This window comes from Marinomonas spartinae (assembly GCF_900089775.1).
GTDB classification, from domain to species: domain Bacteria; phylum Pseudomonadota; class Gammaproteobacteria; order Pseudomonadales; family Marinomonadaceae; genus Marinomonas; species Marinomonas spartinae.
Genome location: NZ_FLOB01000006.1, coordinates 56671 through 114341 on the forward strand (window position 1 = coordinate 56671; position 57671 = coordinate 114341).

General features: G+C 45.8%; 43 protein-coding genes and 2 pseudogenes (2 of these 45 only partly in view). 16 read left to right on the forward strand and 29 right to left on the reverse strand.

Features of this window, described 5'->3' with window-relative positions; translation table 11 throughout:
- The 4 genes from MSP8886_RS13390 to madM form a co-directional block, all read left to right on the forward strand.
- A protein-coding gene (locus MSP8886_RS13390; protein WP_067017251.1) for a malonate decarboxylase holo-ACP synthase crosses the window boundary here: on the forward strand, nt 1-543 show its 3' portion. 96 nt of this gene lie to the left of the window's left edge; 543 of the gene's 639 nt are visible here — the last part of the coding sequence; its start codon lies off the left edge, out of view; its stop codon occupies nt 541-543.
- The gene (gene mdcH / locus MSP8886_RS13395) at nt 540-1457 is read left to right on the forward strand and encodes a malonate decarboxylase subunit epsilon (protein ID WP_067017252.1); all 918 of its coding nucleotides are present in this window, start codon (nt 540-542) and stop codon (nt 1455-1457) included. Before MSP8886_RS13390 ends, mdcH begins: the two co-directional genes overlap by 4 nt.
- 105 nt (nt 1458-1562) lie before the next feature.
- Nucleotides 1563-1967: a malonate transporter subunit MadL gene (gene madL / locus MSP8886_RS13400; RefSeq protein WP_067017254.1), complete on the forward strand. Its 405-nt coding sequence runs from the start codon at nt 1563-1565 to the stop codon at nt 1965-1967.
- 9 nt (nt 1968-1976) lie between these two features.
- The gene (madM, locus tag MSP8886_RS13405) at nt 1977-2744 is read left to right on the forward strand and encodes a malonate transporter subunit MadM (RefSeq protein ID WP_067017257.1); all 768 of its coding nucleotides are present in this window, start codon (nt 1977-1979) and stop codon (nt 2742-2744) included.
- 509 nt (nt 2745-3253) lie between these two features.
- On the opposite strand, the gene MSP8886_RS13410 is transcribed toward madM, so the two are convergent.
- The 7 genes and pseudogenes from MSP8886_RS13410 to MSP8886_RS13440 form a co-directional block, all read right to left on the reverse strand.
- Nucleotides 3254-4375 (reverse strand): hypothetical protein, encoded by a 1122-nt coding sequence (locus MSP8886_RS13410; protein WP_067017259.1) that lies wholly within the window; start codon nt 4373-4375, stop codon nt 3254-3256.
- An 85-nt stretch (nt 4376-4460) separates the two neighbouring features.
- A complete protein-coding gene (locus tag MSP8886_RS13415; RefSeq protein ID WP_067017261.1) occupies nt 4461-5744 on the reverse strand; it encodes a hypothetical protein in 1284 nt (427 codons plus the stop codon).
- A 27-nt stretch (nt 5745-5771) separates the two neighbouring features.
- Nucleotides 5772-9455 carry a hypothetical protein gene (locus MSP8886_RS13420; RefSeq protein WP_067017263.1) on the reverse strand — a complete coding sequence of 1228 codons (3684 nt, stop codon included), beginning with the start codon at nt 9453-9455 and terminating at the stop codon, nt 5772-5774.
- 39 nt (nt 9456-9494) lie between these two features.
- Nucleotides 9495-11777, reverse strand: coding sequence for a hypothetical protein (locus MSP8886_RS13425; protein WP_067017264.1), 2283 nt, complete (start codon nt 11775-11777; stop codon nt 9495-9497).
- Nucleotides 11778-11793: 16 nt separating this feature from the next.
- The gene (locus MSP8886_RS13430) at nt 11794-16050 is read right to left on the reverse strand and encodes a DUF6603 domain-containing protein (RefSeq protein ID WP_067017267.1); all 4257 of its coding nucleotides are present in this window, start codon (nt 16048-16050) and stop codon (nt 11794-11796) included.
- 21 nt (nt 16051-16071) lie between these two features.
- Nucleotides 16072-17745 (reverse strand): hypothetical protein, encoded by a 1674-nt coding sequence (locus MSP8886_RS13435; RefSeq protein WP_067017269.1) that lies wholly within the window; start codon nt 17743-17745, stop codon nt 16072-16074.
- Between the two features lie 801 nt (nt 17746-18546).
- Nucleotides 18547-19604: pseudogene (locus MSP8886_RS13440) on the reverse strand (IS110 family RNA-guided transposase).
- Between the two features lie 247 nt (nt 19605-19851).
- On the opposite strand from MSP8886_RS13440, the gene xylF reads away from it, so the two are divergent.
- From xylF to MSP8886_RS13465, 5 genes are all read left to right on the forward strand, one after another.
- Entirely contained in the window at nt 19852-20850 is a 999-nt protein-coding gene (gene xylF, locus MSP8886_RS13445; RefSeq protein ID WP_175365308.1) for a D-xylose ABC transporter substrate-binding protein, read from the forward strand.
- 55 nt (nt 20851-20905) lie between these two features.
- Complete coding sequence (locus MSP8886_RS13450) at nt 20906-22441, forward strand: xylose ABC transporter ATP-binding protein (protein WP_067017273.1); 1536 nt, start codon at nt 20906-20908, stop codon at nt 22439-22441.
- A gap of 1 nt (nt 22442) precedes the next feature.
- Nucleotides 22443-23573, forward strand: a complete 1131-nt coding sequence (locus MSP8886_RS13455) for a sugar ABC transporter permease (protein WP_067017279.1) — start codon at nt 22443-22445, stop codon at nt 23571-23573.
- Nucleotides 23574-23607: 34 nt separating this feature from the next.
- Nucleotides 23608-25059, forward strand: a complete 1452-nt coding sequence (xylB, locus tag MSP8886_RS13460) for a xylulokinase (protein WP_067017281.1) — start codon at nt 23608-23610, stop codon at nt 25057-25059.
- Between the two features lie 63 nt (nt 25060-25122).
- On the forward strand, nt 25123-26301 hold the full coding sequence (locus tag MSP8886_RS13465; RefSeq protein WP_067017282.1) for a XylR family transcriptional regulator: 1179 nt from the start codon (nt 25123-25125) through the stop codon (nt 26299-26301).
- A gap of 79 nt (nt 26302-26380) precedes the next feature.
- Here MSP8886_RS13465 and MSP8886_RS13470 read toward each other — a convergent pair whose 3' ends face one another.
- From MSP8886_RS13470 to cydD, 10 genes are all read right to left on the reverse strand, one after another.
- Nucleotides 26381-27403: a glycoside hydrolase family 43 protein gene (locus MSP8886_RS13470; RefSeq protein WP_067017283.1), complete on the reverse strand. Its 1023-nt coding sequence runs from the start codon at nt 27401-27403 to the stop codon at nt 26381-26383.
- 32 nt (nt 27404-27435) lie between these two features.
- A complete protein-coding gene (locus tag MSP8886_RS13475; RefSeq protein WP_067017288.1) occupies nt 27436-28944 on the reverse strand; it encodes an MFS transporter in 1509 nt (502 codons plus the stop codon).
- Nucleotides 28945-29024: 80 nt separating this feature from the next.
- Entirely contained in the window at nt 29025-30344 is a 1320-nt protein-coding gene (xylA, locus tag MSP8886_RS13480; protein WP_067017290.1) for a xylose isomerase, read from the reverse strand.
- A 185-nt stretch (nt 30345-30529) separates the two neighbouring features.
- Nucleotides 30530-31300, reverse strand: coding sequence for a DUF3307 domain-containing protein (locus MSP8886_RS13485; RefSeq protein ID WP_067017291.1), 771 nt, complete (start codon nt 31298-31300; stop codon nt 30530-30532).
- 11 nt (nt 31301-31311) lie between these two features.
- Entirely contained in the window at nt 31312-31980 is a 669-nt protein-coding gene (locus MSP8886_RS13490; RefSeq protein ID WP_067017292.1) for a hypothetical protein, read from the reverse strand.
- Nucleotides 31981-32222: 242 nt separating this feature from the next.
- Nucleotides 32223-32471: a hypothetical protein gene (locus MSP8886_RS13495; RefSeq protein WP_067017293.1), complete on the reverse strand. Its 249-nt coding sequence runs from the start codon at nt 32469-32471 to the stop codon at nt 32223-32225.
- Between the two features lie 24 nt (nt 32472-32495).
- Nucleotides 32496-33548 (reverse strand): cytochrome d ubiquinol oxidase subunit II, encoded by a 1053-nt coding sequence (cydB, locus tag MSP8886_RS13500; RefSeq protein WP_067017294.1) that lies wholly within the window; start codon nt 33546-33548, stop codon nt 32496-32498.
- Between the two features lie 21 nt (nt 33549-33569).
- Nucleotides 33570-35021, reverse strand: a complete 1452-nt coding sequence (locus tag MSP8886_RS13505) for a cytochrome ubiquinol oxidase subunit I (protein WP_067017296.1) — start codon at nt 35019-35021, stop codon at nt 33570-33572.
- 227 nt (nt 35022-35248) lie between these two features.
- Nucleotides 35249-36928, reverse strand: coding sequence for a thiol reductant ABC exporter subunit CydC (gene cydC / locus MSP8886_RS13510; RefSeq protein ID WP_067017298.1), 1680 nt, complete (start codon nt 36926-36928; stop codon nt 35249-35251).
- Nucleotides 36925-38697, reverse strand: a complete 1773-nt coding sequence (gene cydD / locus MSP8886_RS13515; RefSeq protein WP_067017300.1) for a thiol reductant ABC exporter subunit CydD — start codon at nt 38695-38697, stop codon at nt 36925-36927. Before cydD ends, cydC begins: the two co-directional genes overlap by 4 nt.
- A 359-nt stretch (nt 38698-39056) precedes the next feature.
- Between cydD and MSP8886_RS13520 the strand changes: the two genes are divergently transcribed.
- Complete coding sequence (locus MSP8886_RS13520) at nt 39057-40274, forward strand: ArsB/NhaD family transporter (RefSeq protein WP_067017304.1); 1218 nt, start codon at nt 39057-39059, stop codon at nt 40272-40274.
- Between the two features lie 19 nt (nt 40275-40293).
- Here MSP8886_RS13520 and MSP8886_RS13525 read toward each other — a convergent pair whose 3' ends face one another.
- From MSP8886_RS13525 to MSP8886_RS13535, 3 genes are all read right to left on the reverse strand, one after another.
- Nucleotides 40294-41214: a DMT family transporter gene (locus tag MSP8886_RS13525; RefSeq protein WP_067017305.1), complete on the reverse strand. Its 921-nt coding sequence runs from the start codon at nt 41212-41214 to the stop codon at nt 40294-40296.
- 191 nt (nt 41215-41405) lie between these two features.
- Nucleotides 41406-41774 (reverse strand): hypothetical protein, encoded by a 369-nt coding sequence (locus MSP8886_RS13530; RefSeq protein WP_067017306.1) that lies wholly within the window; start codon nt 41772-41774, stop codon nt 41406-41408.
- A gap of 101 nt (nt 41775-41875) precedes the next feature.
- Entirely contained in the window at nt 41876-42133 is a 258-nt protein-coding gene (locus MSP8886_RS13535; protein WP_217491143.1) for a hypothetical protein, read from the reverse strand.
- Between the two features lie 635 nt (nt 42134-42768).
- Between MSP8886_RS13535 and MSP8886_RS13540 the strand changes: the two are divergent.
- The 4 genes and pseudogenes from MSP8886_RS13540 to MSP8886_RS13555 all read left to right on the forward strand — a co-directional run bounded on the left by MSP8886_RS13540 (nt 42769) and on the right by MSP8886_RS13555 (nt 48011).
- Nucleotides 42769-44127 (forward strand): annotated as a pseudogene (locus MSP8886_RS13540) (IS5 family transposase).
- A gap of 275 nt (nt 44128-44402) precedes the next feature.
- The gene (locus MSP8886_RS13545) at nt 44403-44825 is read left to right on the forward strand and encodes a hypothetical protein (RefSeq protein WP_067017308.1); all 423 of its coding nucleotides are present in this window, start codon (nt 44403-44405) and stop codon (nt 44823-44825) included.
- A 1-nt stretch (nt 44826) separates the two neighbouring features.
- Entirely contained in the window at nt 44827-46161 is a 1335-nt protein-coding gene (locus tag MSP8886_RS13550) for a DNA cytosine methyltransferase (RefSeq protein ID WP_217491349.1), read from the forward strand.
- Nucleotides 46162-46199: 38 nt separating this feature from the next.
- Nucleotides 46200-48011: an ATP-binding protein gene (locus MSP8886_RS13555; RefSeq protein WP_067017309.1), complete on the forward strand. Its 1812-nt coding sequence runs from the start codon at nt 46200-46202 to the stop codon at nt 48009-48011.
- 323 nt (nt 48012-48334) lie between these two features.
- Here the strand turns inward: MSP8886_RS13555 and darG are convergent, their stop codons facing one another.
- From darG to MSP8886_RS13570, 3 genes are read right to left on the reverse strand one after another with little or no spacing between them, the layout of a single operon-like run.
- Nucleotides 48335-49435, reverse strand: a complete 1101-nt coding sequence (gene darG, locus MSP8886_RS13560) for a type II toxin-antitoxin system antitoxin DNA ADP-ribosyl glycohydrolase DarG (protein WP_067017310.1) — start codon at nt 49433-49435, stop codon at nt 48335-48337.
- The gene (gene darT / locus MSP8886_RS13565) at nt 49432-50085 is read right to left on the reverse strand and encodes a type II toxin-antitoxin system toxin DNA ADP-ribosyl transferase DarT (RefSeq protein ID WP_067017311.1); all 654 of its coding nucleotides are present in this window, start codon (nt 50083-50085) and stop codon (nt 49432-49434) included. Before darT ends, darG begins: the two co-directional genes overlap by 4 nt.
- Nucleotides 50078-50656, reverse strand: a complete 579-nt coding sequence (locus tag MSP8886_RS13570; protein ID WP_067017312.1) for a DarT ssDNA thymidine ADP-ribosyltransferase family protein — start codon at nt 50654-50656, stop codon at nt 50078-50080. Before MSP8886_RS13570 ends, darT begins: the two co-directional genes overlap by 8 nt.
- A 379-nt stretch (nt 50657-51035) precedes the next feature.
- On the opposite strand from MSP8886_RS13570, the gene MSP8886_RS13575 reads away from it, so the two are divergent.
- Nucleotides 51036-51491, forward strand: coding sequence for a DUF3574 domain-containing protein (locus tag MSP8886_RS13575; RefSeq protein WP_067017313.1), 456 nt, complete (start codon nt 51036-51038; stop codon nt 51489-51491).
- A gap of 162 nt (nt 51492-51653) precedes the next feature.
- Here MSP8886_RS13575 and MSP8886_RS13580 read toward each other — a convergent pair whose 3' ends face one another.
- The 6 genes from MSP8886_RS13580 to MSP8886_RS13605 all read right to left on the reverse strand — a co-directional run bounded on the left by MSP8886_RS13580 (nt 51654) and on the right by MSP8886_RS13605 (nt 57123).
- The gene (locus MSP8886_RS13580; protein WP_067017315.1) at nt 51654-52838 is read right to left on the reverse strand and encodes a NupC/NupG family nucleoside CNT transporter; all 1185 of its coding nucleotides are present in this window, start codon (nt 52836-52838) and stop codon (nt 51654-51656) included.
- Nucleotides 52839-53266: 428 nt separating this feature from the next.
- On the reverse strand, nt 53267-54415 hold the full coding sequence (locus tag MSP8886_RS13585) for a GGDEF domain-containing protein (RefSeq protein WP_067017317.1): 1149 nt from the start codon (nt 54413-54415) through the stop codon (nt 53267-53269).
- Nucleotides 54412-54855 (reverse strand): hypothetical protein, encoded by a 444-nt coding sequence (locus tag MSP8886_RS13590; RefSeq protein WP_067017319.1) that lies wholly within the window; start codon nt 54853-54855, stop codon nt 54412-54414. The genes MSP8886_RS13585 and MSP8886_RS13590 overlap by 4 nt, the downstream gene beginning before the upstream one ends.
- 472 nt (nt 54856-55327) lie before the next feature.
- Nucleotides 55328-56008, reverse strand: coding sequence for an OmpA family protein (locus MSP8886_RS13595; RefSeq protein ID WP_139063146.1), 681 nt, complete (start codon nt 56006-56008; stop codon nt 55328-55330).
- Nucleotides 56009-56240: 232 nt separating this feature from the next.
- Nucleotides 56241-56663, reverse strand: a complete 423-nt coding sequence (locus tag MSP8886_RS13600) for a VOC family protein (protein WP_067017323.1) — start codon at nt 56661-56663, stop codon at nt 56241-56243.
- Between the two features lie 100 nt (nt 56664-56763).
- A complete protein-coding gene (locus MSP8886_RS13605; protein ID WP_245659100.1) occupies nt 56764-57123 on the reverse strand; it encodes a hypothetical protein in 360 nt (119 codons plus the stop codon).
- Nucleotides 57124-57155: 32 nt separating this feature from the next.
- Here MSP8886_RS13605 and MSP8886_RS13610 point away from each other — a divergent pair, with 32 nt between their 5' ends.
- On the forward strand, nt 57156-57671 hold the 5' portion of the coding sequence (locus tag MSP8886_RS13610) for a nucleoid-associated protein (protein WP_067017324.1). Its footprint extends 510 nt past the window's final position; the window shows 516 of its 1026 coding nt (coding positions 1-516); the start codon lies at nt 57156-57158; its stop codon lies beyond the right edge, outside the window.

Below are 57671 nucleotides of genomic sequence, written 5' to 3' on the forward strand. Positions count from 1 at the left end.
GGAAATGGCCCTGTTGTCGTGCGCCGCGAAAAAATGGCAACACCCAAGTTAATTGCCGTTGGTGTGCGTGGTGCCAATAAACGCCAGCGTTACGCCGCCTATGCGTCTGTGGCTGCTGTGCAATCACGCGTCACCCCCTATGACATAGCCAAGGGGCAAGCTTGGATGGAGCATCCGGATCGATTCACCATGCCCGTGTTGCAGGCGTTGGCAAGCGTCGCCCCAGTGCTGGATGGAAACAATTTACCATGGGGAATAACGGGCAGCCTTGGCTATGAGCTAGCGACAGGAGATCGGCAAATACACGCGGACAGTGATCTTGATTTAGTGATCCAATCCCCTGAGCCATTAACTAAGCCTTGCGCTCGGGACATATGGCAAAACTTCGGTGAATTACCCTGTCGCTTGGATATTCAAATCGAAACCCCCACGGGGGCCATCGCGTTACTGGAGTGGGCGGGGCAGAGCCAAACAGTATTGCTGAAATCGGAAACTGGCCCCTTTTTGGTGAGGGATCCTTGGCGAGAAGGGGGGAGCTTATGACCACGGTATTTACTTTTCCCGGGCAGGGGGCACAACGGCCATTGATGCTGCAACATTTACCCAAGCATCCACAAGTGAGGGAGGCGATAGAGCAAGCGGAAGAGGGGTTAGGTGTTTCGTTAGGCGCTCTAGATTCTGCTGAGGCATTAAAAGACACGGTGAATGTACAGCTTAGTTTGCTTATCTGTGGGGTTGCTTGGGGACGTTACCTGCAAGCGAATGACATCACACCTGCCTATGTTTTGGGTTTGTCTATTGGTGCCTATCCTGCTGCCGTTGTGGCTGGCTGTTTGCGTTTTACGGATGCCCTATCTCTGGTGAAAACGCGTGGAGAATTAATGAAAAGCGCTTATCCGTCCGGCTATGGCATGCTCGCCATCACAGGTACGGTGTTTGAACAAGTGCAAGCGGTGGTGGAAGCACTCCAAAATCAAGGCAAACGTATTTATCTAGCGAACCTAAATGCTCCGAAGCAATTTGTGTTAGCTGGCGATCAAGCATCACTCAAACAAGCGGCAGAGAGGGTTCGTAAAAAAGGTTCGGGTACCAGCTCGCTTCTTGATGTGGCCGTTCCGTCTCATTGCCCTTTACTCAGTGCGGAATCTCAGCAGTTGTTGGAAACATTTCAGTACATCGAGCTAGACGAGCCTGTTGTACGTTATGTCAGCGCCGCTAAAGCCAGAGTGATCAAACAAGCGAGCGCCATAAAGGAAGATCTAGCGCTTAATATGGCGCATCAACTGCACTGGCATGATAGCTGCGAAATGCTCGTCGAGCGCGGTGTGAGCAAAGCCATTGAAATGCCGCCAGGGAGCACACTAACCAGTTTGTTTCGTAACACGCTTCGTCACGGTGTGTGTTATAGCGTCGAAAATACCAAGTTGAATACTTTATATTTTGGAGGAAGACAGTAAATGGAGGGAGAAAGCAAAGATAAACGGTAATGGACTCAAGATAAGGTAACGAAGAAGAAAACCTTTTTATCCAGTAAAACAAAAATTACAAAATTGGAGAGCAGTATGATTATTTATGGAGTGTCATTATTAGCAATCTGTACGTTAGTTGGTATTAGCATTGGGCAGGTGTTAGGGCACTTATTAGGCCTTCCTGCTAATGTGGGGGGTGTCGGCATCGCGATGATTTTATTGATTCTGTCTGGCAGTTATCTCAATAAAAAAGGGGTGATCGATCCAAAAACGGAACAGGGTGTTGAATTTTGGAGTGCGGTGTATATTCCCGTCGTGGTGGCGATGGCGGCAAAGCAGAATGTATTTGGTGCCTTTAGTGGCGGTGCCATGGCAATTAGTGCAGGTGTGACGGCGGTTGTCCTTGGTTTTGCCTTGGTGCCAGTGCTTGATCGTATGGGCAAAGAGAAGACGCAAGCGTCAACGTCCATTTCGTCTCCCTCTACTGACCGCGTCTAAGGTGGCACTATGTTTGAGTCTTTATTGTTAGTTAGCACAAAATACAGCTTAATCGTCGGTTTTGCCGTGATTGGTTTAACCATGTGGTTTTCTTACTGGCTGTCCGCAAAGTTCACCCGTGGACGGGTTCATGGCTCCGCCATCGCGATTCTTTTAGGGCTAACCATGGCGTACTTCAGTGGGGCGTTTACGGGTGGTCATAAAGGGGTTGTTGATATTCCCTTGTTATCTGGTATTGGTTTACTGGGTGGGTCGATGTTACGAGATTTTGCCATTGTCGCGACTGGCTTTGGTGTCAAAATTGAAGAAATCAAACGGGCGGGTAAAAGTGGTGTATTGGCGCTTTTCCTTGGCATCTTCTCTTCCTTTATCGCGGGGGCAGGCATTGCCATGGCGTTTGGCTACACGGATGCGGTTAGTATCACAACGATTGGCGCCGGTGCGATTACGTACATTGTCGGTCCTGTGACAGGGGCGGCTATTGGTGCAAGCTCCGAGGTAATGGCACTGTCTATTGCGGCTGGTTTGGTGAAATCCATCTTGGTCATGGTAGTAACACCTTTTGTTGCGCCACTTATTCAACTTAATAACCCAAGAACCGCCGTTATCTTTGGTGGATTAATGGGCACATCGAGCGGTGTGGCGGCAGGGCTTGCGGCAACGGACCCTAAATTGGTTCCTTATGGTTGTTTAACCGCGGCTTTTTATACCGCGCTTGGTTGCCTTTTAGGGCCTTCTGTTTTGTTCTTAGCAGTAAGAGCGTTGTTGCCAGGTTAACTTGTTAATCACGTATTATGAAAAGTAATGATTAAGGAGGTGCGAATAAGTCGCCTAAGCTTGTATTCTTTGTTAAGCATCTCGTCAATAGGTTTACTATTCACATTCGATGCTTGCCGCGAATAGCAAGCTTTTATCCGCATGCTGATGCCTACATGGATGTAGGTGATTAGGGCAATGCAGGAGCAGTTGCCGAGACCAGAGGACTTGTTCGTACCTTCCTCAGTAATGGCGCTTTAGTCCCAAACAATTGCAGAATCAGTGAATTTTTATGAAGCCTCGTCAAGCAAAGCAAGATCCTCAGAAGGATTTATTCCGGCCTCAGCTAATCGATATTATTAACCTCAGCCATGAACCAGCTTTCTTTCGCCGATACAAAATTTACTAGCAAACGTAAACCCGGAACCCCACAAAGAGCTTTTTATAGGACGGATGAATGAGCTGATTCCATGGCAGCATCTTGCAGCCCAAATTGATCCGTTCTAACCAAAAGCAGGAAATGGTTAATACTAAACCACAATTTTACCCACTAAATTCCCCAGTATAGCCTGCAATTGCGGATATGCGCTATTACCCTGTAAGCACTGTAATAGGCGTGTTAGTACTTGGCCTAGCATTTGTGCCAGGCTGTGGGTGAAGATTTTTTCAGCCTGCATTTTGCGTGAGTAAAGGGTGGTAAATGCTTGGAAGATCAGGCAGCTGGCGAGGTGTTGGTCCCAGTGTTGATCGTCTATAGCGAGTTGCATGTTGTGTTGCCAGCGTTGGCGGTATTGTTCGGGTAAGGTGAGTGGGGCTTGCAGGTGGTTGTAGATCATGACATTGCTGTCGAGGTGGCGTTCCATTTTGCCGATTAGTAGGGTGGCTATGTCCATTAGGGCGTGTCCAAATTTGCCATGTTCGAAGTCGAGCAGGTAGATTTTGCCATCACGTAAAATCGATTGTCGGCCATCGACCAGGTCGTCGTGGATAAAGGCGTGGAAGTGGCCGGGTTGGTTGAGGTCGTGTAGTACTTGCTGAGTGAGTTGGATAAAGGTGTGGTAGTTTTGGTGGTCGAGCACTTCGATGTATTCGGAGAGTAGGTCGCGTGCTTGGGTGAAGGCGTGTTGTTGTACGGTTTTCAGGTGTTGGCAGTTGTGTTGGTCGTTTGTGCTTAATAATGCTTGGTATTGTGCGTGTTGCTGATGGGTGGCGGTATGCAGGTTAACAAATACGTCGGCGACTTCTTGCCATAGGTTGTCGGGTATCTGTGGGTCGTTTGCACCCAGGTCTTCTATCAGCAGGATGCGTTGGTTGTAGTGGTAGAGTAATGGCCAGGCGGCAAAGCGGTTTCTGATATTCATTAAAAAGCGATAACTGAGGATTTCATTGGCAAAGGTGATGGCTTTGGTTTGTTGTTGCGGGTCGAAGAAGTAGTCTTCAGATAAGTATTTGGCAATGCAGCGCAGTTCTTTTCCTTGTGGGGTTTGCAGCCATACTCTGGCGGCATGTATGCGCGCATTGGAGTTGAGTTTTTGTTTTTTCACTACCTGTACTGGAGTGTTGAAATAACCCGCGGCTAGGCGGGCTATTTCGTGTTCTACGGTGTGGTTATATTCCGCTGTAGTGTGGTTGGGTTGTTCTACAGTTAGCACAATAGGTTCTCTCTTTGGCTTAGCTCGATCTTATGTTTCACCGATCGCAGTAGCAGATCGGTGAGGCATGTGGGTTAGAGTGTGATCAGGTCATTTTTTGAATAAAGGCCAGGGTAATATAGGCTGGCATGATATTGACCGGGCTCGGGTTGCTTTGACCAACGGAAATGTTCACCGTGGCGTCATCAATTGAGCCGGTGACTGTGACGGTGGTGTCGCTGGTGTTAATGGTTGTGGGGTCTTCCCATAGGCCTACGCCTGAGCCGGTGCTGGCAATATTACTGGTCCATTGGGTGGTTTCTCCATCTAGGGTGGCATGGGTGTATGGGTGGCTATGGGGGGAGGCTGTGATGGTAATACCATGGGTATGTTGTGAGCTACCTGATAGTTGCGGAATGTTTTGTGCGTTTAGGGTGGTGGTGTTGCTGCCTCCGGTTGGGTAGGTCCCTTCGGTTTGGCTGCTGGCGCCATAGACAAATTTATTGCGTAGGTCCGGGGTGCCATTGGTGCCGTCGCACAGTTGGTAGCCTGTGGGGATGCCGGTGGTGTCTCCACTCCACATTAGGATGGCGCCTTTGGGGATTTGCGAGCCATTGACGGCTACGGCGATGTTTCTGGACAGCCGCACCGGTTGGCCGTTATCGACTTGGCCTTTGACTTCTACGGTAAAGACGGTATCTCTGGTAAGTGCGGGAGATTCCCATTCCCATTGTTCGCTGTTGCTGGATTCAGGATTAATCTTTGTTTGCCCGGAAAACGGTGTGGAGTAGCGGATGGTGATGTTGTTGGCATCGACGACGGAGGTATTCCACAGTAGGGTAATGGTTGATCCACTGTCGACTTCGGCAACCGGTTTGTATTCACTGCCATCTTTGACGACGGCACACAGACCATCAAAGTAAAAGTTGGTGGGGAAGGTGGATACTTGGAAATCACAGTGGGTGGGATTTTGCTGGGCCAGGGTTTCGGTGATGGTGATATTGCTATTGCCGCTGGATGACATGGTGGTCATGCCAAATAGTTGCAGCACTAGGGAGCCATTGTTCGGCATTTGGTAGCTGGGACTTTTGGGGGACAGGGTAACGTTGCCCGAGCTGGTGTCTATGCTAGCGCTCCAGTTTGTGCTATCCGACAATGAGCTGCCAATACCTGCCATACTGGGGGTGATACCGCCACTGCCGATCGGAATAGCAAATACGATGGAGGTGATTGTTTGGGCGGCACCGGTGGTATTGGTAATAATAAATTCTAGTGATGCGCTGGTTTTATTGATTACCAACGGGTCAGGGTTGGTTTGCAAGGCATAGGTCAGATTGGTATTGCAGGTAGTGGGTACAATAATGGTGCAGTTGGGTTTTGTCGCTTGCATAGTAATTTCCTTGGGTAATAACGTTTGTTATGGTTTTTGCTTTTTTTGTTGCTGTTTGTCTTTAGGTAATGCATTGGAAAGCTGTAAGCGCCCGCGACGTAACGTGGGCAAGATATTGGATAACCGGGCTTGGTTATTATTGGCTGCCACGGTGTAGTTGTTCCAGGTACTGCTGCTGTCTTGTTCTAACCAGTTCCATTGGCCGGCTTTGGTTTTGGGGGTTGGCATAAGTACGGTGCTGATGCCTGCATGGTTGATCTGTTGATCGGTTAGTATGCCATCCACTTTAAAGCTGATTTTGATTTTGGCCAGTGCTTCGGCAATCAGGTGTGGTGGTGGGCGCAGTTGGACTATCGGTAGTATGGCGGTGGTGGCATGTATGGCCGCTCGTGGATCTACCAGCATCGACACATAGGCTGAGTTTTCCCCGGTAACAGGAAGGTAGATGTAGTTATTGCTGTTACCTATGGTGTTCAGGTAGCTATTGTTGGTGCTATCTGCTTCTGTGACGATATTGAAGGTGTCGTATTGACCTTGGGTGAAGTAGCCAATCAGGCCGTCGTCCAGTTTTTGCCGGTTACCCAGTTCTATGGCGAATTGGTAGCCCGGTAAGGGGGATTGTGCCGGCGTTTGGGTGTATTGCCAGCTGGGGTCATTATAGGGTGCGGCATTGAGGTCGAGTTGAAGTTTTGCCCGTAGCATGGCCAGTGGGCGTCCCATCAAAATGGATAGGTCTTTATCAAATGTTGTACCGATTGGCGCGGTGGTCCACAGGGTTTCGTCGATGGCGGTTAAAAATGCGGCGAAGGTACTGACGCTTTGTTGCTGTAATGATACTAAAAACTGCCCAAAGTGTGGGATGGCGGTCGCTATTTGTTGTAGCGTGGTATAGGGGCTATTGGGTAATGGGGTCCAGTTGATTTGGGTGGCTGTGGCGTTGGCGGCCATTTCACCTAGGGCATTGCCTTGGGCATCGTAAGCCATCAGTGAGGCATCCAGATGATTGGGCAGTACCCAGCCACAGATGGGGTCGGTGGCCGCGTTGCCTGGAACATAGGCGGTATTGTCGCTGGTGGCGGAGATTAGCGAAAAATTGAGCTGCGCAGGCTGTAGTAAGGCCGGGGGGAACTGAATGCGGCTGTGTCCATTATAGACTGGCGCGGTGCCGCTACCACCTGTGGTGTCGGGTGCTTGATAGTGTGGTGTCAGTTCTGCTGGCAGGTATAGGTTTTCCAGGGTTTGGTCTTGTAAGTTAATTGGCCATAACGCTTGGCCCCATTCGTCAACAATCACCAGCGAGCTGAATTCAAACTGCCCTGAACGCCAGGGCTGGAATTGGCTGGGAGGTGGTTGGTCATTAACATCATCCAATAATAGGGGCGGTTTGGTATCGGTATGGCCTATTAACGAGGCCATCGCAGCCGATGATGTATTTGGGCCTGGGTAGACACCGGGTAGTGCTAGACGTAATTGGCTGTTAAAACCGTCCAATGATTGTGAGAGTAGTTCCCATTCGTGCGATTGAGTAACGAACGTTAGCAATGTGTTAAACGCGGCGGTTTCTTGGGGGGTTAAATTGGGGTGCAGGGTCAGAAACTTCTGGATTCTGGCTTTCATATTGGTGGCAGCGGTGGGGGCTAGTTGAATCAAGCCACTCAAGGCCATTAGTGAACCGACACTGGCTAATTCGCCATTCCACTGGTATTGGTGATCGCTAAAACTCCAGTTGGGTGCGGCGGCGGTGCCGTAGTCAATCGGGTAATATTTGCCTTCCCACAGGAGTAATAATGGGCGCCAGGGGTTTTGTTGCCATTGATGCACGGCGACTGTATCGGGGTAGGTGCCGAGCACATTTTGTGCGTTGACGCCTGCGGTGCCACTGCCAGCAACGGCTGCATTTAATGCCGCTGCATTGTTTGGGTCTAGAAAAAAGTTTTCTGTGGTCAGTGCTGTCATCAGCTCTGCGGTCCACGGTGCGCCAGTCACTTGCGTGAGTGTGGGTTGTGGAATGCTTAAGCCTGAAGTGGCGGCATTGATGGTATGGCCTTGATAGGTAAAACCGCTTACTAGCTGTGAAGGGAAACGGCATAATACGGAATCTGCAGTGCTTGCGATACCTGCCGCCCCGGTGCCGGTTAGCAAAACCACCGGGTCATTGGGGACAAAGAACGCACTGTTGTTTAAACGTTTGAGTTGTCTGCTACTGGGTAGTTGCTGTGTTTGGGCATAGCTTTGAATTGCCGCTTCCAGCGCTGCTGGAGTATTGCCATGAGGTACACTTTGCAGCAGCGTTTGCACGTGTTGCAGTTGTTGGTTGGTTTGGTAAGCAATACTGCCACTGGTTTGTGGGTCTAATTGCTGGGCAAAAAACTGTGGATCGGGCTGGCTGGGATTGGCCGGAACTTTTTTAAATTTATGGTCAATAAATTTGGTGATGGTTTTATAGGGTTGGATCGATTTCCACCACATGACATATAGCTGTGTTTGCAGTTCGGCCAGTGTCAGAATGGCCTGGTCCAGTGCTGTTTGCGCTTGGTTGAGGGTGGCTAACCAGGTTTGTTCTTTTTGTAATTCACTGTTGGAGATGGGGGTGGTGTCATTCGGAGCATCGACAATACTCCAGTGGTAACCACCGGAATATTTTTGAAAAAAACTGGCTTGTAATTTTTCTGCTACCAGGCCTATGCCATCCGGGCGGTCTAGTAAATCCAATGCGTCCAGCTGAAAGGCATTCAGAAAATTGGCGGCAATACTGCCTGAGGATTGCGTCGAAATTAAGCTTGTCAGTGCTTCGGTGGCGGTATTGCCAACGGCGATGGCAATTGGGTTTTCTCCAGTGGGGGTCCCACCGGCTGGCAATTGCGTTGTTTGCCATTGTACGCCATCGACTGCGCCGCTAAGCAAACACCAGCTGGCCTGGGTGCCTTTTGGGGTATCTTTGGGGATGGTCCAGCTCAGGGAGGTCAGTAAATCAGCAAAGCTGAGGCTGTTTGGATTGCTTAGTGGGTCGTCTGTGGCGCTGGAAAACCAGCCATATACGGCATAGCTGAATGTTTGTGCGGCTGTATCATTCAGACAGTCAACAAATGAGAAAACATTGTTACATTGTGGTTGGTAGGCGGCAAATGCTGGGTTGCCCGGGCCTACTGCGGTTAGGTTCAAACTATGGCCGGATTCCTGCCAGCTTTGCGTTGCCAGGTTGATATTGCGTCCTATCCAGGTTGGGGTGAGGGCTTGGGTGGTTGATAGATATTCGGTGCTTTCCTGGGCAATGTTCTGTGGTTGTGAGGGTGGTGATGATTGCTCATAGTCGCTTTCTATGATCCAGGCGGTTGCGGTACGCTGCGCCAGATTGGTGCCACTATAGCGCACTACCAGCCAGCGATTGGGCACTAACGGGAAGACGGTATTGTGTTGTTGTGCATTGTGCACGCCATGGGTGAAGGCTTTGGGTAAGCGCCATTTTAGATACACGCCATTGTAGTAATCGGCAGTGCTGATTTGGGTATTTGGTATATCGCCAGACACGGTAGTGAAATCGGTGTCGTTATTATTCAGCCCGCCTTGTGCGTTGCCAGGGCCGACAGTTGTATTATTCAATAGGTCGTATTGCATTTGTGAGCGGACGAAGATATTGCCTCTGACACTGTTATTGACCACTAGGGCTTCAACTGTCATGGGGACAATTAATGGGTTATTGGTTTGGCTCATGCATAGCTCCTGTTGTTATTGTTGTTGTATCCTTCACGGTTACGATGCGCTGGGAAAAGGTTGAATTTCCGGGGTTTTAACCATTTGTAAGGCAAAGTCCCCGGCATTAAATTGACTAGTTGGTGTCACTTGAGTCGCCGTTGCCAATGCGGTCACAATGCTGGCAACGTCCAACACTCCACCTAATTGGCCTTGTGTCACACTGCGATAGCTGGGGGTGACATCTTGGCCAGGTATTAATGCGCCAATTGAGCCTGTGGTGGTCAGGTTACGTGCGGCAATGCCGGAATCTTCTATCCCAAACTGTAGTCCATGGTAGGGTTCGGCCAGGTTGACGGTGTCGGGGATATCTTCAAACAGGCATAAACGTACATTCGGTGCCAGGCATTCATTGCGGATTAGATTGACCGGTAAACTGTTCTGGCTTGCGGTAATCACCAGGTTGGGCCAGGCAGAAACCAGTTGCGAGCGAATCAGTAAGCCGCAGATTTTGCCACTAGACGGCGCGGCATTAGGGTAAACCCGTGTGCGTAGTGCCAGCAGTTGTTGCTGCACTTCGGCCATTAATGTGGGGAGTAAGCTGCTTTGAATGCTTCTGTCTGCGGCACATTGTATGCCAATGGATAATGCACCGGCGGTTAGTGCATCGATCCAATTGGGGTCCAGGTAAAAGAAGCGAATAGATTCAGCCGGTAACATCCGTGCATCGGGCACTAAATGGGAGAAAGGTACGGGTGTTAAGCGGATTAATTTGGCTAGCCATAAGGCGACGGTGGTGAGTGATTCGCTGACGTCGTTGCCAATGGCGGTCATGGCCTGTGGCATATTCAACACATCTTTTGGATGTACTGTGGCTGTTTGTGTTGTGGCAGCGGATGCTGCTGGCCCACGGTGGCGTAATGCCGCACTCATGGTTGCTCCGAGACCATTTGCCATCGCGCGGGTAAATTGACGTTGCATTGCCTGGGGATGCAGCATTTCCTGATACGATAAGCCCGCCAAATGTGGTGTGGATAAACGCTGTGCTAGTAGTGATACTTTACTATGAGTGGTGCGTTGTAACTGGTTAAGTTTTTGCGCGAAATCGGCATCGGTTAAGGCCAGATTACGGCCGATATTCCATGCAGCGGCATAACTGAGATCAAAAATTCCCTGTTGTTGTAGGTATATCATCAAGGCATCTGCTCTAGGTGCTTGTAAAATGGCAAGTTGTTGTTGGCCCACTGCAGGCAAGGTGGGTGCTGGCATGGCGCATAAAGGGCCTCGGTACCAGGCAAAGCTTTGTTCTCCATCACCTGCCATAAAGGTAAGTGGTGCATATCCTTCTGCCAGACGATTCGTCACACTATCTGGGGTGCCTGCAGTTGGGGTGGGCAGGGTTAAACTACCGGTGCCGGTGGTTTGTTCACTGGCAATCAGCCCGGTCAGTAATTGTTTAAAACTGATATTTTCTTCAGCCAGACAGGTAAAGCTCCAGTTATACAGCGATATCAATTGCACCTGCATTAATTGTTGTGAATGAGGCTGTGTAGGAATCGCAGTGGTGGCAGATGGGCCCAGGTAATCGGCAAAACCTTCCAGCGAGACCAGATGTGCAAAATAGCGCTGTGATTTGCCAGGGGGCGTAACCGGTAAGCGATTGGCTAATACCGTGCTATGCAGACTGCCATCGGCATCAGCCGTATGGCTGCAACAGCAATGGGCCAAGTAGGTTAAATCGGCAACTGATGGCAGCACTGACGCAAATAATTCGCCGGGTATACAAATTGTTTGGCATGATGCATTTAACTCATCTTGCGACAGGCCTGAAGTCGACAGTTGTGGTTTAAATACAAGGTTGTGTGGGTCTGCGGTTAATAACTCAGTTACGGTGGTGGCTGTAATTGGTGAACTGGCTCCCTCTGGCATGATTACCTCGTCTTCTGCCAATAACAGTAATGCCATCCACGGTGTGGTGGTGCCACCATCCTGAGGTGGCGGGTCACCCGGTACCAGACTGCGCTCCCAAGGCAGTGCGGCATCGTGTAATACCACAAATGGCAAGACCTGTTCGTATTTGCCCTGACTGGCCTTGGGTGGATAAATGCTGCTGATAATATTCGGGTCAATCCTGAACTGAGGTGCTTTAACTTCAAAGGTTTGCTGTGGCGCCGTATAGGAAGGGGTATCGTCTCCAGGGTAATTTTGCAGGTTTTGCGTTAAGTTAATATGGTGTTCTCCTGGCAATAAGCTGGGAAAGTACCCCTTATAAAACTGGATGCTGCCTAAGGGTGGTGGTGAGGTCAGCTTGGTGAAGGCGATTTTGGGTAATGCATTGGGCATGGTGTCATCATCCTGGCTAAGCAATCATCAATGGATCTGCAGTAAAGGTATTGGCAATGTTTTGGCTAAAGCCTGTCATGGTGTTATTGGCATTGTGTGGCAAATATCCCAAGGTCTGTAATGCGCCTAACAGCTGAGTTCGGGTATGTTGGGTGGCTGTGGCAGCGATACCGGTTTGGCTGTTAGTGATACTGGCAATATTAGTGGCACTATAGCTTGGTGTTTGGCCGGCAGGCTGGGCCGATGCGCTGACTGGCAAAGTAGCACCAGCTAACTGCAGTGGGTCTGCAGTTAAATTTTGTTGAATATTGACGGCGCCGGCACTGGCTCCCACTTGTGGTGGTAATACTTCTAATGAAACACCAACCAGTTGACTGGCTACCAGTTGTTCACTGCTATTAGGGGCAGTATGTTTTGGTGGGCTGCCCCATAACGAGGCTGGCAGGCTTTTGGTCAGTGGCTTGGCAACAAAAGAACCACTGAGATCGACACCGGCCTTGGTTTTTACGGTGATATCCAATGTGGATTTCACTTCACTGTATTGTAAAGGTGCAATATTGAATGAACTGCCGGTAAATGAGTTGCTATCTGCCGTTAACATGCTGTGATCTTCAGATGTTGCTTGGGCAGAACCAAAGGTCGCTGTGCTTACCGGAATGCTGGTAGTGGCTGCAAATGCAAATTGCCCGCTACGCGCATGCCACTTGGCGGTGGTTGGGCCATTGTCAGGGCAAGACGCCAACGGTGAAGTGCCTGCTACGGGTGTTAACCCCAGCACATTGTAGGCTGCTGCGGTACCTGTGTTGGGTAGCATGGTTTGCACATCACTCCAACCTAATGTGGTACTGCTGGAATTTTTAGGCGTACCGAACGGCACGGTAAATGAAATAACAAACCAGTCAACATGAACATTGCCGCCGCTAGGAGGGCCCCATAGGCTTAAATCACAACCCAATTCAATCGATACGGTGACTGACGTGAATAACAGGTCCATACGATACGATGCCCCAATATTGATGCCGATATGCGCGTCGAACCAAAAGGGTTTCCATTGCACAATAATATCGGCTTCGGCATCAAACCAGGCTTTAAGATTGCCTGAGTGATATACGGCATTTAAGGCTCCTCCGACCATCATTACTGACGGTGTGAAAGCCAGATAAGCATTACCGCTAATACTGATGGAGCTGTCCAGTGACCAGTGGAATCCTAGCTCTGGCACGGTGGGGTAATATGATGGCGGGGTAAAATACGGGTTATATCCACCCAGTGTTAATACAAAATCACCGGCGTGAGGGTTATCGCCGAACCAAACATAAAAAGCAAAACCACCGGTAAGCACACAGGCTGGGTCTAGCAAAAAGGAAGATTTGGATAAGACCGCTTCCAGGGTAAAGGCTCCAGCTTCCGGTTTAAATTCAGCATCCAGCTCTAATTCAATATAGGCGTAGCGGGTTTGCCCTGCAGTTGCGTTTTGTGGGAACTGCGCCTGAGAGGTGCCTAATAAGGCGATGGTTAAATCGTCTCCAGGTTCTACGATGATCAAGGCCTGGGAGTTCACCATTTCAAAGCTGGTAAAGGTAATGCCCGCCGCAAACCATAAGTCACCAGCATGTTGCGTGACCCAGGCGGGGTTGGAATCCAGTAAGGTATTCAGCACCGCTTGGGGTGTTTTGGTCGGCAATGCCCCGCTATTCGGAGGGTTGGAGTCAGGCAAGGTTTGGATAAATGGAAAATTGGCGACCTGATCGACACTGGGTAATGTTAATTGCGAGTTATAGCCAAAACCTAAGGCTATTCCGGTTACAAAAAACGCAGGTGGGCCGCCAAATGCTTTGGCAACATCGCCAAAAATAAACATGGATGGCACGCCGGTCTGATTGCCATAAAAGCCAAATGCCTGTAGCTCAAAGGTCTCTGCACCAATGGTAACACCGCCATCAAATTCAAACTGACCGGCGCCGGGTGGGTTTAAATTGACAAAAGAACCGGCAATATTTAACGGTGGTTTATCATAACCCACTCCAAGACCTTGTAACTGGAATTGGGGAGAAAAGCTGGACAATGGCGAGCCAATGCCTAAACCCTGTAATGACAGCTGTGTTGGCCCCATCATGACGCTGGCATCAATCTCAAACCATAGCATTTGTTGCTTGGAGCTAAAGCGTACCCCAATTTTTTGTATGCTCAGCGGCCCAAAACTTTTCTGGATGGTAAACCAGGTCGTACCATCCGGCAGCGTTTGTGGTGCCGCTGCACTGGCTGGGCTTGCTGCAGTCGTGGCAACAATGTCGGTATTGTGAGCTGGCGTGGTGGTTGCTGCTGATGTAGATGCTGTTTGTTCGGTGGCTTGTTGGCCACTGCTATTATCCAGACTGACTTGTAACGGGAATGTTTTATTGCCCAGGTTGAGTTTTGCACTTAACAACAGCTTGCCATTAAACCCTTGGGTCGGTATTTGCGGGTACTGGGTGCCTAATGGCTGAATCAGCGCATTGATCTGGCTGGCAATCGTACTGGTCATCGGTGAAATGGAGCTGATGGCTACACAGAAAGAACCGATCTCGATGTTGTCGATGCTGGCCAGCTCATGTCCAACCAAGGGTAAATTACTTAAGCTGAAGGGGTTGTCGATTCCCAGCAGAAACACATGTTGGCGTACTTGGCTGACCAATAAAGACGTAAATACTGCATTGCCATAATTGGCTGAAGATGCTGCCAAAGTAACTGTTTTTTGATTCAGATCGCAGCATAAGGCGATGGATTTTAGGCTTAAATCCAGCGAAGATGGGATATTAGGCAAGGTAAAATCAAATACATCTGCAATGGTTTGAAATTGTAGATAGTCGATACCGCTAAAATTCCATGAGGCATTTAATATTTTGTCTGTGCCAAAGGTCACATCAAACTGCGAGCCGGAAAAATTCAACTGGCCAGCGAAGGTGGTATTGTATACACCTTGCTGTTTCACTATATCTATATTGAAGAGTAGGGGGAGGGACGTGGTTTCGGTTAATGGAAAATCCAGGCCTAAGGCAAAACTATAATCCTGCGTTTGTGAGTTAATCGAAATGCCTAAAGTAGTCACTTCCAGGCCATCTAATACCGGAGGTAGAGTGAAATCGACCAAATCCTGTGTCACATGATTGATAAAAGTCCCGATCGCAATACTGCTACCGGGTTGTAGCGAGCAATTAAATATCCAGCCAGCACTGGTACTGAGTGGCGGTTGCAGTGAAAGAGTAAAATCAGCGCCAAACAATACCAAGGCCGCATTGATCGTAATTGACTGTAATTGCAGCCCACTTTGGGCATGGCGAAAAATAAATTTCACCTCAGTGATCGTCAACGAGGTAAAACCGATATCCGATAACGCCGCCTTAATGGTGTTTTGTAATGTGGTTCCACCGATTAAACACGCCATATCCTCAATGGAGGGCAGATCACCAGTGGCACTGTTGAGTACCTCAATTTCCAATAAATCACTGCCCGTAAAGTGGGTAATAACCGTAAAGCTTTTGTGCAAATCCGGGATACTGAAAACCGCATTCACACAACCACTATACTGCGATTGCAGATCTCCAGGGCTCACCAGGTGTTGGGTTTGGGTTAGTGTCAGATTCACTGATTGCAAGGTCAGAATATCGGGTATTAATGGCCAGTCACTTAACTCACCGGTCAATGAATTCACCAGTGATGTACTGGCACTGGCAGAACAATTCAGTTGCAGTGACAAATTCTTTAAGGTGACTGAACCTAGGCTGCTTAATACGTTTGGCAGCAAATGATACGTATCGCTACCAATAACAAATGCGATAAGTTCGCTTAACGAGAGAGTGCCGTTACCGGACTGGGCAAACTGAAAACATATGCTATCGGGCATTTGTAGTGTTGCAACAACATCGATAGTGCTACCAGCGACTGTTATTTGTGAGGTAATTTGATAGTCACAGACTACAATGGTGGTGGCCGTTTCAATAAACGTCAGGGTAATATTTTGCGAGCTAAAAGTCGGGATATTGAGTTGCAACGCAGTTGCCGTCCAATCACCCACCGCGCCTGTCACGGTAAAGGCTAGGTTATTATCGGCGTTATTGGCCACACTGGAGATCTGTACATTAGATAACGACAATTGTTGGCTGGGAAAAGGCGTTAATAATGTATCCAGGGCATAACTGGTAAGATCCGTAGTCGTGATACTTAAGTTGGTGCCGGATAAACTGCTGTGTAGATAATCATGTAACTGCTGGACTAGACCATTGTTTGTACTCATAACGCCCCTTGTCACTAGTGCTTATGGGTTGTATAGCGATTTTGCTGCAGACTTAAATGTAGCTTGTACTTTATTGTTAAATGCCTGATCTAAATTCGGCTGTTGTTGTTGTACGATAGCGACGGTAATGGCAGGAACAACATCTTCTTTGTTTAATGCGAGAAAACTTTGGCCAGTTGGCGTAAAAAACAGGTTTAAAAACCAGCGTTTGATGGTTCGGCCATCTTCAGCGGGATTACAAATCGCTGGACGATTAGGGTTCAAACTGTTGCCCCAACTCCAATGATTTTTCCATCCTCCACCAGCCATTGGAAATTGAGTGGCATGCTGAAAAGTGGTTGCTGAACGTTCTAATTGCAATATACCTAACAGCAATTGGGCCCAGTTGCGGCATTCCTCTACCATATAGTTGGCGGTTAGCACTGTTAGCGTATTTAGTGCGGTAGCCATAACCTGATTACTACCGCTGGCGGCATAAGTCGCACTGGTAGGAGATGGCACTAACTCATTTGAATCTTTAACGGGTAATTTCCCTGTGGTTAGGAAACTTTTTACTTCAGCGCAGCTTATATTGTTATTGGCAAAGCTGATTAGGGCACTATAGTCGTGTTTATAAGGTAAATTTGTGATGGAAGCCCATAAATCAGCCACGTGCTGGCCATAAATCCGTAATGGATAGGCATACTGACTATCATTGGTCAGCAAAACATAACAGGCGTTATCTTGTAATGTGCCTCTATTGGTTGCTGTTGGAGCAGCACTAAAATCTAATTGTGTTTGTTGGTTGCCCAAAGCAGCAAATGCGGTTTGGTCAATAATGCGAATAATATGTGCAACATTATTGGTTTGTAGAGGAGCTCCTGTTCCACTACCTATCTCCTGAAGCGCACCAATATAGCTGGCAAAATCATACACTGTATAACAATGGATGGTGGCACCAGCGGGTATTTGTGTGGTAACAGTTTGCCCGAGGCCAGGATCCCATAAAGTAGTACCTCCTAAAGCAGTATTTAAGCAGGTAAGATCATTTTGCAACTCTGTGAGTGAGTAATTACCTGCATTCGTCGTTATATTAATGCTGCTGATAGCGGGTGCTGTTGGTACTGCTGTATTTGTAAATAAGGTTGTCCAATTAGCCCAAGCAGTTGCAGGGTTTAACAACCAACCAATCCAATTCCACACGCTTTGAAACAAATTATCTTCTACCCATTGTTGTATTACATCTTGTGCTGTGGCTGGTGTAGTTGTGCTGCCAGATAGAAAGCTATATTGTCCACCAGTATATCCATCACATGCAGAGAAAATATTGCCAGCTAGTGTTGTCGCTTCAGTTTTTACCCAGGCCTTTGCAAAATTAAAAATTTTACTTAATAAATCTTCCAAGCAATCTTTGGTTGGGAAGCCGGCAATATTTGTCTTAATAGCTTGCATATCAGCAAGAAAGGGTTTCCAATTTAAGAAAAGTGTTGTTCCAGTAGGGGTAATTGACGGTATAAAAAAAGCAGTTAACACATCACTTAAATACGGTGTTGGACCACCGTTTGTGGCACTAGGAAATTTAGCACCCGCAGTTTCAGGAGCTCCACTATAAGTGGTGATCGCACCTAATAAGGTGGTTTTTGCTCTAACAGCCGCTGTATTAGTATCGGGAACAGTGATAGCGGTGAAAAATGTTTGTAGATCAGTTAGATTCATACAAATCCCCCCATTCATCTCTTAAGAGATAACCCTTCTTTGATGCTGCTTTTCTAAGAATTGGTCGCCTGTTAGGCTCAACTAAATAACGGACACCATACCATGTAGAGTCTGAGGGCCATTTGCTACAGAACTAGTAGGGCACATTAATCACATTAATGGAGTTAGCTTTAAATTCCTATTACATACTATTACACCAATAATATCTGGTGTAAATGTTTAATATTTAGTTTCCTTGAATAAATCTCAACTTATTGAAAAATAATATATTTTACATAATTCTAGGGATTAAGATTTCGCCAGGGAAGATGCGAATAAGTCGTCTAATACTCAGGCTTTCAGAGAAATCGTCAATTAAGGCGCGATGCTGAAGGAATGTAGGTACCTTTCAAAGCGTCGCAACGCAGAGTGACCTGTTCTTTTAATTGTAATCTCTGAAAGCCCCGTATCCCTGCATGGGTGTAGGTAATTAGGGCAATGCAGGAGCAATTGCCGAGACCAGAGGACTTGTTCGTACCTTGTATGGACTCCCCCGGTTTTGTAAGAGTTTGGTGTTATGGCATTGAGGTTTGACTGCTCGCTTGTATTCGGCCTCATCGTTAAAGCTGTTTTTAGCTTGGGCCCTAATGGAGATCCGCTCGCCAGCTCCTCATTTCCTTATCGACCTTTTAAGTTAAGGCCCATTGCGAATTCAGGTTCTGCTGACGTCGATTCAACCCGTTTTGCCATCCTACCACTCTCTTTGCAAACTCTTAACGATGCATCATCGCTCTTGGTAACACTTTCCTTTTTGCTGTTTCATCACTCCCCCCCGTTTACGGGATAAACTCTATAATCACTCCCTTTTGAGAGAATTGCCCATAAAATACGAGCATGTTTTGCGGCCAACGCGACCGCCGCTTTATTAAAACCTCGTCGTTCTTTAATGGCTTTTACCCATTTACTTTTACGGTCATGGTTATTGTCTATAAATCGCATTACCGCTCGTGCACCATGAACCAATAAGGTTCTTAAATAGACATCACCACGTTTCGTTATTCGACCATACCTTGTTTTTCCGCCCGAGGATCGTTGTCGTGGAACCAACCCCAACCAAGCTGAAAATTGTCGACCGTTTTTAAATTCTCTAATATCTCCCACAGTTGCAATCAACGCGGTTGCGGTTAATGGCCCAATCCCTTCGACTTTCATCAGTCGCTTGGCTCTTTCATCCCTTCGACTTTCATCAGTCGCTTGGCTCTTTCATCCGTTCGAGCAAGCGATTCAATCTGATGGTCATAGCCTTCTATCACATGATCAAGTTCACACAAACGCTGATACTGGTCAGCAAGAACCGAGCGGAGAAGGTGAGGCAATGCCAGTTCTCCTTCATCTAATAAAGCAGGAAGCTGTGCTCGAATTTGGTTACGCCCTTGTGGTAACACAACGCCAAATTCGGTCAGAAAACCTCGAATCTGATTCACTAAAGCGGTTCTTTCTCCAACCAACAAGGTTCGTGCCCGATGAATAGTCAGTATCGCCTGTTGCTCCTCATCCTTTATGGGGATGAACCTCATATTTGGTCGTCCAGCCGTTTCACAAATCGCTTCAGCATCATTGCGATCATTTTTTTCATTTTTACGATAAGGAGCAACAAATTGAGGTGCCATCATGCGCACCTCATGTCCTAATTTTCTGAGTTATCTTCCCCAATAATGCGTACCGTCACAGCTTTCCATGCCAATGACACAAGGAGGTAACTGACAAAAATACGATAAAATCTTATTTCGCTTTAAGGTCTTACGTTGTACAACGTGCTCATGTTCATCAATCGCGCAAAGTTCAAAAATATTTTTTGCTAAATCTAAACCAACTCGCATAAATAGTCATGTGGGCGCTCCCTTTAGATTAGTGGTCTCAACAACTAATCTTGGCACATAGATGCCGATGGTGGGGGAGTCCATTCCATTTCCTTAAGCCCTTTGAAAATCCTCTCAAAGGGCTTTTTTGTAAAAACGCTAAACCAAAACAAAAAAAGATAATACTTCTCAAGAAAGCATCAATTTACAGTCTGCTTACTCTCTTTTAGAGATCCTTCAATGAATAAAAATAAAAGGAATGAAGACGATGAAAAAGATCCTTTCAATGAGTTTGATTGCCAGTTGCCTACTTGCTTCTGTGCCAGTTATGGCAGCAGGTGAAAAGATCGGTTTGCTGATGTCTGACTTGCGTCTTGAGCGCTGGCAAAAAGACCGTGACTTTTTTACCAAAGAAGCGGAATCCTTAGGAGCTAAGGTATATACCCAATCCGCCAATGGCAGTGCCACTACCCAGATCTCACAAATCGAAAACATGATTTCTCGGGGCGTGGATGTCCTAGTGATCGTACCTCAAAATGGCGAAGTATTGGGCAGTGTCCTTTCTGAAGCCAAAGAAGCCGGTATCAAAGTGCTAGCCTATGACCGATTGATTAAGTTTGCTCACGTTGACCTGTATGTGTCTTTCAATAACGTTCGTGTGGGAGAAATGCAAGCACAAGCTTTGTTGAAACGTGTCCCTAAAGGCAACTATTTCTTACTGGGCGGCTCCCCAACCGATAATAACGCCAAAATGTTCCGTGAAGGGCAAATGAAGGTACTTCAACCGTCTATCGATGATGGCAATATCAAGATTGTTGGTGACCAATGGGCAACCGGATGGTCGGCGCAAGCGGCAATGAATATCATGGAAAATGCGTTAACGGCCAATAATAACAAGATTGATGCGGTGGTGGCTTCTAATGACTCAACGGCGGGCGGTGCGATTCAAGCGCTTGATGCGCAAGGGTTGGCGGGCAAAGTGGCGATTTCCGGTCAAGATGCCGATTTAGCTGCAGTGCGTCGTATTGTTGCTGGCACGCAAACTATGACGGTTTATAAGCCCATTAAAAAAGAAGCGACCATCAGTGCCGAGTTGGCGGTGAAGCTGGCAAAAGGTGAAAAAATCAACACCACTGGCACAGTGAATAACGGCAAAATGAACGTTCCCTCCGTCTTGCTAACCCCTATCGCAGTGGATAAGAGCAACATCGACAGTACCGTTATTGCTGACGGTTTCCATTCTCATAAAGACGTTTACAACCCTTAATTTATTGATGATAAGGCGCTCACCTGAGCGCCTTTGTTTTCAAGAGAGTGTCGATATGAAACAACCCCTTTTGGATATGCGCGATATAGTGAAGAGTTTTTCCGGTGTGCGGGCATTAAACGGTGTCAGCATAACCCTTGGAGAAGGCGAGGTATTGTCGGTTTGTGGTGAAAATGGTTCAGGTAAGTCGACCTTAATGAAAGTCTTAAGCGGTGTCTGGCCCTATGGTTCCTATGAAGGCGAGATCTATTTTCAGGGTGAGCTTATCCAGGCAAGCGGTATTCGAGATACCGAAGCTCTAGGCATTGTGATCATTCATCAGGAACTTGCACTCGTTCAAGAACTCTCCGTAATGGACAATATTTTTTTAGGCAATGAAATCGGTTCGTTTGCCCGCTTGAACGACGAGGCCATGCATCATCGAGCCAGTGAACTATTAGGGCGAGTAAAGTTAAATATACAACCCGATATGCTGGTGCGTGAGCTAGGTGTGGGCCAACAGCAGTTAGTCGAAATAGCCAAGGCACTGAATAAAAACGTCAAGTTGTTGATTTTGGATGAACCGACGTCCTCTTTGACCAGTGCTGACATTCGCATTTTGCTCGATATTGTTAGCGAACTGAGAGATCAAGGAATTGCCTGCATTTACATTTCTCATAAATTGGATGAGGTGCTGGCGTTGTCTGATTGGGTGGCGGTAATTCGCGATGGTGACCACATTGCCACTAAGGTGGCTGCTGAGTTAACGCAACACGACATCATTGCAATGATGGTGGGACGTCAGCTAGAGGAGCTGTTTCCGCGTGAGGATCATGAAATAGGTGAGGTGGTATTGCGAGTTAATAACGCCACCGCGATACAAGCCGGCGCCTCGCGACCTCAAGTTGATAACGTCAGTTTTGATCTACATCGTGGGGAAATTCTGGGCATTGCGGGCTTGATTGGTTCCGGTCGAACCGAGTTAATGCAATGCTTGTATGGTTGTTACGACGGTCAGTACCAAGCCACCGTTGAGTTAGACGGACAATCTAAACAGATTCGTACCCAGCGTAGTGCATTGGCAGCGGGCATTGCCATGGTGCCAGAAGATCGCAAGCGTCACGGCATCGTCCCGATTATGAGCGTTGGACGCAATATAACCTTGTCCGTACTGGATAACTACAAGACGAATCATTTCAGCTCTGTGTTTGGGGGCGTAGATGAAGACAAAGAATATCAAGACATAGAAGAGTACATTGCTCGCTTAAAGGTTAAAACCGCGTCTCCTGAACTGGCCATCAAACACCTCAGTGGTGGCAATCAGCAAAAAGCCATCATTGCCAAATGCCTGTTAACCCACCCCAAGATTCTGATTTTAGACGAGCCAACTCGTGGCATCGACGTGGGGGCGAAATACGAAATCTACAAGCTGATGTATTCACTGGTGAAAGAGGGCATGTCCATCATCATGGTGTCGTCTGAGTTACCGGAAGTGATTGGTATTAGTGATCGCGTGTTGGTCATGCACGAAGGGAAATTAAAAGGGGAATTTGATCACCAAGGGTTAACTCAAGAAATCATTATGAACTGTGCTATCAAAGAAGGTGCTTAGGATGTTTATAAAAATAAAAACCAACCAGCTACAGCTGTTCGCCATGGTGGCGGCGATTTTGTTTATTGTGGTATTTTTCACCATCATGACCGATGGGTCTTTTATTTCTCCTCGTAATATTTCCAATTTACTGCGTCAAACGGCCATTGTTGGTGTGCTCGCGATTGGTATGGTGTTTGTTATTGTCAGCGCGGAAATTGATTTATCCGTCGGTTCCATGATGGGCTTGCTGGGCGGTATTGCCGCGATTTTCGATGTTTGGTTTCACTTTCCCATTGCGCTCACCATTTTTTTGACCTTAGGAATCGGTTTGCTTCTGGGGCTATTTAACGGCTGGTGGGTTGCCTATCAACGAGTGCCATCGTTTATTGTGACCTTGGCAGGCATGCTGGCTTTTCGTGGTGTCCTAGTTGGTTTTACCGATGGCGTGACAGTGGCACCGACGTCCAGCGCCATGTCTGTGATTGGTCAAAGTTATATACCATTTAGCTGGGGCATCAGCGTGGTCAGCCTATTATGTTTGGGGTTATTAGCAAGGGTATATTCGCGCCGTAAGGCTAAACAACAGCACGGTGTTCGCAATCAATCCGCTAAGTTTGAATACAGCAAAGCCATTGCCATGGTGGTGGCGTTACTGGCTTTAGTTTTTATTTTGGACCATTACCGAGGCATTCCAACCCCTATTTTGCTTATGGGTGGTCTGATCATAATCCTGACCTATGTAGCCAAACGTACGGCTTTCGGTCGTCGAGTCTATGCCATTGGCGGGAATATCGAAGCGACACGCATGTCTGGCGTGAACGTCGAGCGCACTAAAATGTTAGTGTTTGGGCTGAACGGCATCATGGTGGCGGTGGCCGCCTTAATTTTAACCTCTCGCTTAGGGGCAGGCTCGCCAGCGGCGGGAAACATGGCAGAGCTAGATGCCATCGCCGCGTGTGTTATTGGTGGAACCAGTTTGGCTGGCGGTATTGGTACCGTCTTCGGTGCCATTATGGGGGCGCTTATTATGTCGAGCTTGGATAACGGCATGAGTATGCTGGATGTGCCCACTTTTTGGCAGCTGATCGTGAAAGGGGCGATTTTATTATTGGCTGTTTGGCTGGATGTAAAAACCAAAAAAGCCCACTAAGCCACGTTTTACTATTTGAGAAGAGAGCACGCTTATGTATTTAGGAATCGACCTTGGTACCTCCGCTGTTAAAGTGATTTTATTGACAGAATCAGGGCATGTTGCCGCCAGTTACTCATCACCATTAAGTGTTTCAAGGCCCCATGATTTATGGTCTGAGCAAGATCCAGAATCCTGGTGGCAGGCCACCGATAACGCCATGCTCGCCCTAGCGGCTGAACATAACTTGCAGTACGTTCAATCCATTGGTTTGTCGGGACAAATGCATGGGGCCACTTTATTAGATAAAGACAATAAGGTGCTAAGACCTGCCATTTTATGGAACGATGGACGCTCTTTTGAAGCTTGCCAACGATTACAGCAGCAATGCCCTGATGTTCAGGCGATTACTGGCAATCTAGTCATGCCGGGCTTTACTGCACCGAAATTGCTTTGGGTTAAACAGCATGAGCCGGAGATTTACCAACAAACCGCGAAGGTATTATTACCCAAAGATTATTTGCGCCTGCGCATGACAGGGGAATTTGCTACAGATGTGTCGGATGCCTCAGGCACCCTCTGGCTAGACATGGAACAGAGAATGTGGAGTGAGCGCATGCTGGCGGCAACGGGTCTTACGGTAGAGCAGATGCCAAGAGTATTTGAAGGCCCAGAGATCACCGGAGAGTTAGATAAAACCTTGGCCCAGCGTTGGTCTTTACCCGAGGTGCCCGTGGTCGCTGGAGGAGGTGACAATGCCGCCGGCGCGGTGGGCATGGGCGTGGTGTCAGAGGGACAAACCATGTTGTCTCTGGGTACTTCCGGGGTGATCTTCTCTGTGAGTGATGGTTTTACGGCGAACCCTGCGATGGCGCTGCACAGCTTTGGGCATGCGTTACCCAATACATGGCATACTATGTCGGTGATTTTAAGTGCTGCCAGCTGTATGGACTGGGTCGCAAAACTCACAGGTTTTACGAGTGTGCCTGCGGCATTTCAAGCCCTAGAAGCGCATCAAGGGGCTTTTCGCCCAGTGACGTTTTTACCTTATTTGAGTGGCGAGCGAACGCCCCATAATGACCCTAATGCCAAAGGCGTGTTTTGGGGGATGACTCACGAAACTGAAGCACTGGATCTGGTCAATGCCGTATTAGAAGGCGTGACTTTTGCCTTGCTGGATGGTCTGGATGCCGTGCACTCGGTACAAAGTATTGGGGACAGTATTGATGTGATTGGTGGTGGGGCAAAAAGTGCCTATTGGTTGCAACTGCTGGCGGATATATTGGCTGTGCCCATGGATTACCGACAAGGGGGCGACGTTGGCCCGTCTTTAGGAGCGGCCCGTTTAGCGGCCCTTGGCGTGCAAGGCTTAGCGTCTGTTCATGAGGTTTGCTTTCAGCCGGAATTGATAAAACGTTATGAACCTCGTGTTCATATGCTGGATCAATACGAGGAAAAACGGGCTCGTTTTCAGTCCTTATATCAAGGAGTAAAAGGACTCTTATAAGTTTGCTTTAGCTGAGAAATTCAACTATCTATCACCGACGTTAATAAAAATAAGAGATGGAATATGTTTGAAAAACGTTATCGACTTAACTTGGTGTTCAATGCCAATAAGGTATACGACCGACAAGTAATCGAAGGGATTGGCGAATATTTGCAAGCGGCTCAATGTGATTGGGACGTGTACTTTGAAGACGATTTTCGTTATCGCTTAGATGGGCTTAAAAACTGGCAAGGAGACGGAATTATTGCTGATTTTGATAATCCAGAAGTGGAAGAACTCCTTAAGGACACAACAATTCCGACGGTCGCCGTGGGTGGCTCCTACCACCACAAAGAAGACTATCCTCGTTTTCCTTATGTGGCGACTGATAATGGAGCCTTGGTCAAGCTGGCTTATGACCACTTAAAACGCAAAGGTTTGCCTCAGTTTGCTTTTTACGGCGTACCGAGTACCCCGTTTACCCGTTGGTCCAATGAGCGGGAATATGCCTTTGTTGAGCAAGTCAGTGCGGATGGCTTTGAGCCTTATGTGTATCAGGGGCTTTGTACCTCGGCGGAGTGTTGGCAAAGCGCCCAGCAGGATTTAGAAGGCTGGTTGATGAGCTTGCCAAAACCCATTGGCATCATTGCTGTTACGGATTCCCGTGCCCGTCATCTATTACAAGCCTGTGATCACCTGAATATTCTTGTACCTGAAGAAGTGGCGGTGGTCGGCATAGACAACGAAAACATGGCCAGATATTTAAACCGTACGGCTTTGTCATCGGTGCAGCAGGGTTGTAAGAAAATGGGCTACGAGGCTGCCAAAATACTGCATCGAAATCTGCAAGGATACGCCGCTGAAAAGGCGCTCGTGGTGGTCAGCCCTGTGGGCATAGAAGATCGTCAGTCGTCGGATTTTCGCGCGTTAAAAGACCCTTATGTCATGCAAGCGATGCATTTTATTCGTCATAATGCTTGTCGAGGGGTGAAAGTTGCACAAGTCGTCGACTTTGTGGGCATCTCCCGTACCAACCTAGAAACCCGCTTTACCGAAGAAATAGGTTGTTCTATGCATGAACAGCTGCACATGACCAAGTTTTACCGCGCCTGTGAACTTATCACTTCCACCGATTTGCCCTTTGATGAAATCGCCCGCACCTGTGGTTATCCTTCTGTGCAATACATGTACACCGTGACCAGGAAAAACCTTGGCATGACACCAGGGGAATATCGCGTGTCGTCGCGGCTTGCCAAGGAGTAAAAGCGACATTAAGTGGCATTCGATCCGCTTTCTCTATAACCCTATAACCCTTTGGCTATAAAGAAAGCGGAGTCAGAGATTATTCTGAGCGGTAAGGTGTAATGGTCTCAATGCTACCATCGTCATTGTGAGTTAAAGGGGCCATTTTAATGGAGCGCAAGTGGGTAATGCCTTTTGACAGCACGGAGTCATGGTAAAAAAGATACCATTGTCCGTGGTATTCACAGATGGAATGGTGAGTCGTCCAGCCAATCACGGGGTTTAAAATTCTACCTGCGTAGGTAAAGGGACCATACGGGTTGTCTCCAATGGAATAGCAGATGTAATGGGTATTCCCCGTAGAATAAGAGAAATAATATTTGCCGTTATGTTTGTGCATCCAAGAGGCTTCAAAGAAACGACGATCATGGTCCTGCGCGAGTAATGGTTCACCGTCTTCATCCAGTATTTGTAGATGACGTGGTGTCTCCGCAAAGGAAGTCATGTCGCTGTCTAGACGGGCTACAATTGGGCACAGAGCCGGACTATTATCCGTCGGCTCATCATACTCCACACTATATTGGTTGTTTCTGTAGTGCTGTAATTGTCCTCCCCAAATCCCGCCATAGTACATATAGTATTGGCCGTCATCGTCCTCAAATACCGCCGGATCAATCGAATAACTGCCTGGAATCGCTTCTGGTTCCGCTTTGAATGGGCCTTTTGGTGAATGACTGATGGCCACACCAATTTGAAAAAGGCCGTTATCACGTTTGGCAGGAAAGTAGAGGTAATACTGGCCATTTTTGTGGGCTGCATCGGGGGCCCACATTTGTCGGCTGGCCCATGGTACGTCTTTTATATCCAAAGCAACACCATTGTCTACGGCTGGGCTTTGTGGCGAGTCTAATGAAATAACGTGATAGTCCGTCATACCAAAATGATCGCCATTGTCATTAAATGGAATGCCTGCCTCAATATCATGGGAAGGGTAGATATAGATTTTTCCGTCAAACACATGAGCGGATGGGTCCGCCGTGTAGATGTGTTCAACGAGGGGCTGTGATAGCGCCCGTTGTTTTAAGTCTTCAACGATTTCTGGAGCAAGTTGTTCTTCAGACATGATTCATCCTTGTTGGTAAAGCAAAACAGTCGTTATTGAGCGGATCGACGGCGAGCATTCAAATCTTCTTCGATTTGATTTTCTACCTGTTTATTTATGCCGTAGAAAGCTAAGCAGCCAACCGCAAGAAAGAAGGGCAGAGAGGCAAACAGGCTGACAGCGGTTTTAATGCCTTCTATGGTGTCTGCATTTTGCACATGAAGAGATGCATCGTAGCCGTAATGGGCTAAAAGCCCAGCCACTAAAGAACCGCCAATGGTTAAGCCGACTTTTAGGCCAAGAATCATGGCAGAAAAAATAATGGCGGTTGCTCGTCGGTTGTTTTTCCATTCAGAATAATCAGCAACATCGGCAATCATCGCCCAAAGCAACGGGATGGTAATGCCATAGAAAAAGCCATGGAGTATTTGGGATAGAAAGACCAAGCCAATGCTATTTGCAGAGAGAAATTTGAACACTAAAACAAATAAGGTGGAAAGAAACAGGGCGCTACCGAAGACATTACGCTTACCAAAGGTGTCCGCCAGTTTTTTTGAAAAGCCAATACCAACGATCATCATGATAATGCCAACCCCATTAAACACACTGAAAGCAGAGGTTGGAGCATCTTTAGGCCACTTAAATGACGATAACCCAAGAGAATTGAGTACATGATTTAGATTGGTAATAAGGTCATTAAATCCAATGTTCTGTAAAAATAAAGCCAATTGAGCTTCGTTAAGATAGTTCTCAAAGTAATAAATATACATGCCACCTTTTAAGGCAAGCGTGATAAAAATCAATATGGTGACCAATAACATAATCACCCAAGGCATATTCTTAAAGAGATCGGTAACATCGACCAAAATGGCATTTCTTTTCGTACTAACGGGAAGAATGCGTTCTTTGGTGGTCGCAAAGGTAATCAAAAAGAAAATGGTGCCGACGATGGAAAACAATAACATGGTATTGTGAAAGCCTGTGGCTTTGTCACCATCGCCTAGAATGAGTACTAACGGTAACAGCAGTACCTGAATAACAAATTGCGCCACCATAACGGCGACAAAACGGTAAGACGATAAGCTATTGCGCTCCGTCATACTGCTGGTCAATACGCCACTCAATGCGGAGTAAGGTAAATTGTTGGCGGCGTAGATCATTAAGAGAGCAATATAGGTGACAAACGCGTAAATCACTTTACCATTGTCTCCGAAATTGGGGGTGCTGAAGGCTAACAACGCCACCGCGCCAAAGGGGATGGATGTCCACAAAATCCAAGGCCGAAACTTTCCCCAACGAGTTTGTGTACGGTCTGCAATGATTCCCATGACGGGCGTAAAAAAGGCACCAAACAGACCGCCAAAGGCAATAATGGCCGTGGCTTTTCCCGCCGAAATGCCATAAACGTCGGTATAGAAAAAAGCCAAGAAGGTTAATAATGTCTGAAAAATCAAGTTAGCCGCTAAATCGCCAAGGCTATAGCCCACTTTCTCAATCACAGACAATTTATGAGAGTAGGTAGGAAGAATCGTATCTTTTGGTTGCGCTACGGAAAGAGTCATAGTTGTCGTCTTCTTTTTTTATTATTTAAAAGATATCCAGCACGATGTTTAACACACAAATCGTGCTGGACGCTTTCTAATTAAGGATAAATATAACCATTGACCATATTTTCTAGCATCTCCTGACGGCCCGAGACAGGTTTAGGGTCGAGATCATGTTCAACGGCGTAGTTGGCAAGATCTTGTAGCGAGAGCTTGCCACTGAGAATGTCGCTGCCGAGTGTGTCGTTCCACTTGGCGTAGCGTTGCTCAACAAGCTTAGACAGGGTTTCCCCTTCGATCATCTTCACCGCACGTTGCAGAGACAAGGCGAGGGTATCCATGGCACCAATGTGGGCGTGGAACATGTCTTCAAGGTCAGTGGATTGGCGACGCAGTTTGGTGTCGAACATATAGCCACCGGTTTTAAAGCCACCCGCTTTGAGAATTTCATAAGTGACTAGGGTGTATTCTTCCACGCTGGTTGGGAATTGATCGGTATCCCAGCCCAGTTGCGCATCCCCTTGGTTGGCATCCACTGAGCCTAAAATCCCCAAAGAACAAGCGGTGGCGATTTCATGGTGGAAGCTGTGGCCCGCTAGGGTGGCATGGTTGGCCTCGATATTGACTTTGATTTCTTTCTCAAGCCCAAACTCTTTTAGGAAGCCATAAACCGTGGCGGTATCGTAATCGTATTGGTGTTTGGTTGGCTCAGCGGGTTTGGGTTCGATTAGTAAGGAGCCAGCAAAGCCTATTTTGTGTTTATGTTCGACCACCATTTGCATAAAGCGTCCCAACTGTGCCCGCTCTCGTTTTAGGTCGGTATTGAGCAGGGTTTCGTAGCCTTCGCGGCCACCCCATAACACGTAGTTTTCACCCTTAAGGGCATGAGTCGCATTCATCGCATGAAAGACTTGCGTTGCGGCATAGGTAAAAATGTCTGGGTTTGGGTTAGAGGCCGCGCCAGACATATAGCGTGGATGAGAAAAGGCATTGGCAGTGCCCCACAACAGCTTTAAGCCCGTTGTTTCTTGTTTGGCTTGAAGTACTTCTACCATCTCGGAAAAATTGCGAATGTATTCTTTTAGGGATGATCCTTCTGGGCTAACGTCCACATCGTGGAAGCTGTAGTAGCCAATGCCCAGTTTGCTAAAAAACTCAAAGGCTGCATCCGCTTTTAGCTTGGCAGCCTCCAGTGGATTAGACGGCTTGTTCCAAGGGCGGTCAAAGGTATTCGCACCAAACACATCGCTCCCAGACCAACAGAAGTTATGCCAGTAACAGGCTGCCATTCTTAGGTGTTCCGCCATGCTTTTGCCCATGATGACCCTTTTGGCATCATAATGTTTAAAAGCAAAAGGATTATCTGACTCGGTACCCTCATATTGTACAAAAGGGATGTTTTGGAAGATCTCGCTCATGTTGAACTCCTGATGAATTTTTTGTTCTTATCTCATCTTCATCATTGTTTTTTTGAGCGATGGCTTCAATTACGAAATTTTCTCTAGTGATTATTGATTTTCAGTATTGAGTAGGGTGGAGTAATGGTCGGGCTTGACCGTTGACGGTAAGCATTATGTCGTCTATTGGCTCCGTCACCGACCATTCAGGGCAATAGCTTGGCTATCACAAAGCCAGTAAATAACGCGATGCTCATGGAAAATAGTGAGCCTAGCATAACGTATTCGGTAAACTTCCTATCGTGGGCTTCCCGTAGATCCCCCATACGAAAGATAGACTTAGCCGCGAGTACGAATCCAACCGCCGTGTATTGACCGTTTAACACAAAGGTCAGGACTAGCACGCGCTCAATGTAACCTAAATATTGGCCTGCGTTGGTTAAGGATTCTGCTTTTTTGTCATGAGTGATGGCGCCGGTGGTGTTTAAATCCGCTGACCATTTAGACAGAATCTCACCGACCACAATAGAGGCAGGTTTTAGCATCATCACATAAGCCAAGGTGATAAGGAAAAAGTGGTTGTAATCGACTTTATCCGCGAGCATGGTAAGTTGCGAAAACGCGTTCTCGTATAGATAGAGCCATACGAACACAAGGGTGACGATATGGAGAAACTGGTCAAGCAGGAACCAGCGAAAACCTCGACCTATTTTGATTTTTGCGTAATCGATTATGCCATGGGCGAGGGCAACGATGACACCAATAAGGAATGAAGCCGAGAGGCTGGCAGTGGTCGCGCATGCCAAGATCAGCAACACAATGACCCCATGAACAAGGGCATGATAGTACAGAAAGCGCGAGCGGCCTTGGCGCACGTTTTTATCTTTCACCCAAGAATCGGGTTGTAAAAAGAAATCGCCAAGCACATGACCGAGCAACAACATAAGCAACACAGACAAACCATCGACCTGAAGCATCCCAATCCCCTTTATAAGCCAGTTTCTAATACCGCCAAGGTGTCTAGTATCAAGGTGGCATTCGCTCGTTGCAACCGTGAGGCGAGTGAACGTCGATGAATGCCTGTTTTGTCTGACAACGCATCTTGAGTTAAGTCGGGGTAGAGGAGGCGAGGGAACAAGACTTCAGCCTGTTTTTCACTCAGTCCAGTGAGAATAGAGTCTAAGTAGCGCACCAATAATTCATCGCTGGGGCTAATATTATGGGCTGTGGGAAAAGAGATTTTGAGCCGCTCTTCTTTCATATTTTTTAACGCTCTGCCAGACAGTTGAAAGGCTTCGCCCTTGGCGGTTTTTCTCAGTTCGCTTTCGATCTGTTTATAGCCACCAATGCCCACAGAGACACGAGCATCCGTACCTTTAACGGTTTTCATCAGGGTGAGCCTTAATAACACAGCGCAGCGTAGGGCCTCTTTTGGGCTGGGGACAAATACTTGGAACTCATCGCCGCGAAACACATCGCCTTGGGCATGGAAGGTTTCCTGCAAAACAGTAATCGTCTGTTCAATTTGCTGCAAACACGCTTGATGCTCAGCATCTGATAGGGCGCTGGAATTGACGATGTCTCCCGTGACAACACCGCCTGTACTCAGGTTATAGGTAGCATCATTGGCTGTTTCAATACTGTTGAGTGATGTCATCGAATTCTCCTCCTACGACAGCCTCTTACATGGCAAAACCTAATCTAATGGCTTTTCAGATAGACTATCAAAGCATAAACTTTTGACCAAAGCTAGTTTGGTCAAAGAATAGTGACCAAATCAATCTTGGTCACTATTTGCTGGATGAGGAAGTGTTGATTTGATCCATCCACGTTATTCGCTTATGGATTATTGATTGATAAGTTCTTTATTAGAAACGCCTATGTGACGCTTTGTTTTTGCTAGTTGGCTTTCGTTTGCTTGTCTTTGGTTTGATTGACAATCAAAGTACGCTCTTTCAAAAACAGGGTAAAGAAAATAGTGAACATGAACAGACTCATGCCACCAGCAGACCACCACAGAATCTTGGGTAGCCCGAAGATGCATTGCACAAGAACAATCCCTGCGGCGGGTCCGATTAAGAACAGCGCCATGGCGCGTAATCGCCATAACGCTTGTATGCTAGGAGATGATAATGTTAGGGAGGCCATTAGAATAGCCCCCCTAAAGTTACATTAGTCGTGGTCACCATAGCCTGCCAATTTGCCAAGACGAGCACGGAAGACCCAAGCTTGATAGAAATTGTACGAAAGCATAACGGGGATGAAGAACAGCATCGAATAGGTAAACGCACCCGTTGAGTTGGATGGATTAGCCGCATCGAAAATCGTTATGGTATTCGGTACAAACCAAGGGAAAAGCGTGATCATCATGATCGCAAAGTTAATGAAGACAATCACAGCGAGCCAAATCATAGCCGCCACATCTCGTCTTTGGTGTGATGCACGACGCATTGACCAAGTGGCAAAAAGAACCACCGCACCAGACAGCACGAAAAACCACCAATAAGGCCCAACCCATTTACTTCTAGCCCATGGAAACTGAACGAATGTCCAGATGACAGTGCTAAGAATGGCCACTAATGCTAAATAGAACATAACATTGGTCCATTTCAAGGCTTTATGGTAAGTGTCACTGTTTCGATCAAAGCGAGCGCGAATATAGACGCCCCCTGCTAGTGAGGCGGCAATCGTCGCGGTAACACCAGTCCAAAGACTAAATGGGGATAAGAACTCCAAGTAGCTACCACCAAATGTGGGCACTTCGCCTTTCGTCAGTGGGAAACCTTGCAGGAATGCTCCTAAGGAAACGCCAGCAAAAAATGCTACCATCAGGCTGCCAATCCCAAAGCCCCAGTCCCAGTACTTTCTACTGGTTTTTGAGTAGTGGTGGAATTCCAAAGACACGGCTCGGATGATGATCCCCCAGAGCACAAACATCAGTGGAATCATTAAATAGTGGAATACCGAACCATACACCATAGGGAAGGTGCCAAAAAGCGCGCCCCCAACAATGACGAGCCAAGTTTCATTGGCATCCCAAGTTCCGGCCATGGAGGCCATGATCTCACCTTTTTCTTTACTGTCTGAATGGAATAAAGAATAGATGCCAGCTCCCAGATCGGAGCCATCAAGAATAATGTAAATCACGACAAATAGGCCAATTAGAAACCACCAAACGAGGGTTATCCAATGGTCGCCGTTTGTAAAGTCCATAACATGTTGCATATGAATTCTCTTCTATATCGATTAGAGGGTAGGACGCTCAAACAAAGGTTTTCCTTCAGGCACTTCTTCATTGGGCATATCGCCCAAGTGCATGGGCTCTGGTGTGACACCATGGATAACCTTAGTATTCATATCAGGCCCTTTACGGATCAATTTGGAGAAGAAGTACCAAGCCCCAAACCAGACAAGAAGATCAAAGAACATAAAACCAATAAACCAAACGATTTCTGCGCCAATGCTCATTTGACTTACCCCTTCGGAGGTACGCATCAATCCATTGATAAGCCAAGGCTGGCGTGCGACTTCACGGGTCCACCATCCTGTCCAAATGGCAATGTAAGGTAGCGTGGAGCTAAAAATGACAGTACGCAAAAACCATGGATGACGCTGTAGTTTTTCGGCGGTGAACTGTCCTCGAAGGCGTAAGAAGAGAGCCCAAAAAGCCACTAACATGAGTGCCGCTCCGGCTGCCGCCATAATACGGAAGGAGTAAAATGGAACCACAACAGGGGGGCGATCTGCTTTCTTAAATTGATCTAGGCCTGGCACCGTACTGACCCATTTATGGTCTTCGAGTAAGCTAAGAACATGAGGAATAGCAATTTGGAAGTCATTTGTTCCTTTCTCCTCATTGGGCCAAGCAATGACATTCCAGCTTGTATTTGGGCTGCCATCCGCATTATAAGTATGCCAATGTCCTTCCATTGCGGCTAAGGCAGCAGGATCATATTTCGCTACGGTTCGACCTAGTGTATCTCCCATGTAAACCTGTAATGGCGCGACAATCACTAATGCCATAATAGAGGCCGTCAAAGTACGCATAAACATTTTGGCATGGCGATTTTTATAAACCATCAAAGCCGAAATAGACGCAACAAAGAAGAGTCCAATTTCAAAACAAGCAATCAACATATGAGGAAATGCGGTTAAGAAATTGGGGTTGAAAATGGCATGGGTCCAGTTATCGACTAAAAACAGTCCTTTTTCAAGGTGAACACCGGTTGGAGTTTGCATCCAAGAGTTGGCCACCAAAATCCACATGGCAGACAGCATAGAAGAAAACGCCACATTAAAAGTAGCGAATAGGTGCATCTTCTTGCCTATTTTGCCCCAACCAAAAATCATCAGGCCGATGAAACCTGCCTCGTACATAAAGGCAGTAATGGTTTCATAGCCAAGAATGTTACCAAAAAACGGCCCTGCGGCTTGAGAAAAGGGGGCAAAGAGAATACCAAAAGACATCTCCATGGTAATCCCTGTGGCGACGCCCGCACCGAAGTTAATGATGAAGAGTTTTTCAAAAAAACGTGTCAGTCGATACCATTCGTCATCATTGGTTTTAAGCCAGCGCCATTCACTAAAGAATAGGAAGGCGGCCAAACCAATGGTCAACGGCGGATAAATAATATGCATTGACGTAATCCAAGCAAAATCAAGTCTTGCAAGGTCTGTCATGAGTGAGGGATCTATCATTTTTTTCTCCAGAAGTTGGAAGCTAAAAGACTGTCCTGAGGCAGTGTGTATAGGGATGCATTGGTCATGTTGGCACCATCGCAAATGTTAATCTGTATATACTTATTATACGTTATAGTTATAACCTTATGACTATAATTCATAATATATCCATAAAGTTTTCTATTAAGTGTTCAAAAAGCGGCTTGTCTTTTTAAACGCGCTTATCGCAATATTAAAAAGCACAATTAAGACATGATGCGCCCGTTATCCATCATCAAACGATGATCGGCGAGTGTCAGTAGCTGCGGTCGGTGAGTAATAATGATGGCTGTACGGCCTTGTAATAATCTCGCTAACGCTTGTGTTACTTGCTGTTCTGTTGCGGCATCTAGACCTTCTGTGGGTTCATCCAAGATGACAATAGGAGCGTCCTTAAGAAGGGCTCTAGCAATGCCGATACGCCTGATTTGTCCACCTGATAAGCGAGTGGCGGCTTCACCCACTTCGGTATCAAACCCTTCGGGTAAAGTCAGAATATCGTCAAGAATCGCTGCGGCACGACAAGCCTCAACCAGCTCATCATGGGTGGCATTGGGTTTAGCAAGGTATAAATTCGCTGCCAGAGTGGTATTGAATAAATGAACTTGCTGAGACACGACGGAGCAGAGTTTGCGGACCGTGTCGCCCGTTAAATTTTCTAGGTTCGCTTCACCGATGGAGATTTGTCCACTATCGGCGGCCCAAAATTTCAGTAATAACTGTGTCAAGCTGGTTTTACCTGAACCACTTGCTCCTTGAATCGCCAGCTTTTCTCCTTGTTTTAAGCGGAAACTGACTTCTTGAAGGGCGGGTTGCGTGTTTTGCGGATAGCGGAAACAGACAGCATCAAACTGTATGTCAAATTGTTCAGGGGCTGCACAAGGCTCAATAGGATCGCTAACCGCAGGCTCTGCATCGACTAGATCCAAAATGCGCCGTGCGGCACTTCGCGTTTCGCCTAAGGCAAGGAAAGCGGCGGGCAAAGTGGTAACTGCTTCAAAGCTGGCCATACCAAAAAAAGCCAGCATAACGAGTTCTGGACCATCCAGCTGACCACTTTGTACCAAGGGAATGGCAATGACGATCATTGCTAGCCAAGTTAATTGACTGAATAGTCCGTTCAAAGAGGTGCTGCTGGCATTAATGCGGTTTTGTTGCCTTTGAGGCGCAACCAGCTCCTTGTTCTCTTGTTGAATACTGTCGATCCGTTGTTGGCTGTCGCCATAGAGCGTTATTTCGGCCAAGCCTCGTACGGTTTCACTGACGCGTTGTCGCAACACAGATCTTGCTTCAACAATTCTCTGACCACTGTTTGCTCCTAAATGCAGGGCAGCCCAAGGTAGCGCAATGCCAACAATCAATAACCCCACTAGGTTGGTTAAAGCGATAGCAGGGTTCCAAAATAAAAGGAAAATGACCATTAAAATACTAGCAAGCAGAGCCGCTAAAGAGGGGGTGAATAAGCGTAAGTAGGCATTTTCTAAACTATCAATGTCGGCGCGTATGCGGCTTAGTAAATCGCCTCCTTGATAATACTGAAGTCGTGCTGGCGCTAAAGGTTCCAGTTTTTCAAAAAACCATTGGCGTAACCCTGCAAGCAAGCGAAAGGTTGCTTCATGGGTAATTAATCGTTCAAGGTATCTCCCCGCAGTTCGTAAAATCGCTAACCCGCGAATGGCGGCGGCGGGAGTAAAATAATTGATAGCGGCTCCCGTCAAGCCACTAATTGCCATGGCGGTAATAAACCAGCCAGATACCGAAAGCAAGGCAACATTGGCAAGAATCACCGTGGTGGCGAGAAAAACCCCAGCCATCATCCAACCAAGGTAGGGACGGCTGATGTTAATAAGCCAGCGGAGCTCTCTATTATTGCGTTTACGCTTCATAATCCGGCCTTGCGATACTGGTTATAGCGCTCTGTGTAAGCTCCATTTAACGCCATTAATGCATCGTGCGATCCTTGTTCGATGATTTTTCCACTGTCCAACACCACAATTTGATCACTCTGCTCAATGGTGGTCAGCCGATGGGCAATGGTGAGTAGGGTACGGCCAACCGCTAGCCTTGCGATGGCAGCGGTAATCAGTTGTTCACTATGAGGGTCCAAACTGGCTGAAGGCTCATCAAGCAGTACGACGGGCGCATCTTTGTAAAACGCACGAGCCAAGGCAATGCGTTGGATTTCACCACCAGATAGCCCTTGTCCACGGTCTCCTACAATGGTCTGAAAGCCTTGCGGAAGGCGGTTAATAAAGTCCAATGCGTGTGCATTCTCAGCCGCCTGCTTTAATGCGGCCTCGTGACCTTCTAAACGAGGTGACAGGGCAATATTTTCTTCAATGGTGCCATGGAATAAAGTAGGGTTTTGCGGTAACCACGATACATGCTGATACCAGCTGCTTGGGGCAATGTGTGCTAAGGGGGTTTCATCAACCATAATGTCACCTTGCGTCGGATTCAAAAAGCCCAGCAGCAATTGTCCTAAGGTGGATTTCCCCGCGCCGCTCACGCCAATAATCGCTGTGCGACTTCCTGCAGGTAGGGTAAGGTTGACACCGCAAAGAACAGGATCTCGTTTTGGATACGCAAAAACCAGATTGGAAAGGGTAATATTCGGTGCCTGTTGCAGGCACAGCTCAAGTTTACCATTATGCTCAGTAGGGGCTTGAGTATTCAGAAGCTCGATAATGGGTTCAATGGCACCTAATGCATCCATTCGAGCATGAAACTGAGTGCCCATACTACGTAAAGGCAAGTAAAACTCGGGCGCAAGTAATAGGACAAAAATACCATTAAGGTAATGAATATCGCCATACATCAAGCGGAAACCAACATACACGGCGACCATGGCAATACTAATGGCGGCAAAGAACTCCAACACCATGGAAGAAAGAAACGCAATGCGTAACACCTTCATGGTCTGTAGACGATAATCTTCGGCTATTTGACCAATAAAGCGGGCTTCTTTTTGAGCCGCGTTGAATAATTTGAGTGTGGTTAGGCCTTCAATCATATCAAAAAAGTGGGCGCCCATACGTGTTAGGCTACGCCATTGTTGGCGATTCAGCTTTTCTGTCTGACTTCCTATGATGATCATAAAGATGGGTAACAAGGGAGCAGTAATGGCCAAAATAAGCCCAGAGACCCAGTCAAATGGAAAGACAAACACTAAAATAGCCACAGGAATAATGATAGCCAGCTGCTTTTGTGGCAAATATAGGCTGAAGTACTTTTCTAGTTCCTCGACACCATCCACCAACTCGGTTGCACGAGCACCAGAGCGCTGTTCTCGGCTCCATGCTGGCCCTAAATGATGAATATGGTTAAAGAGCTTGGCCCTTAGATCCGTACGCAGCCGAGCGGCCGCTTCAAAAGTGAATCGTTGATTGCCGTAATTGAGAATAGCGCGAACAAGAAATACCCCGACAATCCCAGCTAAATAGGGCCAAACGGCCATAATAGGTTGGTGTTCAATGGCGGTGGCGTTCAGTACATGGGCTAACAGCCAGCATTGAGCGATTAAGAAAAAGCCATTAACACTACCCAGCGTGATAGCGATATTGAGCGGACTTTTTACGGCTTTAGCCTGATTTTTGAGCCAACGATCCAGTTCGAGAGTGTGTTTTCTATCTCGTAAGGGGATGGGGTTGGCCATGTATCAATATCCTTCATGCTCGGATTATTTGTGAAGAGGTCTATAAAATACTCCAATTTTGTAAAAGAATCATAAGGATAGAGTTGTTTACGAATATTTACCGAATGTTTAACGAATGTTTCACGAATGTTTTGTGAATATTTAATAAAGGCTTCACCAATTTAACGGGATCGAGATGAGGTGTGGGTTGGTTTATCCACTGTGGATATTGAGGAGTGGCTTGTCAAGCAAAGACCGCCCTCTAAATTATAAGCCAACCTCTAATATCACTAAGGCGTCTAGTATCAGGGGGGCCTTGGCCCGTGATATGCTCACCCAAAATCTATTATCTAGCCAAAGCTCTTATTAAGGAACCGCCAATGAATGGCCTGATTATCGCTGTATTTGTTGCCGTTTACCTTGGTATGGCCTTGGGCCGCTGGCCAGGTTTTGCTATTAACCGTACGGGTGTTGCTATGATAGGCGCCGTGGTGTTGATGGTGACACAGGCCTTATCCGGCTCCCAGGCCATTCAATCGATCGACTTTTCTACCTTAGCAGTGTTGCTTACCCTGATGGTATTGTCAGGTCAGTACGCCGCCAGTGGCTTCTTTGACTGGGTAGCCGATCGAATCACTCATATGCCTTTATCATCCCGCTCTCTATTAGGTGTGGTCATTGGCATCGCTGGTGTGTTGTCCGCCTTAATGACGAATGATGTTGTGGTGTGGGCCACCACGCCAGTGCTGATCCGAGGCCTATTGGAAAGGGGGTTGGACCCCAAACCCTATTTAATCGCTCTAGCCTGTGCTGCCAACGCCGGCTCGGTGGCTACCATGATTGGTAATCCGCAGAATCTGCTGATCGCCCATGTGGGGGATCTGCATTTTCTGACCTTCGTAGGACGCTGTATTGTACCGGCCGTGCTAGCCATGGGGGTGGTGTATCTGGTGATCGGCCGTTCTAAGTTCATGGATGCCAATCACGCGATTGCACCAAGGGGGAGCAAATCGTCTCAGCCATGTCAGCTTAAGCCACGGCTGTTGCTGAAAGCCGTTTTGGCGACCATAGCGCTCATTGCGATTTTTATTTTCGTAGAAGATAGGGGCAGCTGGTCCTTGCTGATTGTGGCGTTGTTACTGCTTAACCGAAAACTTGGTACCGAGCGCCTATTGCAACAGGTGGACTGGCAGTTACTGGCGCTTTTTACTTGTCTGTTTATCGTTACCGGTGCCTTGGCCAATGCACCGGCGCTAGCCGGCGACTTTCAACATCTGTTAAGGGTGATGAATATTGATCATACCGCCGTGCTGGCGGGCCTGTCCCTGCTGGGAAGCAATACCATAGGTAACGTGCCTTGGGTCATGTTGCTATTGCCCATGGGGCATTGGCCGGATCATCTGCTCTACAGTCTGGCTATTTTCAGTACTCTAGCGGGTAATTTACTGATCGTCGGCAGTGTGGCCAATATTATTGTGATCGAGCAAGCCAAAGCCCATGATATTCATATTGGCTTTGGCGAGTTTGCCCGCATTGGTGTGCCCGTTACCCTGATAAGCTTTGTATTGGCAGGTATCTGGGTGATGCTATCAATGTAAATTTAAAGTCTCGATAAGTTTATTTGGTTGTTCCTTTTTTGCGTTCCGACAGCCAGATTCCTGCCAACACCATGGTCAAGGCGATAGCATGGTAAAAATGGAAGGTTTCGTGTAGCAGCAGTACTGCTAAAATAGGGGCGAAAATTGGCACAAAATTAATAAACACTCCGGCTCTGGCGGGGCCGATCAACTCCACTCCACGCATAAAAAATACCTGAGAAATCAGAGAGGGAAAGAACGAAATATACAACACAATCAGCCAGCCTTTCGGAGTAGGCCAGTAAGCTGCTCCAGTGGCTATTTCATAGACCAACGCGGGCAGCGCCGTGATCGCACCAATACTGGACAGAACCGTAAAGAACACCATGGCGGAGACGTTTGGTTTACTACGTAGGGCCAGAGTGTAGACGGCATAGCAAACACAGGCTATCAATATATAGCCGTCCCCCGGATTAATGGACAGCTCTAGCAGCTTGGTCAGGTGGCCTTGGGTGGCCACTAGCGTCACCCCCAGTAAGGTGAGAATAATGCCAATTGCCTGCAAAAGATGGACTTTTTCCCGAAACAGCAACATGGCTCCGAGCAGGACCAATACTGGCACACTGCCTTGAATGATCCCAATATTAATGGCGGTGGTCTGGTAAGCGGCAATGTAAAACAGGGAGTTAAAGCAGGTGAAGCCCAAGGTCGCCATCAGTATCATTTTCAACAAATGGGGACGTATTATGTGCCATTCCTGACGTACTTGACGACCATAAAATAACCACATCACGGCACTCACAATCAGCCAGCGTAGAGACACCACGGACAGAGGTGAGACCTGAGCAATCGCCAGACGGCCTGCAATGGTATTCCCACCCCAAAACAGAGTGCATAAAATCAGTAAGATATAGGCATTGGAGTGAATGCGGGTAGTGAAGAAGCTCAACAAAGCGGTCATTATCAATCCTTAAAGTGGTACAGCGGATCCCAATTTATTTTTGCTTACCAGCATACCCATGCTGGCCTAGGGAAGAAAGCAGAAACTGATCATTCACCGTTGGATTTTTCAATGACTAGTGTGATTTTGGGTGATTGAGACACTGACCTCCGCGTATTGGAGTGGTGCTCCAAAGGCGCAAACTAATAAGCTTAAGAGTAAATCTGCAAAACCGCAGCCGATCCAAAAAAGAGAAGGACGCTTGTCATAAACCAGAAAAAAGCCAAGATAAACCATCGTTGGATATGTTTAGGTACCTTTTCCCTTTTTTCCAACATGCCAAAGCGTTTAGCGTGAAATCGCCATAGGAACACCGTGGCGTATCGAAGAACGCCTTGCCCAGCAAAGAATAAGCCTAAACCGCTGAAAGTGCGACAGCCATTATCCAATATATCTTCAAGTTCAGAGAGCCATTTTTTCTTTAAATAAATGACGATTCCAAGCCAAATAATGAAAACTAAACCACCTAAGGCACCAGATCCAAAAATTATACCTTTAACTGTGTGATCGTCTAATATCATGTAATTTAACACCTAAGTGGATGCAGGGGGCGAGCGTCTACGCCACAGGTTTTATAGTGGGAAAGTAGGTTTGCTTGTTAGCAAAGTCGGATGAAAGTTAGTTACGCATAAATTTGCACTAATATGCCTGCAACAACAAACAAAGCAAAACTCAGCATGAACTCCCAAAAGGCGAAAATAAACCAGCGTTGGATGTGTTTAGACACCTTATCTCTTTTCTCCAACATGCCAAAGCGTTTGGCGTGAAAGCGCCATAGGAACACCGTAGCGTATTGCAGAACACCTTGCCCAGCAAAAAACAGCCCCAAACTGCTGTAAAATCGGGTGCCATTATCAAGTGTGTCTTCTAACTGTGCCATCCATTTTTTCTTAAGATATATAACTATGCCTACCCAGAAAAACAATCCCAAGAAGCTAGCTATTCCACAGAAAGCCATAATGCCTATTGCTATTTTTGTTTCCATATTGATTATTAATCCCTAATAAAATTGGTATAGCGGCCAACCACATCACCTAATTTATGACTAACAAGAGTGAGGGAAAGTAGATAGGCGACAATTTTAAGAGTTAATCTGTAAAACCGCAGCAGAGCCAAACGCGAGAATGCAACATACAACGAACCACCACATAGCGAAAATAAACCATCGTTGGATATGTTTAGGTACCTTTTCCCTTTTTTCCAACATGCCGAAGCGTTTGGCGTGAAATCGACTACTAAACACCGTGGCATATTGGAGAACACCTTGTCCGGCTAGAAAGATATTTAAACTGTAAAAACGCACCCCATCATCAAGGATATCTTCTAGTTCAGAGAGCCATTTTTGTTTTAAATAAATAATGATTCCAAACCAAAGGAAAGTGCCCCAAATACCTAGTCATCCCTGAATAATTCTCAACCCATTGAAATATAATGTATTTTGTATAATGCTAAGGGCTAAAATCTCGCCAATAATGGCGCTTTAGCCCTAAAAAGTTGCAGAATCAGTGAGTTTTTATGAAGCCTCGTCAAACAAAGCAAGATCCGCAGAAGGATTTATTCCGGCCTCAGCTAATCGATATTATTAACCCCAACCATGCACTCGTTCGGTTGGCTAAAGTGCTGGATTGGGATCGGTTGGATACCGAATTGGGGACGCATTTCGCGACAGTTGGCGCAGCGGCTCTGCCGACTCGCTTGATGGTAGGGCTACTGTATTTACAGCATTTGTATAATTTGTCTGATGAAATGGTCTTAGAGCAATGGCTTGAATCGCCTTACTACCAATACTTTTGCGGCGAAACTTTTTTCAACATGACTTCCCGTGCCATCCAACCAGTCTTGTTAAATGGCGCAAACGTTTAGGAGAAGAAGGATGTGAATGGCTGCTTACTCAGACGATACAAGCAGGACTAAAGCTGAAAGTGATCAAGTCTGCGAGTCTAAAGCGTGTGATTGTTGATACCACGGTACAAGAAAAAAACATCACCTTCCCAACCGGTGCCAAACTCTACAACAAGGCACGACAGCAACTCACTCAAGTGGCAAAAGACCTCGCTATCACGCTAAGACAAACCTATGACAAAGCCTGCCATGAGTTAATACCAAAGATTGGACGCTATGGGCATGCCAAACAATACAAACGAATGAGAAAGGCGATTAAGCAAGTCAAAGGCTTCTTAGGGCGGGTATTGCGGGACATTGATCGGCAAGTAAAGCGACAAGGATTAACACTTACCCAAAAGCAAGAAGACACTCTCAACCAAGCTTATCGATTACTAAAACAAACGCGTCAGAGTAAAAACAAACTCTACAGCCTGCATGAATCCAATGTGGACTGTATCTCCACAGGCAAAGCGCATAAACGCTATGAGTTTGGTGTGAAAGCCAGCATCGCGGTTACGGCAAAAGAGTCCTTCATTGTGGGCGCAAGCAAGAATCTATCCAGGTAATCCTTATGATGGCCATACCTTGAAAGATCAACTTCAACAAGTGGAAACCCTGACAGGAAAAAAACCGGAAACCTGTTTTGTTGACCGAGGATATAAAGGGTCGGGCGTGGAAGACATTAAAGTCTTGGTTACAGGTCAAAAACGTGGTGTGCCCAAGAAAGAGAAGCGCTGGATGGGGAGACGAAACAGTGTAGAACCCATCATCGGGCATCTCAAATCCGATGGAAAACTCAGACGATGCTTCTTAAAAAGCATACTAGGCGATGCGATGAACGTGATCTTAAGCGCCTGTGGCCAGAACCTACGTAAGCTACTGAAGTGGCTTTATTGCGCCCCATATATTGGGCCATTTTTAAGACGATTATGGCTGAAAATAATTTTTCCAACGGAAAGACCTAAAAATAGCATGGCGCTTCTTGCCTGAAACGCCATTATTCAGGGTCGATTAACTTTTCTACTTCTGCTTATTTCAAAATCGCCATGATCTGGCTATCGGAATATCGTGACTTTTCATGCAGAACCTCCTGCGTTTAGGTTACGAGAAAATTCTACCCTTGGCTGCTGCTAATTTCGAGGGAATTACCACACGAAAATGTAAAGCTATTAGTTAATAACGTTTCTTGTTTAAAAATAATCTTGACTTTATCAATATAATGATAAATATTAGTTAATAATTATCATTATATTGAGAATTTTAAAGTGAAAAAAAATCAATTTAAATATCGCTCTTGTAGCCAGATAAGTGCTGATATTGAAATAGCCCTTGAATATAAAGGGCTTACGCTGTCTGAGTGTGTAGAAGCGTTTGATAGTCGATACGATGCTGAGATCGCGAAAGGTAAGAAGTTGCCAATGAATAAAGATTTCATCAGTCGCGCCAAGAACGGTGGATTTAAGGTAGTGAGTCGACGTGTCTTAGATTTATGCGAATTACTCGATGTTAATCCGTATGAGACTGACAAGAAAATGATAAATATGGATCAAGTAGAAGTCCCATTCGGACAGCTTAAAAAAGAGTTTGAAAACGTCGAAAAAATTGTGAGAAAGCGCCCTGATCTTGAAAAAAAAGTTAAGATAATTTTACGTAGCATTGCTGATATTGTGTCAGTACAAGGAGTGTAATATGCATAGTGTGGGACCCCTTGCTGTAAATGAAATAAAAACCGAATTTTTCTCTTCACGAAACTCGGAACCGATGAAGTTTATTGACCTCTTTGCAGGGTTGGGTGGTTTTCACACCGGATTTGCAAACAGCGGCTATGAGTGTGTGTTTGCTTGTGAGATTGAACCTCACTTGCGGACCCTATACAAAGAAAATTACGGTATAGAACCCCATGGCGATATCACCAAGGTAAATGAAGCTGAGATCCCAGAACATGATGTAATGTGTGCGGGTTTCCCGTGCCAGCCGTTCTCGCTGGCAGGGAAGAAAAAGGGTGCTGAATGCCCTGCGTCAGGTCGACTTATTGACCACGTCATCCGTATTGCCAAGCACCACACACCAAAGTTTGTGGTGCTTGAGAATGTTCCCAATGTACTGACTATTGCAGAGGGGAGCTTTTGGGCATACCTCACGTCTTCTTTCTCAGAAATTGGCTACACCATCCACCACAAGGTGATTTCCCCCGTGGATATTGGTATCCCTCAGAATCGCAAACGCGTCTTTATCGTCGCTATACGAAATGATCTTGATGTCGGTTCATTCGAATGGCCTGAAATAACCGGACTAGCTAAAACGTCATTGCTAGATATCTTGGACGAAAACTTAGAGCACAAGAAGCTGGAGCCCGCGAAGGTCGATTTATTAAAGCATTGGCAATCCCTTCTGAATCAACTTGCATTGGACCGCTTGGTTTGTACTTCGATAGTTGCCCCTGAATTTGGTGCAACTTATCCCCTTAATTTTGATGCCCTCAGTTTAAAAGAAATCAAGCAGTATAAGGGGGCTTATGGTTCAGATCTTTCTCAATGTGTTTCATGGGAAGAGGTGATGGCCTTGATGCCAAGCTACACCAGAAAAAACCGGGCTGTGTCGAATTGGTTATTAGAGTCTGTTGAGTTTTCTCGTGATCTCTACCAGGCAAAAAAGTATATTTGCGATGCGTGGGCTGAAAAGATAGACAAAAATTACAATAGCTGGCAAATCTTAGAATGGCGTGGAATACATACCACAATGGATATCTATGAGCATGTTGTGCAGTTCCGAGCCTCAGGCATTCGTATTCTAAAGCCTCATGTTGCCCCATCTTTAATATCCATGACACCAACGCAAATACCCATAATACCTTCGCAAAGTCGGTATATGTCGGCGCACGAAGCGGCCAAATTGCAAAACCTACATGAACTCCCCAACCTTCCGGAAACAATTGTTGGTGCCTTTAAGGCGTTGGGTAACGCGGTAAATGCCAAGGTTATTGAGTTAATTGCAAACAACCTGAAAGTATGGAAAACTGCATAGAGAAAACAGATTATTAACATTTTTAAAAAGGATATTTAATGAGTCGAGATGACAAACGGGCGGATAAAACCTTCAAAGTTGATGTGTCGCCCGAAATGAGAATATATAAAATCCTACAACACCTTAATTACAATTTAGAAACCGCCTATGCGGAATTAATTGATAACTCAATTCAATCATTTCTGGATAAAAAGGCTGATATAGGGGAGCACCACGGAGAGTCATCTCCCAAACTAAAGGTTACAATCTATATATCAACCGCAAAAAAGCAGATTGTTATTAAAGACAATGCTGGCGGCATCCTTAGCGAAGACATGGATAGGGCCCTTAAGTTGGGTGTTGACTTGGGTACTGTTCACTCTTCGGATAGCTTAAGTGTTTACGGTATTGGGATGAAAAGCTCGGCGATATGGTTCTCGGATAATTGGTCCATTAGAACTTCCGCTATAGGTGTGAATGAAAAGCTAGATTTTAGCTTTAACCTTGATGAGTTATTAGAAAATAATCAAACAGAAGCCGATGTAATCCCCTCAGCAGCTGGTGTGAATGAACATTACACTGAGATTGTATTAAGAAATCATATTCGAAACGAAACAGCTGAACACTATCAGGATACAATAATCCCATTTTTAGAAGAAACATTTTACAAGTTTAGCAACTTCACTACTATTGAGTTCTATTATGATGATGTACTTTTAAAGCCGAATCCAAAGCGTTTAGAAACTTCAACACCTATTATTTTGGAATATCCTCGAGTAAATGGCCAAGGTTTAATTGATTCAGAAGCTCTTATTAAATGGCTATTAAAACTAGATTTCACATACGAAGGGCGCAGAGTACAAGGATTTATATCAATACGAAAGATAGGTAAATATGGTCAACCAGGCATTAGGTTGCTTAGAAATAACCGCGTGATAGAAGGAACGTCAATTTCGCCAAATTATCCTGATTCACTTTTGAAATCTAAAAATAAGTTTACTGCTCAGAGGATATACGGTGAACTAAACCTCGATTCATTTCCTGTTGATTTCATGAAAACTAACTTTAATGAAAATCTCAAGGGTCTTTACGAGGAAATTCATCAGAGGATAAATACAAACTATTTAGTGAATTTAGTATATCAAGCAGATAAATTTCGTGTCAAAAACCTTCCAGCAACCGAAAAGAATCTTCTGCAACAAGCTAAAGAGCGAATGTCTGCGCTAAGTATTAATGAGTTAGATGAAGAAATACTCGGTGGCGGGCTGAGTAAATCGAAACTTGAGGAAAACGCTAGCCCAGCCTCGGAACCGTCTGAGAACCCTGAGACAAATAAACCACTTCCTTCAAATTCAGAGGATAAAACCGAATCGATTGAAGCCCCTAAAAATCAAGTTGAAGATGATACCTGTATCGATGGAGCTGCATCTGGAACCGCTTTTCCGTTTGAAGTAAAGGAAGAAAATAAAATTGATTATTCAGATGTATTAAATGCGTACTTAGCGCAGTTAAATGGTGATAAGGCGTGCCATTTATATGACTCTTTATGTAGGCTTTCACTGAAACAACACTCGGTTCTTATGTACATTGGTGCTTGGTCATTTCTCGAAATGCTTACGGCCTTGATTGGGCGGAACTCTAGCACCTCTTTTGACGATTTTTTAGGGACTAAAATAAATGAATATTCTACAGATAAGAAAGTTAAGGGTGAATTGAGAAAAGTTGTCGGTGACATATCAACACGAGGGAATTGCACTAAGCATTCTGGAATTTTTTGGAATTACTCAGCTATGGACTTAAAACCAGCCTTCATCATACTTGAACCTTTCATAATTCATCTTATTGAAAAATATATTCAAAAAAATAATTAACTGCACAGCACTCCACTTTTTGGGTGCTGTGCACTATAAAGTAGTGGAACAATTTACAGTCTTACACTAAACAAGTTAACCAAGTAACTGTTGTAAGATGCATAAGCTTAAAGATGAAGACATTAAGCTATTGGATTTAGATCATGGTCTGATAATAGCTGAAAATTAATACCCCCGCAGTAAAAAGATCAAACTTTAATGTCAGAGAATTGAGAGTGGGAGAGCTGAAAAGTATCAGACTTTACCTCTCTCAAACCTCCTTAAAGTGTCACTTTCGTATCAAACTATAATGTTGCTGTATATCACGGCATTTTAATGATTATCTACGTGCTTTGGTGAGGTGCCTGATAGGCACTTTTTAAACGAGTCAAGGCAATGTTAATCGAACGTTCATCAAACAAATTGGCTTTGCGTTTTGCGCTTGTCTCGCCAGCAGGCCAGTGCTGAATACCTTGAATGATTTTTTGTAGATCCGGCTCAATGTTTTCTTTGCTAATAAGCCAATCAATTGTCGATAGTAGCTCCATGCCATAAGGCGTCTCAAAACCGTCTATCAGTTGTATTGTGTCCTGTAGTGATGGCCGATAGGGTTGCATTTCCGCGCTGTTTAAGTACTCGTTCAGCTGACTCTGTTTTGAGTCCTCAAACCAAATGACGTCGAGTGGTTCTGCATCATTAATGCGCTTGTTGCAATGCAGGTAAGTGCCATCCAAGTGATCGATTAAGTGTCTGAGCCTATCTGCGTATGGGCCATATAAGTTCGCTTCGAATCTAAGGTCTAGGGGGTTATCGGCTTTATTCGGTCCGTTGCGTTTTTCAATCGAGCGTTCTAAGAACCAAGCCAGCTTCTGGACTTCCAGCAAGGTGCATTCCATTCCCATCACCCAGTATTGACGAATTAATTCTGCAATCATGGCTCTGGCAGGGGTGAGTTTTGTGTGGCCTTTTTGTTTGGCAACATTTTGATAGTGCTGTGTTGGTTCGAAAACTAAAATATTGACAGATTCTAGGTCACCGAGAATGCGCTCAATTTCAGGTTTTACGCTTTCCCAGTTAAGCTTGCCATTACCCGCACCCAAAGCAGGAATGGCAATGGAATTTAGGCGTTTATCAAGGATGAATTGCTTTAAATCGACTAGGCCTTCTGTAATCCATTCTAGTTTAGATGGATTACGCCAATGGCGCTTCGTCGGGAAATTAACGATCCACTTGGGGCCCACGAGTTCATCCGTTTGAGTGACGAACATACGGCCTGTTTCTACCTGTTTCGCCTTACAAGCTTTTGAATAATCTTGTGTATTTTGGGGAAAGCGCTCTTTAAACATAAGCGCGATGCCTTTTCCCATTACACCAACGGTATTGACTGTATTAACAAGGGCCTCGACATCCGCTTCCAGTAAGTTGCCTTGTGTGTAATGAATCATTGAAAGTACCACTGTGTCATTTTTCGAACATCAATAGCTAAAGATTTTTCTCTTACTATTTGTTCAAGCTGTTGTTTCATTTCGTCAGTATAGCAAACAATGCCGAGTAAACTGGTAATCGGGCAGTGTTGGTAAACCAAGGCTTCTGCTTGGTAGCGTTCTATTTGGGCAGGATCATCCTGGTTACGCTGAAAGTTTCGTTGTTGAATAATAGGCCAGTCTAGCTTGATTAGCTCGTCTGAAGTGTTGAAAAACTCTGCAAACACCGTATAAGCATGACGATCAGTGAAAATAAACGGCACCTTTGAGTCTATTAGTTTTGGTATTGAAGACACTAAAATGACAATTTCCTCATTGGCTCTTTTTTTTACGCCACCGCGCCCTGTGTGTATGTTGTACATCATAGGAGAGAAGGGGGTGAAATAGAAGGGAATATAATCACTTAGCGTACCATAGGGTTCGATAGGTACGTTGCGCTGGGTGCGCTTATGAATCAAGTCTGTATTGCCTATTGGTTCATAATGCTCCGCGAGCTTTTGTGAGCTAGCGCAATGAAGGCCATTATCCAAAATCCAAGCAAGGTTGTCTCTATGGACGATTCTCCATATGAGTGCTTTTTCAGGGTTTAGGTTTGGATAATGGTTAGTCATGATGTTTTACAAACATATTCTCGTTTATCTGTGTGCTGACCGTGATGTTAACAGATTTCATTATTTCTTGAACTTGCTGATCTACTGTTTGGTTTTGGGTGAAAATTTTAAAAAATTGATTGGCTGGAACCGCTTCTGGAGAAAGGCATTCTGCCATACAGACGCTTTTACAATGATGATCACTGTAGTTTCTTTGGTTCATTAGACCCCAGTTGATGGAATCCATTCCTTGGCTGTAATTGAGTCGTGTTGTCTCTTCGTTTGCAAGTGGGTGACGTGGAATGATTTGCCAGTTATTGGCACTGGCATGATCTCGTCTTACCGCGATCAATACAAAAGTTTTGTCCTTGTAAGTGTGCTGAGCCGCTAAGTCAAAAGGGTTTTTGCTGAAAAAATGAAAAGGTACATAGTCTTGTAGTTTTTGAGCTTGGCGTTTTGTAACGATGTCACTGTCTGCGACATCGGTAAAATTGTTTAGTTGGCTACGGGGTAATAATCCATGGGTAAGAATGGATGCAAGATTTTCTAGGCTTGTTAAATGGTACAGCAATTTTTGGTCTTTAATTGACATATTGAAATCCTTTTCAACGACATTTTATTGGTTTCTATCACGTCTTGGTCTTGAAATCTATCAGGCTAATGAGGCGTAGTGTAATGACGACTTTTCTAAGGTCATGCTCTTCCTTAATGCTGGCAAACTTTTGTTTATTCTACCGTAAAGTGCTCTTAGGCTTCATTTTTATTTTTGGATAAGATGTGGTGTTTGGGTGAGGGAGCTTGCTATTGGCTTTCTCTGTTTTCCTTATTGCTGGCAAGTTTTGTACGCTTTACAGTAAAATGCTTCTCAAATTCATTTCTTAATGGGCGGGCTTTTCGACGGAACGGTAAGGTCTCTTATTTTCGTTGTTGGCGTTTTCGGGCGCTTTGTATTTGGCTAAAAGGTAAACAGTATGCAGAAGTCTTATTTTCGCCGTAGTGTGGTGGTTGGTGTTTTCTCGGTAGCGGTTTTGGGTATGTCTGGCTGTGCGCAGATGGGTTCTAAGGAGGCGTCTGCGGCTCCTACTATGGCGTGTACAGTGGGCGATCAAATGCAGCAGACAACCTTGTATTTTGGTATGAGTCGTCCTGCGGGCGGTGTGGTTACTGAGGCTCAGTGGCAAGGGTTTGTTGATAAAGAAGTCACACCGCGTTTTCGTGATGGTTTAACGGTGTTTGCGGCGAAAGGCCAGTGGTTGGGAAATGACGGTAAGGTGGCGAAAGAAGACAGTCGTGCGCTGATGCTGATTTACCCTACCAATGACAAAGCCAGTAATAAGAAGATTGAAGCGCTGCGCAATTTGTACAGAAAGCAATTTCAGCAAGAGTCTGTGATGCGTGTGGATTCACCTGAGTGCGTGTCTTTCTAGCGGAGTTCTTGACTTGGTACGTTTATTCTAGAGCTGAGTCAGTTTCAGTGTCCTCTTATGGGTAAACGCTCTGTTTATCTGTAAATACCATAATATATTTATCAAAAAAAGAGGTCGATTGACCTCTTTTTTAATGGTTTTTTGTGTCTTTATTATGGGCGGTTATAAAATCGCGCCCACCACAGCAGCAGATAACAAGCTCACTAGCGTTGCACCGTAAACAAGACGGAAGCCAAAGCGAGAGACCACATTACCTTGTTCTTCACTGACACCTTTGATCGCACCAGCCACAATGCCGATGGACGCAAAGTTAGCAAAGGAAACCAGGAAGACAGACAGAATGCCAAGGCTACGGGGTTCAAGTTGTGAAGCAATTTTCTGAACTTCTAACATGGCGACAAATTCGTTGGACACCAGTTTGGTTGCCATGATGCTGCCAACTTGTAGGGCATCGTGCGCGGGGATGCCGATGATCCAAGCAAGTGGGTAGAATAAGTATCCCATGACGTCTTGAAAGCTTAAACCGAACAGGCTGCTAAATATTGCGTTTAGCAGGGCGATTAAGGCGATAAAACCAATTAACATGGCCGCGACAATCATGGCTACACGGAAGCCCGCCAGAATGTAATCGCCAAGCATTTCAAAGAAGGTTTGCGATTCATGCATGTCGTTTAGTTCGGGTTCTGGCTCTTCGTGTGGGCGGTATGGGTTGATAATGGACAGAATAATGAAGGTGCTGAAGAGGTTAAGAATAAGTGCCAGTACCACGTATTTGGGTTCTAGCATGGTCATATAGGCCCCTACGATGGACATGGACACGGTCGACATGGCGGTTGCTGCCATGGTGTACATGCGACGAGGTGACTGTTTGCTCAAAATGCTTTTATAGGCAATGAAGTTTTCTGATTGACCAAGCAATAATGAGCTAACGGCGTTAAAAGACTCCAGTTTACCCATGCCATTCACTTTAGACAAAGTCGTGCCGATGATGCGAATGATCCAAGGCAAAATTTTAAAGTGCTGCAAAATACCAATGAGCGCGGAGATGAAGATGATGGGGCAAAGCACGTTGATAAAGACAAATGCTAAGCCTTGTTTATTCATATTGCCAAAGACAAAGTTGGTGCCTTCTCCAGCAAATTTCATCAATTTCTCAAATCCAGTGGCAATGCTCTGAATGGAGGCTAAGCCGTAGGATGAGTTGAGCAGAAACCAGGTAATGGCAAGCTCAATAATAATCATGAGTGCGATGTATTGAAAACGGATCTTTTTGCGGTCGTAACTGACTAATGCGGCTAAGGCAAAGATAACCAGTAACGCAAGGATAAAGTGAAATATCGGAAGCATAGTCTTTCCACTGATAAGTTATGAAGTTCAAGCACGTTCACGAATACAGGATGTATTACCATCGTGTATTAGTGTTTGCTTAGCATGATGGTGGCATTAGGGGGGAGTGCCATTTAAAAAATCTACGAGACTTTTGCACGACTACTGCGCTTGCCAATACTTTGTTAAAAAACAGACTCAAAATGCTCATTTATAACTATAAACTCCGCTTTCTCATCTGTTTTGCCGCGTCTTGGCGTCGTTCGTGACATCCTGCAAAGGTCTCTCTACGTTCGTTGTTCTGATTCCATACAGCAAGAACGCTGACCATATGGGCAGTATTATGCTTAACTTTATGCTGTTTTTCCATTGTTAGAGTCGAATAGCCAAGATTCTCGTTTCAGCCAAGTCATATTATCTGTTCGTCTCTGTTTTTAGATGGGAGGTGGTTAAGCGTGATCCATGACTTCTTTCTGAAACATGACTACTTGGTTTCTCCCTTGCTTCTTCGCCAGGTAGAGAGCATTGTCGGCCATCTGATAGATATGACGAAATGCTTGAGCGTCACAAGTGTTGGCTTGGCAATACAAGCCAACACTGATGGTGACTTGGGTGCTGGTATTGTTGATTGGAATATTGGTTTCTTCGACGGCTTGTCGAATGTCTTCACAAATGGTGTTGGCTTTTCTTTCTGAAATATCGGTAAACAATATACAGAACTCTTCGCCGCCAAGGCGCGCTGCAATATGAGGAGGCGTGGTGTATTGCTTGATGATGTTGGCGATGGCTTTGAGGGCTTCGTCTCCCGCTGGATGCCCAAATAAGTCATTCACTTTTTTGAAGTGGTCAAGGTCTAAAATAGCTAGGCCAATAAAATCTGGGGCTTCTGATAGGAACTCTTGGGTCTTTTCTGCAATAAAGCGCCGGTTGGGTAATTGAGTAAGATGATCCACGTTGCTTTGTATGGTGAGCTCTTCTCTTTTGGAATATAAATGAGTAATGGCTAGGCATAGAGCAAATAGCGTACAGAGGAAGGCGAAGACAAGCCCCCAAATCAGCAAGGTCAATTTGTTTTTTAAGCGGCGCTCTATGTCTGAATTAACCTGAATAATAGTGTGTAGTTCGTTATAGGCAAAGCTCATATCGACATCAAATGTCGTGAGTAAATCGACAAGAGGTGCTTTGTTGCTTGGGTCTTTCTGGAAGGCCTCAATACGTTTGCCTAATTCTGGTAATAAACTCTTTAACATTTGTAATTTCTTTGTATAAGGCTGGTATGTGGCCGGCTCAAAAGAGCTTTTTTGCATTTTTCTATCAATGATAGGAAAGCGGTATTGCATCCTTAAGCTGATGGCTTTTAGTTCATTGCTGTCAAAGTAGGGGCTGTTGCTTTTCAGCTGCATTAGAGCGCGTTTTAATAAGTGGGCATCTTCTTCTGCCTGCATTACGTCAATGACCAGCGCCGTAAAGTTAGACCCCAATAATTGGCGAGACTGTTTTTGGAAATACGACAAGGATCCAATACACAAAATTAAAAAAAAGATAAAGATCAGCCAGATAATGAGGCGCATTGTTTTTGCGGAAGTGGTGATTTTCATTGGGCAATTATGGTGTGCAGGGCCCAAATCCAACGGCTTTTGGATGCGGCTTGGGTGATGGGTAGGTCTAAATCATAAGGGATGAGAAGCATCAATGGCCCTAGATTGTCGGTTGTAATAGGAAGATTGTTTAACCGAGTGGCTAAAAAATATTGTCGTTTTTGTCGGCTTGATTTATCGATAAATACTTCGTACCCATCTAGAGCGGTAAAGCGCAGCCGTGGGGCATCCTTAAGGTGGTATTTTTCTAACAGATCGTTAAGCCAGACACCATAGAACTGTCCAGAGGGGCCATCAAAATGCTCGATGTTGTCCGTTTTGTATATCGGTAGGCTCTCAATGTCGGCAATGGACAGAATGGTCGTATGTTCTGGAGGGCCCAGCTCTAAAACGGGGGTAGTGTCTTTAGAAGGCGGCTCGAAAGTCGCGTTCACTGTCATCGCATTGACGCTTGGCGATGACAATATTGTAATCATAGTAAAGAGGGATAACAGAGTGATATAAAATTTGTTTATATTCTTATTGTTCAGAATGAGTTTTTGATAACAACGTACTTTGACCATGACAACCTGCTACAACAAAAAGTCTAAAGAAATTGCAAAGAAAGAGTATAGACTTGCTTGTTATCTTAGTCACCCATTCTAAAGGTTATTTTTTAAACAGTTGGTTAAGAAGTGATGGGGTGTCTAAGGGCGCTGGGTGTCAATAGAGGTGTGGGTAAGCTTGCCGCTAATGATAAAATAGAAATTAAGGTATGATTTTAAGTTATAAGTGGGTCGTGGGTGAGAGCATAATGTATGGCGTTATAAAGGCTTAGTTGCCTTTATAACGCTTGTTGCTTGTTGCCTGATACTTTTCCCTGATGCTTGGGCCGTGCTTTATTTCGCAAAATCTAAATGGTGGCTGGCGGGGTTAATTTCTAGTATTAAAAGCGGTGTTTTGATTGTTGTCTACGCTGTAGATAGTCCAGCGAAGTCTATCCGTTTTTTGTTTCGCAAATACTTCAGCGACAACGCGGCGATTACGCTCTTTTCCTGCTTCTGTGTTATTAGAGGCAATAGGATTATTCTGACCGTGTCCGATGGCCTCCACTCGAGATGGCGAAATGCCAAACGTTTTGACCAATACATTGGCAATGGCTGACGCCCGTCTTTGAGATAGGTTTAAATTGTAGGCTTGGTTGCCAACATTATCTGTGTAGCCTTCAATTTTAACGTGGCTCTTTGGGTATTTTCGTAAGAAGTCAGCTAGCCTTTTGACTTGTGGGTAAAAGGGAGGTTTGACAACCGCTTTACCTGAATCAAATAGAACCTTCATATCTAAGCTGAGCAGCTTGGTGGAGGCAACGGAGCAGCCATCGTTATTAACAACGGTCCTTGGTGGCGTACTCGGACATAGGTCACGTCCATCAATGACGCCATCTCCATCTTGGTCGTTGAGTCTTTTTTGAATCGCGCTGCTGTAGAGTCTGGCATTGTTGTTGTAGGTGCTGTCTTTTGGGAATGTTAGAGTGCCTGTCTCAGCAAAGACATTTTGTACCAATGCAAAGGTGCTGGTTATGATGCAAAGTGTCATAAAGCGATAGATTTTCATGAGAGCCTCCTAAACGACTAGTTCCATCAATTTTTGAGAGTGTTTTTTAGTGTTTGGTTGTTGCTAGAAGAAAAAGCACTGCTCAACTTCTGACTATGGGATCAAGATTAGGAGATTTAGGTGGGCGTGACTGTAGTGCAAATGTAGTAACGACCTGTCACAAAACACCTTTTTGTAACTAAATGTAATCAAAAAGAATGTTTTGTAATCAGGTTGTTCTTAGATAAAGTGCTTACCAAGAGCCAGTGTTTTCCATGGATAGCCAAGGCTCTGCGGGTTCAAGGCTGCCATCTTTTTGCAATAGCTCGATGGAGATGTTGTTCGGGTCTTTGATAAATGCCATGTGGCCATCGCGTGGGGGACGCAAGATGGTGACACCCATGGATTGCAAGTTGGCGCAGACGTCATAGATGTTGTCTACTTCAAAAGCAAGGTGACCGAATTGGTCGCCACCGCTGTAGGTTCGATCGTCCCAGTTGTGGGTGAGCTCCACTTCTGGTGCCCCTTTTTCCGTTGCGTAGTAAATAAGCGAAAATTGTCCTTTTTCACTGTCCATACGGCGTGTCTGAACAAGCCCCAGACCTTGGGTGTAGAAGGTATGGCTTTCTTCTGGTTTGTCGGTTCTGATCATGGCGTGTAGATATCGTACTGACATGAGTGCTCCTTGTTGGTCTCTATTAAGATGCCCATATTGAGATATATCGATATAATAAAGGTATTGGGCAGCGAAGAACACCTCACGGGAAATATTTGCACTATTCTTCCCATACCCAGCGTATCGGTTCGCCAAAATCATCGTAGATAATTTTCTTTTTAGGGCGTTTCTTAATGCTGGATGATTTATGTTTTGGGTGTTTACGCTCATCTAGAGCGGCCACAATGTGATTTAGTGGTGTACGCTCTTTTTTGGGCTCGGTAAAGCCTATGTGGCTCGTGTTATACTTGCCGTCAACAAGACCAGATTCTCCCATCTCAACTTGCTGGATCTGTCCTTTAGCTTTGATAAATTCCTCGACGAGAGAATCAATCTCTTTGCGTGTGTCTTTCTTTGTGCTTTTAGGTTTGATCATAAGTCGTGCTATCGGTGTTGAATTGCCTTTCTGAGGCGTGGTCATAATTTATTCATACTAAACGTAAGAGGTTGCTGGTGTCTATTACCAACTTAATTGTGCATGAAATTCAAAAGCATGAAGGTGAGCGGAAAGCAATATTAATTGCGCGCCCTAATGAAAATCCGGTCGATATGCAGGCCCAAGCGCTTTCTGAACAAGTGATTAATTTATTTAATCGTTCCGGTATGAATACGGGACGTTTTTCGAATCCACATGGTAGTGATGAGGGGTCACAACTCCCCGCGTTACTGACAAAGCATTTTAAAGATGGCGCGTTTTTGGATTTTGCTGGATTTTCTAAAGAGTGTGCTGCTGAGTATTTAAAGTATTTAGAAAATGTTGAAGAAGCGGAAGGTGGGCTATTGTGGTTTAACCATTACGAGCTGCATGATACGCATTTTTTATACATTGTCTTGTTAAAGCGCAAACAGGGGATTGGTCTCGGGGCGGATTTGAGCCTGTCGCAAGTGGAGCAAATTGAAATAGAAAAGCTTCATATGGCATTGCGTATTAATCTTAGTGCCTGGCAGGCGGAGGATGAAGGGCGCTAT

What these genes read in the sequence shown, in the direction of transcription:
- MSP8886_RS13595 (WP_139063146.1), bottom strand. Translation starts at nt 56,008, where the DNA reads ATGAAAATCTATCGCTTTATGACACTTTGCATCATAACCAGCACCTTT.
- MSP8886_RS13470 (WP_067017283.1), bottom strand. Translation starts at nt 27,403, where the DNA reads ATGTCTGAAGAACAACTTGCTCCAGAAATCGTTGAAGACTTAAAACAA.
- MSP8886_RS13570 (WP_067017312.1), bottom strand. Translation starts at nt 50,656, where the DNA reads ATGTCAATTAAAGACCAAAAATTGCTGTACCATTTAACAAGCCTAGAA.
- MSP8886_RS13455 (WP_067017279.1), top strand. Translation starts at nt 22,443, where the DNA reads ATGTTTATAAAAATAAAAACCAACCAGCTACAGCTGTTCGCCATGGTG.
- xylB (WP_067017281.1), top strand. Translation starts at nt 23,608, where the DNA reads ATGTATTTAGGAATCGACCTTGGTACCTCCGCTGTTAAAGTGATTTTA.
- darG (WP_067017310.1), bottom strand. Translation starts at nt 49,435, where the DNA reads ATGATTCATTACACACAAGGCAACTTACTGGAAGCGGATGTCGAGGCC.
- MSP8886_RS13525 (WP_067017305.1), bottom strand. Translation starts at nt 41,214, where the DNA reads ATGACCGCTTTGTTGAGCTTCTTCACTACCCGCATTCACTCCAATGCC.
- MSP8886_RS13590 (WP_067017319.1), bottom strand. Translation starts at nt 54,855, where the DNA reads ATGACAGTGAACGCGACTTTCGAGCCGCCTTCTAAAGACACTACCCCC.
- xylA (WP_067017290.1), bottom strand. Translation starts at nt 30,344, where the DNA reads ATGAGCGAGATCTTCCAAAACATCCCTTTTGTACAATATGAGGGTACC.
- MSP8886_RS13475 (WP_067017288.1), bottom strand. Translation starts at nt 28,944, where the DNA reads ATGACTCTTTCCGTAGCGCAACCAAAAGATACGATTCTTCCTACCTAC.
- MSP8886_RS13520 (WP_067017304.1), top strand. Translation starts at nt 39,057, where the DNA reads ATGAATGGCCTGATTATCGCTGTATTTGTTGCCGTTTACCTTGGTATG.
- MSP8886_RS13465 (WP_067017282.1), top strand. Translation starts at nt 25,123, where the DNA reads ATGTTTGAAAAACGTTATCGACTTAACTTGGTGTTCAATGCCAATAAG.
- MSP8886_RS13415 (WP_067017261.1), bottom strand. Translation starts at nt 5,744, where the DNA reads ATGCAAGCGACAAAACCCAACTGCACCATTATTGTACCCACTACCTGC.
- MSP8886_RS13430 (WP_067017267.1), bottom strand. Translation starts at nt 16,050, where the DNA reads ATGAGTACAAACAATGGTCTAGTCCAGCAGTTACATGATTATCTACAC.
- madM (WP_067017257.1), top strand. Translation starts at nt 1,977, where the DNA reads ATGTTTGAGTCTTTATTGTTAGTTAGCACAAAATACAGCTTAATCGTC.
- MSP8886_RS13555 (WP_067017309.1), top strand. Translation starts at nt 46,200, where the DNA reads ATGAGTCGAGATGACAAACGGGCGGATAAAACCTTCAAAGTTGATGTG.
- MSP8886_RS13485 (WP_067017291.1), bottom strand. Translation starts at nt 31,300, where the DNA reads ATGCTTCAGGTCGATGGTTTGTCTGTGTTGCTTATGTTGTTGCTCGGT.
- MSP8886_RS13585 (WP_067017317.1), bottom strand. Translation starts at nt 54,415, where the DNA reads ATGAAAATCACCACTTCCGCAAAAACAATGCGCCTCATTATCTGGCTG.
- MSP8886_RS13575 (WP_067017313.1), top strand. Translation starts at nt 51,036, where the DNA reads ATGCAGAAGTCTTATTTTCGCCGTAGTGTGGTGGTTGGTGTTTTCTCG.
- cydC (WP_067017298.1), bottom strand. Translation starts at nt 36,928, where the DNA reads ATGAAGCGTAAACGCAATAATAGAGAGCTCCGCTGGCTTATTAACATC.
- MSP8886_RS13420 (WP_067017263.1), bottom strand. Translation starts at nt 9,455, where the DNA reads ATGAGCCAAACCAATAACCCATTAATTGTCCCCATGACAGTTGAAGCC.
- MSP8886_RS13450 (WP_067017273.1), top strand. Translation starts at nt 20,906, where the DNA reads ATGAAACAACCCCTTTTGGATATGCGCGATATAGTGAAGAGTTTTTCC.
- MSP8886_RS13535 (WP_217491143.1), bottom strand. Translation starts at nt 42,133, where the DNA reads ATGGCACAGTTAGAAGACACACTTGATAATGGCACCCGATTTTACAGC.
- MSP8886_RS13550 (WP_217491349.1), top strand. Translation starts at nt 44,827, where the DNA reads ATGCATAGTGTGGGACCCCTTGCTGTAAATGAAATAAAAACCGAATTT.
- xylF (WP_175365308.1), top strand. Translation starts at nt 19,852, where the DNA reads ATGAAAAAGATCCTTTCAATGAGTTTGATTGCCAGTTGCCTACTTGCT.
- darT (WP_067017311.1), bottom strand. Translation starts at nt 50,085, where the DNA reads ATGACTAACCATTATCCAAACCTAAACCCTGAAAAAGCACTCATATGG.
- MSP8886_RS13600 (WP_067017323.1), bottom strand. Translation starts at nt 56,663, where the DNA reads ATGTCAGTACGATATCTACACGCCATGATCAGAACCGACAAACCAGAA.
- MSP8886_RS13530 (WP_067017306.1), bottom strand. Translation starts at nt 41,774, where the DNA reads ATGATATTAGACGATCACACAGTTAAAGGTATAATTTTTGGATCTGGT.
- MSP8886_RS13580 (WP_067017315.1), bottom strand. Translation starts at nt 52,838, where the DNA reads ATGCTTCCGATATTTCACTTTATCCTTGCGTTACTGGTTATCTTTGCC.
- MSP8886_RS13490 (WP_067017292.1), bottom strand. Translation starts at nt 31,980, where the DNA reads ATGACATCACTCAACAGTATTGAAACAGCCAATGATGCTACCTATAAC.
- MSP8886_RS13505 (WP_067017296.1), bottom strand. Translation starts at nt 35,021, where the DNA reads ATGATAGATCCCTCACTCATGACAGACCTTGCAAGACTTGATTTTGCT.
- MSP8886_RS13425 (WP_067017264.1), bottom strand. Translation starts at nt 11,777, where the DNA reads ATGCCCAATGCATTACCCAAAATCGCCTTCACCAAGCTGACCTCACCA.
- madL (WP_067017254.1), top strand. Translation starts at nt 1,563, where the DNA reads ATGATTATTTATGGAGTGTCATTATTAGCAATCTGTACGTTAGTTGGT.
- MSP8886_RS13435 (WP_067017269.1), bottom strand. Translation starts at nt 17,745, where the DNA reads ATGAATCTAACTGATCTACAAACATTTTTCACCGCTATCACTGTTCCC.
- mdcH (WP_067017252.1), top strand. Translation starts at nt 540, where the DNA reads ATGACCACGGTATTTACTTTTCCCGGGCAGGGGGCACAACGGCCATTG.
- cydD (WP_067017300.1), bottom strand. Translation starts at nt 38,697, where the DNA reads ATGGCCAACCCCATCCCCTTACGAGATAGAAAACACACTCTCGAACTG.
- MSP8886_RS13495 (WP_067017293.1), bottom strand. Translation starts at nt 32,471, where the DNA reads ATGGCCTCCCTAACATTATCATCTCCTAGCATACAAGCGTTATGGCGA.
- MSP8886_RS13605 (WP_245659100.1), bottom strand. Translation starts at nt 57,123, where the DNA reads ATGACCACGCCTCAGAAAGGCAATTCAACACCGATAGCACGACTTATG.
- cydB (WP_067017294.1), bottom strand. Translation starts at nt 33,548, where the DNA reads ATGCAACATGTTATGGACTTTACAAACGGCGACCATTGGATAACCCTC.